General features: G+C 73.5%; 43 protein-coding genes (1 of these 43 running past the window's edge). 23 read left to right on the top strand and 20 right to left on the bottom strand.

The features are described 5' to 3' along the window. Positions 1–378: 378 nt before the first annotated feature. Positions 379–639, bottom strand: coding sequence for a Sec-independent protein translocase subunit TatA (gene tatA, locus ACFYMM_RS36895; RefSeq protein WP_388395183.1), 261 nt, complete (start codon positions 637–639; stop codon positions 379–381). Between the two features lie 125 nt (positions 640–764). Here tatA and ACFYMM_RS36890 point away from each other — a divergent pair, with 125 nt between their 5' ends. Continuing rightward, positions 765–2,354, top strand: a complete 1,590-nt coding sequence (locus tag ACFYMM_RS36890) for an LCP family protein (RefSeq protein WP_388395181.1) — start codon at positions 765–767, stop codon at positions 2,352–2,354. On the opposite strand, the gene mgtA is transcribed toward ACFYMM_RS36890, so the two are convergent. The 4 genes from mgtA to ACFYMM_RS36870 all read right to left on the bottom strand — a co-directional run bounded on the left by mgtA (position 2,345) and on the right by ACFYMM_RS36870 (position 7,955). Continuing rightward, complete coding sequence (gene mgtA, locus ACFYMM_RS36885) at positions 2,345–4,906, bottom strand: magnesium-translocating P-type ATPase (RefSeq protein WP_388395179.1); 2,562 nt, start codon at positions 4,904–4,906, stop codon at positions 2,345–2,347. The two genes, ACFYMM_RS36890 and mgtA, sit on opposite strands and share 10 nt — an antisense overlap. Continuing rightward, positions 4,896–5,258: an ArsR/SmtB family transcription factor gene (locus ACFYMM_RS36880; protein WP_388395176.1), complete on the bottom strand. Its 363-nt coding sequence runs from the start codon at positions 5,256–5,258 to the stop codon at positions 4,896–4,898. Before ACFYMM_RS36880 ends, mgtA begins: the two co-directional genes overlap by 11 nt. Positions 5,259–5,391: 133 nt before the next feature. Beyond that, complete coding sequence (locus tag ACFYMM_RS36875; protein ID WP_388395173.1) at positions 5,392–6,981, bottom strand: aromatic amino acid ammonia-lyase; 1,590 nt, start codon at positions 6,979–6,981, stop codon at positions 5,392–5,394. Positions 6,982–6,995: 14 nt separating this feature from the next. Then, on the bottom strand, positions 6,996–7,955 hold the full coding sequence (locus ACFYMM_RS36870; protein ID WP_388395171.1) for an ABC transporter substrate-binding protein: 960 nt from the start codon (positions 7,953–7,955) through the stop codon (positions 6,996–6,998). Positions 7,956–8,237: 282 nt separating this feature from the next. Here ACFYMM_RS36870 and ACFYMM_RS36865 point away from each other — a divergent pair, with 282 nt between their 5' ends. Genes ACFYMM_RS36865 through ACFYMM_RS36850 form a run of 4 tightly spaced genes read left to right on the top strand, consistent with a single transcriptional unit; the run spans position 8,238 to position 12,241 of the window. Beyond that, positions 8,238–10,730 (top strand): ATP-binding protein, encoded by a 2,493-nt coding sequence (locus ACFYMM_RS36865; RefSeq protein ID WP_388395169.1) that lies wholly within the window; start codon positions 8,238–8,240, stop codon positions 10,728–10,730. Further along, positions 10,727–11,203 carry a roadblock/LC7 domain-containing protein gene (locus tag ACFYMM_RS36860; protein ID WP_388395168.1) on the top strand — a complete coding sequence of 159 codons (477 nt, stop codon included), beginning with the start codon at positions 10,727–10,729 and terminating at the stop codon, positions 11,201–11,203. Before ACFYMM_RS36865 ends, ACFYMM_RS36860 begins: the two co-directional genes overlap by 4 nt. Positions 11,204–11,238: 35 nt before the next feature. After that, positions 11,239–11,655 carry a DUF742 domain-containing protein gene (locus ACFYMM_RS36855; RefSeq protein WP_388395166.1) on the top strand — a complete coding sequence of 139 codons (417 nt, stop codon included), beginning with the start codon at positions 11,239–11,241 and terminating at the stop codon, positions 11,653–11,655. After that, complete coding sequence (locus ACFYMM_RS36850; protein ID WP_388395164.1) at positions 11,642–12,241, top strand: ATP/GTP-binding protein; 600 nt, start codon at positions 11,642–11,644, stop codon at positions 12,239–12,241. The genes ACFYMM_RS36855 and ACFYMM_RS36850 overlap by 14 nt, the downstream gene beginning before the upstream one ends. A 12-nt stretch (positions 12,242–12,253) precedes the next feature. Here ACFYMM_RS36850 and ACFYMM_RS36845 read toward each other — a convergent pair whose 3' ends face one another. From ACFYMM_RS36845 to ACFYMM_RS36820, 6 genes are read right to left on the bottom strand one after another with little or no spacing between them, the layout of a single operon-like run. Next, a complete protein-coding gene (locus ACFYMM_RS36845) occupies positions 12,254–12,922 on the bottom strand; it encodes an ABC transporter permease (RefSeq protein WP_388395161.1) in 669 nt (222 codons plus the stop codon). Next, a complete protein-coding gene (locus ACFYMM_RS36840) occupies positions 12,919–13,635 on the bottom strand; it encodes an ABC transporter permease (RefSeq protein ID WP_388395159.1) in 717 nt (238 codons plus the stop codon). Before ACFYMM_RS36840 ends, ACFYMM_RS36845 begins: the two co-directional genes overlap by 4 nt. Next, positions 13,632–14,759, bottom strand: a complete 1,128-nt coding sequence (locus ACFYMM_RS36835; RefSeq protein ID WP_388395157.1) for an ABC transporter ATP-binding protein — start codon at positions 14,757–14,759, stop codon at positions 13,632–13,634. The genes ACFYMM_RS36840 and ACFYMM_RS36835 overlap by 4 nt, the downstream gene beginning before the upstream one ends. A gap of 40 nt (positions 14,760–14,799) precedes the next feature. After that, a complete protein-coding gene (locus ACFYMM_RS36830; RefSeq protein ID WP_388395155.1) occupies positions 14,800–15,591 on the bottom strand; it encodes an FAD:protein FMN transferase in 792 nt (263 codons plus the stop codon). 4 nt (positions 15,592–15,595) lie between these two features. Beyond that, the gene (locus ACFYMM_RS36825) at positions 15,596–16,015 is read right to left on the bottom strand and encodes an FMN-binding protein (RefSeq protein ID WP_388395153.1); all 420 of its coding nucleotides are present in this window, start codon (positions 16,013–16,015) and stop codon (positions 15,596–15,598) included. Positions 16,016–16,034: 19 nt separating this feature from the next. Continuing rightward, a complete protein-coding gene (locus ACFYMM_RS36820; RefSeq protein WP_388395150.1) occupies positions 16,035–17,372 on the bottom strand; it encodes a ferric reductase-like transmembrane domain-containing protein in 1,338 nt (445 codons plus the stop codon). Between the two features lie 151 nt (positions 17,373–17,523). On the opposite strand from ACFYMM_RS36820, the gene ACFYMM_RS36815 reads away from it, so the two are divergent. Genes ACFYMM_RS36815 through ACFYMM_RS36805 form a run of 3 tightly spaced genes read left to right on the top strand, consistent with a single transcriptional unit; the run spans position 17,524 to position 20,275 of the window. Next, complete coding sequence (locus tag ACFYMM_RS36815) at positions 17,524–18,213, top strand: response regulator transcription factor (RefSeq protein ID WP_388395147.1); 690 nt, start codon at positions 17,524–17,526, stop codon at positions 18,211–18,213. Further along, positions 18,210–19,649, top strand: coding sequence for a sensor histidine kinase (locus tag ACFYMM_RS36810; protein ID WP_388395144.1), 1,440 nt, complete (start codon positions 18,210–18,212; stop codon positions 19,647–19,649). The genes ACFYMM_RS36815 and ACFYMM_RS36810 overlap by 4 nt, the downstream gene beginning before the upstream one ends. Before the next feature lie 41 nt (positions 19,650–19,690). Next, positions 19,691–20,275: a hypothetical protein gene (locus tag ACFYMM_RS36805; RefSeq protein WP_388395141.1), complete on the top strand. Its 585-nt coding sequence runs from the start codon at positions 19,691–19,693 to the stop codon at positions 20,273–20,275. A gap of 30 nt (positions 20,276–20,305) precedes the next feature. Here the strand turns inward: ACFYMM_RS36805 and ACFYMM_RS36800 are convergent, their stop codons facing one another. The 5 genes from ACFYMM_RS36800 to ACFYMM_RS36780 all read right to left on the bottom strand — a co-directional run bounded on the left by ACFYMM_RS36800 (position 20,306) and on the right by ACFYMM_RS36780 (position 25,436). Then, positions 20,306–21,871, bottom strand: coding sequence for an MFS transporter (locus ACFYMM_RS36800; RefSeq protein ID WP_388395139.1), 1,566 nt, complete (start codon positions 21,869–21,871; stop codon positions 20,306–20,308). 238 nt (positions 21,872–22,109) lie between these two features. Then, a complete protein-coding gene (msrB, locus tag ACFYMM_RS36795; RefSeq protein WP_388395137.1) occupies positions 22,110–22,517 on the bottom strand; it encodes a peptide-methionine (R)-S-oxide reductase MsrB in 408 nt (135 codons plus the stop codon). Positions 22,518–22,547: 30 nt separating this feature from the next. Then, positions 22,548–23,936 (bottom strand): UDP-N-acetylmuramate--L-alanine ligase, encoded by a 1,389-nt coding sequence (gene murC / locus ACFYMM_RS36790; protein ID WP_388395135.1) that lies wholly within the window; start codon positions 23,934–23,936, stop codon positions 22,548–22,550. 78 nt (positions 23,937–24,014) lie between these two features. After that, positions 24,015–24,488, bottom strand: coding sequence for an indole-3-glycerol phosphate synthase (locus ACFYMM_RS36785; protein ID WP_388395133.1), 474 nt, complete (start codon positions 24,486–24,488; stop codon positions 24,015–24,017). Between the two features lie 132 nt (positions 24,489–24,620). Then, a complete protein-coding gene (locus ACFYMM_RS36780; protein WP_388395130.1) occupies positions 24,621–25,436 on the bottom strand; it encodes a pyrimidine reductase family protein in 816 nt (271 codons plus the stop codon). 37 nt (positions 25,437–25,473) lie between these two features. Between ACFYMM_RS36780 and zapE the strand changes: the two genes are divergently transcribed. The 8 genes from zapE (at position 25,474) to ACFYMM_RS36740 (ending at position 32,771) form a co-directional block, all read left to right on the top strand. Continuing rightward, a complete protein-coding gene (gene zapE / locus ACFYMM_RS36775; RefSeq protein ID WP_388395128.1) occupies positions 25,474–26,583 on the top strand; it encodes a cell division protein ZapE in 1,110 nt (369 codons plus the stop codon). A 184-nt stretch (positions 26,584–26,767) separates the two neighbouring features. Further along, positions 26,768–27,163 carry a hypothetical protein gene (locus ACFYMM_RS36770; RefSeq protein ID WP_388395125.1) on the top strand — a complete coding sequence of 132 codons (396 nt, stop codon included), beginning with the start codon at positions 26,768–26,770 and terminating at the stop codon, positions 27,161–27,163. Between the two features lie 79 nt (positions 27,164–27,242). Next, positions 27,243–27,821: a carbonic anhydrase gene (locus ACFYMM_RS36765; RefSeq protein ID WP_388395122.1), complete on the top strand. Its 579-nt coding sequence runs from the start codon at positions 27,243–27,245 to the stop codon at positions 27,819–27,821. An 8-nt stretch (positions 27,822–27,829) separates the two neighbouring features. Beyond that, positions 27,830–29,347 (top strand): SulP family inorganic anion transporter, encoded by a 1,518-nt coding sequence (locus tag ACFYMM_RS36760; protein ID WP_388395119.1) that lies wholly within the window; start codon positions 27,830–27,832, stop codon positions 29,345–29,347. Positions 29,348–29,499: 152 nt separating this feature from the next. Further along, entirely contained in the window at positions 29,500–30,297 is a 798-nt protein-coding gene (locus tag ACFYMM_RS36755) for a slipin family protein (protein WP_388395117.1), read from the top strand. Positions 30,298–30,307: 10 nt separating this feature from the next. Next, positions 30,308–30,898, top strand: a complete 591-nt coding sequence (locus tag ACFYMM_RS36750; protein WP_388395114.1) for a YbhB/YbcL family Raf kinase inhibitor-like protein — start codon at positions 30,308–30,310, stop codon at positions 30,896–30,898. A 67-nt stretch (positions 30,899–30,965) separates the two neighbouring features. Further along, positions 30,966–31,820: a PPK2 family polyphosphate kinase gene (locus tag ACFYMM_RS36745; protein ID WP_388395110.1), complete on the top strand. Its 855-nt coding sequence runs from the start codon at positions 30,966–30,968 to the stop codon at positions 31,818–31,820. A gap of 108 nt (positions 31,821–31,928) precedes the next feature. Continuing rightward, entirely contained in the window at positions 31,929–32,771 is an 843-nt protein-coding gene (locus ACFYMM_RS36740; protein WP_388395192.1) for a polysaccharide deacetylase family protein, read from the top strand. Positions 32,772–32,802: 31 nt separating this feature from the next. Here the strand turns inward: ACFYMM_RS36740 and ACFYMM_RS36735 are convergent, their stop codons facing one another. Together ACFYMM_RS36735 and ACFYMM_RS36730 are read right to left on the bottom strand one after the other, a co-directional pair. Next, complete coding sequence (locus ACFYMM_RS36735) at positions 32,803–33,474, bottom strand: ABC transporter (protein WP_388395107.1); 672 nt, start codon at positions 33,472–33,474, stop codon at positions 32,803–32,805. Beyond that, the gene (locus ACFYMM_RS36730) at positions 33,471–34,343 is read right to left on the bottom strand and encodes an ATP-binding cassette domain-containing protein (RefSeq protein ID WP_388395105.1); all 873 of its coding nucleotides are present in this window, start codon (positions 34,341–34,343) and stop codon (positions 33,471–33,473) included. The genes ACFYMM_RS36735 and ACFYMM_RS36730 overlap by 4 nt, the downstream gene beginning before the upstream one ends. Before the next feature lie 73 nt (positions 34,344–34,416). Here ACFYMM_RS36730 and ACFYMM_RS36725 point away from each other — a divergent pair, with 73 nt between their 5' ends. From ACFYMM_RS36725 to ACFYMM_RS36705, 5 genes are all read left to right on the top strand, one after another. Further along, positions 34,417–35,133: a peptidyl-tRNA hydrolase gene (locus ACFYMM_RS36725; protein ID WP_388395102.1), complete on the top strand. Its 717-nt coding sequence runs from the start codon at positions 34,417–34,419 to the stop codon at positions 35,131–35,133. Between the two features lie 157 nt (positions 35,134–35,290). After that, positions 35,291–36,652, top strand: a complete 1,362-nt coding sequence (locus tag ACFYMM_RS36720; RefSeq protein ID WP_388395099.1) for a DUF692 domain-containing protein — start codon at positions 35,291–35,293, stop codon at positions 36,650–36,652. A gap of 159 nt (positions 36,653–36,811) precedes the next feature. Next, a complete protein-coding gene (locus tag ACFYMM_RS36715; RefSeq protein WP_388395097.1) occupies positions 36,812–37,627 on the top strand; it encodes a DUF4142 domain-containing protein in 816 nt (271 codons plus the stop codon). A gap of 96 nt (positions 37,628–37,723) precedes the next feature. Further along, a complete protein-coding gene (locus tag ACFYMM_RS36710; protein WP_388395095.1) occupies positions 37,724–38,512 on the top strand; it encodes a TIGR04222 domain-containing membrane protein in 789 nt (262 codons plus the stop codon). Positions 38,513–38,653: 141 nt separating this feature from the next. Next, entirely contained in the window at positions 38,654–40,306 is a 1,653-nt protein-coding gene (locus ACFYMM_RS36705) for an alpha/beta hydrolase (RefSeq protein WP_388395093.1), read from the top strand. A 57-nt stretch (positions 40,307–40,363) separates the two neighbouring features. On the opposite strand, the gene hemQ is transcribed toward ACFYMM_RS36705, so the two are convergent. Together hemQ and hemG are read right to left on the bottom strand one after the other, a co-directional pair. Further along, entirely contained in the window at positions 40,364–41,095 is a 732-nt protein-coding gene (gene hemQ, locus ACFYMM_RS36700) for a hydrogen peroxide-dependent heme synthase (RefSeq protein WP_388395091.1), read from the bottom strand. Between the two features lie 5 nt (positions 41,096–41,100). Further along, positions 41,101–42,561, bottom strand: a complete 1,461-nt coding sequence (hemG, locus tag ACFYMM_RS36695) for a protoporphyrinogen oxidase (RefSeq protein ID WP_388395088.1) — start codon at positions 42,559–42,561, stop codon at positions 41,101–41,103. 170 nt (positions 42,562–42,731) lie between these two features. Between hemG and ACFYMM_RS36690 the strand changes: the two genes are divergently transcribed. Next, the gene (locus tag ACFYMM_RS36690; RefSeq protein WP_388395086.1) at positions 42,732–43,718 is read left to right on the top strand and encodes a DUF4349 domain-containing protein; all 987 of its coding nucleotides are present in this window, start codon (positions 42,732–42,734) and stop codon (positions 43,716–43,718) included. A 43-nt stretch (positions 43,719–43,761) separates the two neighbouring features. After that, a protein-coding gene (locus ACFYMM_RS36685) for an FAD-dependent oxidoreductase (protein WP_388395084.1) crosses the window boundary here: on the top strand, positions 43,762–44,122 show its beginning. The gene runs 1,037 nt beyond the window's last position; 361 of the gene's 1,398 nt are visible here — the first part of the coding sequence; it begins with the start codon at positions 43,762–43,764; its stop codon lies off the right edge, out of view.

Raw genomic sequence — 44,122 nt, 5'->3', positions numbered from 1 at the left:
CCCCGGGGGGCCCCCGCCGCGCGGCCCCCCCCGGCGCCCCCCCCGCCGCGGGGGGGGGGGGCCGGGGCCCGGGCCCCCCCCCCCCCCCCCCCCGGCGGGGGGGGGGGGGGGGGGGCCCGGGTGCGGGCCCCCCACCCCTCACTCATGCGTACGACTGCCGCTCCCGGCCGTCACTCCCCGTGCGGCCACTTCCCCTGTGGCCACTCCCCCTGACGTCAACCCTCCGCGGGCTCATCCCCCGAACAGGCGACTTGGGAACTTCTTTACCGTCGCCGCGAGTTCATCGTGCAGCCGGACGGCGTGTGAGCCGTGCGGGGTGCGGGGCGAGAGGGGGTGGCGGTGTCATGGCGTCGAGGAGGCCGACAGGGGCGGCGAAGGTCAGTGGGCGGTCGCGGGCGACTCCGGCACCGGCGCGGGCTCCGCCGTGGTGTGGACGGCGGCCGACTCCTCGGGGACGCCGGGGCGCACGGTGACACCGCCGCCGTTCTCGCCCTTCATCGCCTTCGCCTCGCTCTTGAGGATGCGCATGGACTTGCCCAGCGCGCGGGCGGTGTCCGGGAGTCTCCTGGAACCGAACAGCACGATGAACACGATCGCGACGATCAGCAGGTGCCAGGGTTCGAGGCCGTTGCGGAGCATGACCGCCCCCTTCCTTTTCTCAGTTCTTCCTGACGGCGGGAGAGGCCGAAGCCGCCGGACCGCCCAGCAATGATTGCTACATTGCGCAACTGTACAACCCGGGGTGAGGAGATAAGAGGGTGCCGATGAGCATCACCAGCAGCCGTGGGACGGAACCGACCCGGCACCGCGGCGCCCGGGGTACCGGGAGCGGGGGCGGCACCGGGAGCGGCGGCTCCCGCGGCGGTGCCCGTGAGGGTCGGCGCCGGCCCGGTGGGCGGCTGCGTGTCGCACTGGTCATCTGCGTCTCGCTGGTGGTCCTGGTCACGGCGGGAGTGGGCTGGCTGTACCTGAAACTGGACGGCAACATCAGGACGTTCGACTCTGGCGGCCTGTCCGACAACCGGCCCGCGGCCGACTCGTCCAAGGGCGAGAACGTGCTGGTGATCGGCTCGGACGCGCGCACCGACGGCAACGCGGCGCTCGGTGGCGGCGACAAGAACGCTGTCGGCCGCTCCGACACGACCTTCCTGCTGCACATATACGCCGACCATCAGCACGCCCTGGCGGTCTCCATACCCCGCGACAGCCTGGTGACCATCCCGCCGTGCAAGCTGCCCGACGGCACCTGGACCAGGACGCAGACCGACACGATGTTCAACGCGGCCTTCTCCGTCGGACGGACCGACAAGGGCAACCCGGCCTGCACCCAGAACACGGTCGAGAAGCTCACCGGGCTGCGGGTGGACCACACGGTCGTCGTCGACTTCAAGGGTTTCTCCGCCCTGACCGAGGTGGTGGGCGGGGTGAGGGTGTGCCTGCCGAACGACGTGTACCAGGGCGATCTGAACCCCAACCGCGCCACCCGCGGCAGGCTGCTGTTCAGGAAGGGGCAGCAGACCGTCTCGGGACAGAGCGCCCTGGACTACGTCCGCATCCGGCACGGCATCGGCGACGGTTCGGACATCGGCCGCATCAAACGCCAGCAGGCGTTCGTGTCCAGCCTGCTGAAGGAGGTGAAGAGCAAGGGCCTGACCCCGACCAGGCTGCTGCCGCTGGCCGACGCGGCCACCAGGTCGCTGACCGTCGACACCGGTCTGGGCAGCGCCGACAAGCTGATCTCCTTCGCGATGACGTTGAAGGACATCGACCTGCACAACACGAAGTTCGTGACGGTTCCCTGGCGGTACGTGGGCAAGCGCGTGGCGATCGTGGAGCCGGACGCCGACGCCCTGTGGGCCGTGCTCAGGGCCGACCGCACGATCGACGGCAAGGACGCCAGCGGCAAGAAGGGCACGACGGGCGCCGAGGCCTCCGCGACGGCCTCGGCCTCGCCCGCCGCGCCGGTCACCGCCCCGCCGGTCTCCGGCACGGGCATCGACGTCGCCGTCTACAACGGCACCACCGTGACGGGCCTCGCCGCCCGGGGCGCCGCCCGGCTCACCGCGGACGGCTTCACCGTCACCGGCACCGCGACGGCCACCAGGCAGGACCACACGACGACCGTCGTCCAGTACGGCCCCGGCCTGGAGAGCCGGGCGCGGACCGTGGCCGGGGTCTTCCCGGGCAGCGAACTGGAGGCGATCGGCGCGGCCAGGATCAACGTGGTCCTCGGGCAGTCGTACGCAGACGCCGGCGCCCCGGCCTCGCCGACCGCCACGGCGGTGCCCTCACAGGTCGCCGACGGGGCCCGGTCGGCGGACGACGATCCCTGCGCGAACCTGTCCTACGGCTGACGCCGGTCGTGCCGTGCCTTCGCCGCCACGAGGGCGAGGGCGTAGAGGCCGAGGAGGGCGGCGAGCAGCAGGTGGTAGGCGGGGGGCGGGCCGGTCAGGCCGAGGCAGGCGCCGAGCGGGCTCGGCGGCAGCAGCAGGCCGACGACGGCGAGGGCGGCGGCGGCCCGGCCGACGGGCCCGGGCCGGCGGCCCTCCGCGATGCGGCGGCCGGTGCGCAGGAGCAGCATCACCAGGGCCTGGGTGAGCAGGTTCTCGGTGAACCAGGCGGAGTGGAAGAGGGCCTCGTCGTGCACGGCGGCGGGACCGCTGTGCACGGCGAGCGCGAGCACGCCGAAGGTGGCGAGGTCCGCGACCGCGTTGAGCGCGCCGAAGCCGGTGATGAACCGGAGGAAGGCGCGTGGCCGCAGCACGGTGGGCCGGCGCAGCGCTGCCGCGCCGGGGTGGTCGTGGGCGAAGGCCAGCTGGGCGGCGTCGAAGCACAGGTTCTGGACGAGGACCTGTGCCGGGAGCATCGGCAGGAAGGGCAGGAGGAGACCGGCGGCGAGCATCGCGATGACGTTGCCGAGATTGGAGGAGAGGGTGACACGCAGATAGGAGGCGATGTTGGCGCTGCTGTGCCGGCCGGCGGTGACGGCGTACCCGATCGCGGTGAGGTCCTTCTCGGCGAGGACGACGTCGGCGCTCTCCCGGGCCACGTCGACGGCGGTCAGCGGGGCGATCCCGACGTCGGCCGCCCGCAGCGCGGGCACGTCGTTGACGCCGTCGCCGAGGAAGCCGACGGTGTGTCCGGCCGCGCGCAGCTCGGTGACGATGCGGGCCTTGTCCTCGGGAGTGCAGCGGGCCACGACGGTGGGGTTCCCTCCGGCCGCCGCACCGGCGGTGCCGGGCCGGGCGGTGGCCACGGTCACCTCCCCCGGGTCCAGCCCGAGGTCGCGGCAGGCGCGGGCGGCCGTGCCGGGGTGGTCGCCGGTGAGGATCCGCACGGACACGCCCAGCCCGGTCAGGGCGCGCAGGGCTTCGGCGGCGCCGGGGGCGAGGGCGTCGCGGAAGGTGACCAGGCCCCGGAAGGTCAGGCCGTGTTCGTCGGCGGGCGTGCGGGGGCGGGTGCGGGCGGGGCGCCGGGCGGTGGCGACGGCCAGGACGCGCAGTCCGGTGTCCGCCTCGTGGGCGGCGAGCGCGAGCAGCCGTCGCCGTTCGGCGGGGTCGAGGTCACAGCGTTCCAGTACGTCCTCGGCGGCGCCCCTGGTGACCAGGACGTGGGTGCCGGGCGGGCCGGCGACGACGGCGGTGGCGATGCGCCGGGCGGGGTCGAAGGCTATGGCGCCGATGCCGTCGTATTCCTCGCCCGCCGCGCCGGCCGCGGTCAGCAGGGCCTCGTCGAGGGCGTCCGGGGCGGGGAGTTCCGCCAGCTGGAGGGTCCACCAGGCGCCGACGGCGGCCCAGCGCAGGACGTCCGGGTCGTCGCGTCCGTCGGGTCCGAGCGCCCGTTCGACGACCGGGCGGTCCTGGGTGAGCGTGCCGGTCTTGTCCAGACAGAGGACGTCGACGGCGCCCAGGTCGTGCAGGGCGGGCAGCCGCCGTACGACGACGCGGTGGGTGCGGGCGAGCAGGGTGGCGCCCCGGGACAGACAGGTGGTGACGATCACCGGGAGCATCTCGGGGGTGAGTCCGACGGCCACCGCGACGGCGAACGGCAGCGTCTCCAGGCCCCGGCCGCGCAGGGCGGCGCCCGCCATGAGGACGAGCGGCGGGGTGAGCAGCATGAACCGGATGAGCACCCAGGAGATGCCGTGCACGGACCGGTCGAAGGCGCTGGCCTCCCGGCGCCCGGAGTCCTTCTGCGCGGTCGCGAAGCGGGTGCGCGGGCCCGTTGCCACGACGACCGCGGTGGCGCTGCCGGAGGCGACGCCGCTGCCCTGGAAGCACAGGTGCGGCTGGTCGAAGGGGCCGTCGTCGCCGGGCGGCCCGGGCACGTCGACGGCGGCCTTGGCGGCGGGCGCCGACTCCCCGGTGAGCGCCGCCTGGTGCACGGTCAGCCCACGGGCGCGCAGCAGCCGTACGTCGGCCGGGACCAGGTCGCCGGGACCGAGCCGTACGACGTCACCGGGGACCAGTTCGGCGACCGGGACCTCGCGGGCGTGGGGCTCCTCGGCGTCGTCGGCGCGCCGCAGCACGGTGGCGGTGCCGGCGACCAGTTCGCGCAGGGCGGCCAGGGCGCGGTCGGCGCGGCGCTCCCCGGCCGCGCGCAGCACGCAGCTGACCGCGACCAGGGCGAGGATCACCGCGGCGGTGCCGTAGGAGTCGACGAGCGCCGAGACCACGCCGAGGGTCAGCAGGACGGCGGTGAAGGGGTCGCGAAGACCGCGCAGACAGCGACGGACCCAGGACGCCGTAGGCGGCCGGGGCGGGGTGTTCTCCCCCGTCGCGGCGAGCCGGGCGGCGGCCTCGGTGTCGGTCAGCCCGCGCGGGCCGCTGTCCAGCCGGCGCAGCAGTTGCAGGGCGGTGTCCGCCTCCGGGCGTGCCGGGCGGGCGGGCGCGGCCTCAGAGGCCATGGAGGCGGCGGACCGGGGCCTCGGCGGGCGCGGCCCGGCCGCGGAGGCGGCCGATGAGGAGGTGGACGACGTCGACGACGGTCGGGTCGTCGACGAAGTACACCTGGCGGCGGCCCTCGCGGCGGGAGCGGACGAGCCCGGCGAGCTTGAGCTTGGTCAGGTGCTGGCTGACCGCGGGCAGCGCGCCGCCGACCCGCTCGGCGAGACCGGTGACATCGCTCTCGCCCTGGGCCAGCGCCCACACGATGTGCAGGCGGGCGGGCGAGGCGAGCAGTCCGAAGGCCGCGGCGGCCTGCGCGAGCACCTCGGCGGAGGGGTCCTCGTTGCCGGTACTGCTGGGCGCTGTCGCCACTGTGTCCGTCCTCCCGCTCTCCGCTGTGCCGAGGGGTCAGTTTAGGTCCTGTCCTCAAATTCCCGCCTGTCCGCCGGCCGTGCGGATCCGGCCCGCGCCCGGTGGGCGGGGGCTGATTCGGCCGCGGTTCGGCTCACAGCCGTGCGAGCGGGGGCAGGAGGTCGGCCGCGGCGGTGATGTCCCCGGTGAGCGGGCGGTCCTCGGTACCGGAGGGCAGCGCGGCGGCCGCGAGGGCGAAGGCGGGCACCGGCGGTGGCAGCGGCTGGAGCCGCAGGGCCCGTACGGCGCTGACGAGTTCGCAGGCCAGGACGGTGGTGTAGGCGGCGGTGGCCCGCTCGGTCTGGCGGGCCGCCTGGCCGGCGAAGCTGGCGGCCTCCTCCAGGCCGTGGGAGAGGACCGTGTGCCCGGCCGAGGCGGGCGTGGCGCAGGAACGCAGTTCCGCCAGCGCCGAGTTGGCGGTGTACTCCAGGATCATCGTGCCCGAGCTGCTCGCGGGCCCGGAGGCGAGGAAGTCGGGCAGTCCGGTGAGGTCGCCCCGGCCGAGCGCGGTCAGGCGCGCGGCGGAGAGCTGGGCGGTCTGCAGCAGGGCCAGGTTCAGCCCGTCGAGGGCCAGGCCGAGCGGGGCGGCGAAGAAGCCGCCGTGGTGGTAGAGCCGGCCGTCGGAGGTCAGGACGGGGTTCTCCGAGGGGCAGTTGATCTCCACCTCGACGATCCGGCGCAGGGCGTCCGAGGCCTCCAGGGCGGCGCCGTGCACCTGCGGGAAGGCGCGGAAGCCGTAGGGGTCCTGGACGCGGCGCCCGGCGGCGAGGAGGCGTTCGGGGTGGTCGGGCCGGTCGGCGCCGTCGGGGATGTGGAGGAGTCGGCGCACCTCGGCGGCGGCGCGGGCCGGGCCGGGATACGGCCGCAGGGCGTGCACCTGCGCGGCGTAGGCCTCCGGTGACCCGGAGACGGCGACCAGGGAGAGCGCGGCGACCGCGTGCGTGGCCCGCAGCAGCACATCGAGGTCGTACCAGGCGAGGGCGGCCTGCCCGAGCGCGAGGGCGTTGCTGCTGAGCAGCGCCAGCGCGTCGCCGGCCCGGAGGGTGACCGGTGCGGGCAGGGCGGGCAGAGGGGGCCCGGGTGCGGCCGGTGCCGGGTCTTCGGTCCGGGCCGGCCGGGTCGGCGTCAGCCACGGCCGTTCCCCGAGCAGGGTCAGTCCCGTCTGGGCCAGTGCCGTCAGGTCGCCCGTGCCGACGGCGCCGTGCGCGTTGACGGCCGGGTGGGCGCCGAGGCGCAGGGCGTCGGTGAGGGCGGTGACGAAGGAGGGGTGGATGCCGGAGCCGGCGGCGAGGAGCTGGTTGGCGCGAACGGCGAGCAGTGCGCGGACCTGCCGGGCCGGCAGGAGGGGGCCGGCGCCGCCGGCGTGGCTGCGCAGGATCCGCAGGCCGTGCTCGGTCTCGTCGGCGGGGTCGACGGGCACCGAGCGGTGCGCGCCGACGCCGGTGCCCCGGCCGTACCAGCGTCCCGTGGCGGCGAGGCGGTCGGCGCTCTCCCGGGCCCGCCGGACCCGTTCGAGGGCCTCGGCCGGTACGACGGGTTCGGCGTCGGCGTCGGCCAGCCGGACGAGTGCGGGCAGGCCGAGGCCGTGGCCGTCGAGCACGACGCGGGCGTCCCCGGCGCCCGGGGGCACCCGCGTCGGGCTGTCAGCGGGACCGTCCGCGCCGGCGTTCGTGGTGCCGTCCACCGTGCGGACGGGCGTCAGACGAGACCTGCGGACTGCAGCCAGGCCTTGGCGACGTCCAGCGGGTCCTTGTTCTGCGACTGCACCTGGGTGTCCAGGTCCAGCAGGGTCGCCGTGTCGAGCTTGGCCGAGACGGCGTTGAGCGCCTCGACGCCCTTCTGCGGCAGCGCGCTCTTGTACACCAGCGGCTGCACGTTCTCGAAGCCGAAGAGGTTCTTCGGGTCCTGGAGGACGACGTGCTTCTCCTTGGCGATGGTCGTGTCCGTGGTGAACAGGTCCGCCGCCTGCACGGTGTTCTTCGTCAGCGCCGCCTGGGTGAGCGGGCCGCCCGCGTCGAGCGCCTTGAAGGACTTGAACTCCAGGCCGTACACGGACTTGAGGCCGACCAGGCCCTGCTGCCGGGTCTGGAACTCCGGCGAGGCGCCGATGACCAGGTCCTTCGCGATGTCCTTGAGGTCGGCGATCGAGGACTTGTCGGTCAGGTTGTACTTCTTCGCGGTGGCCGCGTTGAGCGTGACCGAGTCCTTGTTCTGTGCCGACGCCGGGTCGAGCAGCGTCAGTCCGGAGTCCAGCTTGGCCTCGATGGCCGCCGTGGTCGCCTTCACGGAGGCCGGCGCGGCCTTCGGGTCGAGGTAGGCCAGCAGGGCGCCGTTGTACTCGGGCAGGACCGAGATGGAGCCGTTCTTGAGCAGGCCGTAAGTGGTCTCGCGGCTGCCGATGTTCGGCTTGTATGTGACCTTGATTCCCTTGGCCTTCAGGGCCTCGCCGTAGATGTCGCCGAGCAGGATGCTCTCGGCGAAGTTGTTGGATCCGACGACGACCGTGCCGCCGCTCGCCTTGCTGTCCGCGAGCGGGTCGGACTTGCCGCTGGAGGAGGAGGAACAGCCCGCCAGCAGGGCTGTCGTCGCGGCGAGCGCGACGGCCGCCGCGGCTCGGTTTCTCCGGATTGACCTGCTGGTGTGGGTGTAGGAAGTCACGGTTCCCGTTCCGGGCTCAGGGGATTGGCGGGGGATGGGGAAGGGGCATGAAGCACTCTCCACTGATCCAATCCAGCCGGTTCTCGGTCAGTCAAGAGCCTCCTGGTAACTGATTGGCTTCGATGAGTGGCTAGTTGTGCATCGCAAGCGTTCTCTTCGTGATGGATTCTTGACAGAGAGTACGTGATTGACCCTTCAAGGACGCTGTAGTCTCGCCGCAGTTGAAATCGGTCACAGCGGTGCACGGGGCCCGCTTCTGTATACCTGCACGAAGGAGGCCCGGTGTCCACGAACCAGGTGGACGCGCCCATCCGGTCCGCCCGGCCACGGGTCGGCAGACGGGGCTTCGCCGATCGCTGGCCCTTCCGGCGCAAGCTGAACCTGCTCGTCGGCATCCCGCTCGCGGTCATCGCCCTGTTGCTGTGGTATGTGATCGGCGATCTGCTCGACGAGTCCAACAGCGCCGAGTCGGCGGCCCAGCTGGTGCGCGACAGCGCCCAGGTGTCCCGGCTGGTGGACCGGGTCGAGGCCGAGCACCAGCAGGCGATCCTGCTCGCGGTGCGCTACGAGTCCGGCTACGCCAAACCGTCCACGGCCGCCTACCGCGCGGCCCAGGACGCGGTGAACACCCAGGTCCAGAAGGTCCGCGAGACCTTCGGGGACCGGCTGCCGGACAGCGAGGCCCAGGCGCTCAAGGAGGTCGAGGGCCTCTCCAGCCTGCGCACCTCCGTCGAGGAGTCCTACCTGCCCGCCGACAACATCGACCCGGCCTACTCGGGCGCCGCCAACGGCCTGATCGACGGCCTCGGCCTCGACCGCAACGCCGACCTCGCGGCCACCTTCACCGGCAACCTGCTCGACTCGCTGCTGCGCGCCGACGCGGCCCACGGCGCCTTCGAGACCAACGTGTTCGCGGCGACCACCGAGGACACCAACGCGCTGATCGAGTTCACCAACGCGGTCGGCGCCTACGACCTCTACTCCCACCAGGCCGACCGCTTCACCCGGTTCGCCACCGAGGAGCAGGCGGAGAAGCTGGCCAAGATCGAGCACACGCCGGCCCAGCGCACCATCGCCGGGTCGTTCGCCGAGCTGCAGATCGACACCAGCAAGCTGGAGGCCGGCAGCCGGGAGGAGATCCGCCGCGCCGTCGCGGCGGCGCTCGCCGACTACCCCAACTACCCCGAACAGGCCGCCGCCCGGCTGAAGATCACCACCGGGCTGATCGGCGAGATCGCCCAGCGGGCCGACGAGGCCTCCACCTCCGCACAGTGGCGGGCGGGACTGCTGCTGAGCGGCGCGCTGCTCGGCTTCCTCCTGTGGATCGCGTTCGCGGTGATGGTCCGCCGCTCGGTGATCCGCCCGGTCCAGGCGCTGACCGGCGCCGCGCAGGAGGTCTCCGAGGTGGCCGGGCGCGAACTGGCCCGCGTCGCCGCCGACGACGCCGAGGACGACGGGCCGCCCCTGCTGCGGGACATGCCGGTCACCGCGCGCGACGAGATCGGCGACCTGGCCGAGGCCTTCAACCGGGTGCAGACCACCGCCGCCGCGCTCCTGGAACGCCAGGTCCTCAGCCGGCGCAACACCGCCGAGATGTTCGGCAACGTGGGCCGCCGGGTCAGCAACCTGACCACCCGCCAGCTCGCCCTGATCGACGCGGTGGAGCGCGGCGAGACCGACCCCGAGTTGCTGGAGCGTCTCTACTCCATCGACCACATCGCCGTACGCCTGCGCCGCAACGCCGACAGTCTGATGCTGCTGGCCGGCATCCGCGAGACGGTGCTGGACGGGGGCCCCGCGGAGCTGAGCAACGTGGTGCGGGCGGCGCTCGGACAGATCGAGGGCTATCAGCGGGTACGGCTGTACGCGGCGTCGGACGCCATGGTGGAGCCGGACATCATCGGCGACCTGACCCTGATGGTGGCCGAACTCCTGGAGAACGCGGTGTCGTTCTCGCCCGAGGGCAGCCCCGTGGAGGTGACCGTCCGCACCGGCGTCGCCGGCGCCCACGTGGTCGTCACCGACCACGGCCTGGGCATGAGCGCCGAGCGGCTCGCGGAGGAGAACGCCCGGCTGATCCGCCGCGAACGCCTCGACCTGGTGCCCACACAGGTGCTGGGTCTGTTCGTGGTGGGCGCCCTGGCCCGCCGCTGGGAGATCGGCGTCGAGCTGACCCGCACGCCGGGCGGCGGCGTGACGGCGGAGGTGACCCTCCCGGCAACGCTGCTCCTCATGCCGAGTCCGGTGGCGGACGCGCCCACCATCCCGCCCGCCGGGACCGCGTCCGGTCCGGTGCCCACGGGCGGGGCCGTCGTCCCCGCGCCCCGCCGGCAGGAGCCGGTGTCCCCGAGCGCCACGAGCACCACGACCGCCGACGAAGGGGGCCCGCTCCCCCGCCGTCTCCCGCGCCGCGAGCCGGCCGCTCCGTCCGGACAGCCCGCGCCGTCCGCACCCTCCGCGCCGTCCGACCACGGCGACTCGCCGGCCGCCGCACGCCCGCTGCGCCGCCGGGTCCGTGGCGCCACGCTCCGTACCACCGTGGGCGCGGCGCAGGTCGTACCGCAGGCGGTGCGGAAGCGGGACGCCGAGGCCGAGCGCGACGCGCTGGACGAGTTCGAGGCAGCGGTGCAGCGCGCCCGGCGCGACAGCGACACCGGAAGCTTCGAGCGCCCCCGCACGGCCGGCGACGCCCCCGGCGCACCCGCCGTACCCCCCGCCCCCCGCACGACCGACCCGTACGACAAGAACCACCTTCCGGAAGGAGCCGAGCAGTGAGCACGTCGACAGGTGACACCCCGACGGGCGGCACCGCGCCGACCGACCTGCAGGCAGCCGCGGCCGACTTCACCTGGCTGCTGAACCGTTTCGCGACCGAGACCGCCGGCGTGGTCGACGCGATCGCCGTGTCCTCCGACGGTCTGCTGATCGCGGTGTCGGAGCTGCGCGAGCGCGCGCACTCCGAGCGTCTCGCGGCGATCGTCTCCGGCATCACCAGCCTGGCCGCCGGGGCCTCCGGCAACTACGGTCTGGGCGCCCTCAACAAGGTCATCATCGACCTGGAGGGCGGCCATGTGATCGTCTCCGCGATCGGCAGCGGCGCCGTCCTCGGCGTGGTCGCCGACAAGGAGGCCAAGCTCGGCAACATCGCCTACGAGATGACGCTGTTCGCCAACCGCGCCGGCACCGCGCTCAGCCCGCAGCTCGTCCTGGAACTGAAGAACAGCGTCGGCGTCCCGTCGTCGCGCTGACCGGCCCCGCCGGTCAGGAGAGGAAACGAAAAGCCATGGCGGACGGCTCCCCGCCCCCGGGACCCGACCCGGTGGGTCCCGCCCCCGCCGTACGGCCGTTCCTGGTCACCGCCGGCCGGGTGGCGGACAACGCGCCCGGCCGGGCGATGCCCGTCGAGACCCAGGTGGTGGCCACCGCCGCCGGGCTCGACGGGCTCGGCCGGCTCTCCTTCGAGCAGCACGACATCGTCGCGGCCTGCCGGCTGCCGCAGTCCCTCGCGGAACTCGCGGCCCGGCTGCGGCTGCACCTCAACGTGGTCCGCGTGCTGGCCGAAGACCTGCGCGAGGCCGGGCACCTGACCGTGCACGTGCCGGACGTCGACGCCACTCATGACGCGTCCGTCCTGCGCAGGGTTATCGACGGCCTGCGGGCCGTCCCCGACTCCCGAGGGGTACCGAGTGACACCGACTGAACCGCTCACCCGGGGCGCGGCCGGACACGATGCCGTACGGCCGCCGCTGCCGGTCAAGATGGTGATAGCGGGCGGCTTCGGCGTGGGCAAGACCACCGCCGTCGGCTCCATCTCGGAGATCGAGCCGCTGACCACCGAGGCATCGATCACCGAGGTCGCGGCGGGCGTGGACGACCTCACGCACACCCCGCGCAAGACCACCACCACCGTGGCGATGGACTTCGGCTGTCTCACCATCGACCCGACACTGAAGCTGTACCTGTTCGGCACGCCCGGGCAGGAGCGGTTCGGGTTCATGTGGGACGACATCGTCGAGGGCGCGGTCGGCGGACTGGTCATCGTCGACACCCGGCGGCTGGACGACTGCTACGCGGCCGTGGACTACTTCGAGCACAAGGGCATCCCGTTCGCGGTGGCGGTCAACGCCTTCGACGGGAAGGTGGAGCACGGCCTGGACGAGGTCCGCTGGGCCCTGGACGTCTCCGAGGGCGTGCCGCTCGTGGTGTTCGACGCCCGGGAGCGCGGCTCGGTGCGGGACGCGCTGCTCGTCGTACTGGAGCTGGCGCTGGCCCGCACCGAGGCGTGACCCGGCGGCGGTTCAGGCGCTCCTGCGCACCCCGGGCGAGACCACGAACCGGTGCAGCGCCCAGAACACGCCGAGGGTCGCCAGCGCCATCCCGGCCACCAGGGTGGCGCCGCCGACGACCTTCTCGTAGTTCTTCTGGTAGAGGCCGTCGATGATGTACCGGCCGAGGCCGCCGAGGCTGACGTAGGCGGCGATGGTGGCCGTCGAGACGATCTGGATGGCGGCCGAGCGCAGCCCGCTGAGGATCAGCGGGAGCGCGACCGGGAGTTCGACCTGGAAGAGGACGCGTGACTCGGGCATCCCCATGCCCCGCGCGGCGTCCACCGGCGAGGGGTCGACGGAGCGGACCGCCTCGTAGGTGGTGACCAGGATCGGCGGGACGGCGAGGACTACCAGCGGGATCATCACCGGCAGCATGCCGAAGCCGATCCAGATGAACATCAGCACCAGCAGGCCGAAGCTGGGCAGCGCCCGGCCGGCGGTGGCGAGCAGCGCCAGGGCGTTGCCGCCGCGCCCGTAGTGGCCGGTGAGCAGGCCGACCGGCAGCCCGATCGCGGCGGCTATGGCGAGCGCCTCCAGCGAGTACGTGACGTGCTCGCCGAGGCGGGTGGGGATGCCGTCGTAGCCGTGCCAGTGCGAGCTGTCGCTGAAGAAGGCGTGGACGAAGCTGAGTACGTTCACGAGGCGGCGTCCTCCAGGGCGGGCAGGGCCGGTTCGGGCCGGGCCTCGGCGGCCCCGGGCCCGCGGCGGCGGGTGCTGCCGGGCATCCAGGGGGTCAGCAGGACGCGTACGACGACCAGCGCGGCGTCCACGAGGATCGCCAGGACGGCGGTGGTGACCACGGAGTTCACGGCCAGCTCGGGGCGGTGGTAGATGTTCGCGTCGTTGAGCAGGTTGCCCAGCGCGCCCTGGTTGCCGATCAGCATGCCGACGCTGACCAGGGAGATGCTGGACACGGTCGCCACCCTGAGGCCCGCGATGATCGCGGGCACGGCGATCGGCAACTGCACCTGGAAGTAGCGCCGTACGGGGCCGAAGCCCATGGCGGTGGCGGCGGCGATGGTCTCCTGCGGGACCGAGCGGACGCCGTCGACGATCGCCGGGACCAGCACCACCAGGCTGTACACGGCGAGCGGGATCATCACGGTGGTCTCGGTCTGGCCGGTGTAGTCGATGAGGACCACGAAGAAGGCCAGCGACGGGATGGCGTACAGCACGGTCGTCACCCACAGCACCGGCGGGTACAGCCAGCGGAAGCGGACGCAGAGCTGGGCGACGGGCAGGGAGACGACCAGACCCGCCAGGACGGGCAGCAGCGCCTCGCGCAGATGCAGGCCGATCAGTCCGAAGTAGCTGTTCTGCAGGTCGCTCGGGATGTCGAAGAAGCGGCTCATCCGGCGGCCTTCGCGTGCGGGTGCCCGGCGGCGTGCGCGGCGCGGATGGCCTCGCCGATGACCTGCTGCGAGACGACACCGACGGCGCGCCCCTCGCCGTCCACCGCGACGGCCCAGCCGGTCGGGGAGAGCACGGCGCCGTCGAGCGCGGTGCGCAGCGAGTCCCGGCCCGGCACGAAGGGCCGCCCGTACGGCAGCAGCCGCTCCCGGTCGACGCCTTGGGCGGCGTCCGCCGGCTCGCTCCAGCCGAGGGGGCGGCCGTCGAGGTCGGTCACCAGGAGGTAGGGGGTGTCGGCCGAGGCGCGGGCGGCGAGTTGCTCGGCGCCGGCGTCGACGGCGACGACCGGCGCGGTCCGCAGCTCCAGACCGGCGGACGGGAAGAAGGAGAGCCGCCGGATGCCCCGGTCGGCGCCGAGGAAGTCCTCGACGAAGGCGTCCGCGGGCGCGCTGAGCAGTTCGGCGGGCGGTGCGAACTGGGCCAGTTCGCCGCCGGTGCGCATCACGGCGACGTTGGTGCCGAGTTTGATCGCCTCGTCGATGTCATGGGTGACGAAGACGATGGTCTTGCCCAGCTCTTCCTGGATGCGCAGGAGTTCGTCCTGGAGTCCCTTGCGCACCACCGGGTCGACGGCCGAGAACGGCTCGTCCATCAGCAGCACCGGCGGGTCCGCCGCGAGGGCCCGGGCCACGCCGACGCGCTGCTGCTGTCCGCCCGAGAGCTGGTAGGGGTAGCGCTTGGCGAGCGCGGTGTCGAGTCCCACCCGCTCCATCAGTTCGGCCGCCCGGGCCCGCGCCTTCTGCCTGCTCCAGCCGAGCAGCCGGGGGACGGTGGCGATGTTGTCGAGGATGGTGCGGTGCTGGAAGAGACCGGCGTTCTGGATGACGTAACCCATCGACCGGCGCAGCGTGTTGACGGGCTGGCGCTGGATGTCGACCCCGTCGAGGAGGATGCTGCCCTCGCTGGGCTCCACCATCCGGTTGATCATCCGCAGGGTCGTCGTCTTGCCGCAGCCGGAGGGGCCGACGAAGACCGTGATGGAGCGGTCCGGTATGTCCAGCGACAGCCGGTCGACCGCCACCGTGCCGTCCGGGTACCGCTTCGTGACTGAATCTATCCGTATCAAGACGCCGCGTACCCTTCGGGTTGACCGTTGCGGGGAGAGTCTAGACCGGGAATGTTTCGGGACTTTGGCGGGAGCGGCCACCCGCGTCCTCGGCGACCGTGTCCTCCGCGACCGGAAACCCCTCGGTGCGCAGCACCTGTCCACCGGCGTCCACCGCGAACACCTCGCACCCCGGCCGCGCGGCCGCCCACTCGATGCCCTCGGCGCCCAGCGCGAAGGCCGCCGTGGCCACCGAGTCCGCCACCGTCAGCGAGGAGGCGACGACCGTCACGCTGAGCAGCCCGGTCGCCGGGCGGCCGGTGCGCCCGTCGATGATGTGGTCGCCGCGCTCGTAGCGGGCGGAGGTCGCCACCGCGCCGTCGGTCAGCTCCAGGACCGAACACAGTCTGTCGGCGCGCTCGGGGTGCCGTACTCCCACCCGCCAGGGGCCGCCGGCGGCGACCACGTCACCGCCGGCGTTCAGCACGAACCGCCGGGCCCCGGCCGCTGCCAGCAGGTCGGCCGCCCGCTGCACCGCCCAGCCCTTGACCACCGCGCAGGGGTCGAGTCCGCGCCCCGGCAGCCGTACGTCGAACGCCCCGCCCGTGGCGGCCCGGTAGTGCTCGCACAGGTCGAGGATCTCGGTGAGCTGGTCGCTGAGACCGGCCCGCGCCAGCTCACCGCGGCCGTGCCGTGACACCTCGCTGTCGGGCCGGAAGGGGCTGAAGCGGGCGTCGGCCTCGCGCAGCCAGGCGAACACGGCGTCGGCCGCCGGCGCCCCCGTTGCGTCGAAGCCCTCGTCGTCCACCCGCAGCGAGACCGGGAACCCCATGACGTGTTCGACGCGGTGCACGCGATCAGCCCTTCGCGTCGATGGCGGCCTGCAGCGACTCCCTGTAGCCGTCGCTCGTGACCGTCGCGCCGGACACCGTGTCGATGTGCGCGCTCTGCGCCCTCAGCGTCTCCGCGACCAGCTTCGGCACGGCGGCCGTGGTCTGCGGATGGTTCGGCTGCCGGAGCATCCGCACGGCGGTGATCCGGTCCCCGCTGAAGGTCACCTGGACCTGGACGGGCCCCTTGTCCGTGTCGACCGTCGTGCCCTTGACGACCGTGCCGGACGACGAACCCGCGGACCCCGAAGACCCTGAAGACACGGACGTGGAAGGCGCGGTCGCGGGTTCGGCGGTGGACGTCGTACCGCCGGCCGAGGGCTGGTAGCGCCAGACCGGGACCAGGCCCGCGATGCTCAGTACGACGACAGGTATGGCTCGCTTCACGATGTCTTCCCCGTCTCCCTCAGCCCGCCAGGCTGAAGCGCTCGAAGTGGATCTGCCGCTTGGGCACGCCCAGTTCGTCCAGGCTGCGCAGCACCGCGTTCATCATCGGTGGCGGCCCGCACAGGAAGACGTCCCGGTCGTCGATGTCCGGCACCAGCCGGGCCAGCTCGCGCGGCGCGAGCCGGTCGGGGACCGCCGGACCGGTGACCAGATGCAGTTCGGCGCCCTTCGCCGCCGCCAGCTCGCGCAGCTCGTCGTAGAGGACGGCGTCCCGGTCGCTTCCGACGCGGTAGACGACCACGGCGTGGCCGTCCAGGTCCTCCAGCAGGGCCCGGATGGGCGTGACGCCGACGCCGCCCGCGATGAGCAGGGACTCGCTCCTGGTGCGGTGCAGGGTGGTGAAGGCGCCGTAGGGTCCCTCGGCGAAGACGCGCGTGCCGACCTTCACCTGGCGCAGGGCGGCGCTGCCGTCTCCCGCCGCCTTGGCGGTCAGGCGCAGGGTGCGGCCGTCGGGGGCGGCGGAGAGGGAGTACGGGTTGGCCTGCCACCAGCGGTCGGCGGTCAGGAACCGCCACAGGAAGAACTGGCCGGCCCGGGCCGGGAGTCTGTCGAGGTCGCGGCCGGTGATGTAGACCGACACGACGTTGTCGGACTCCGGGACGACGGCGGAGACACGGAACCGGTGGCGGGCGTTGCGCCAGAGCGGGAGGACCAGGCGGCCCAGGACGACCGCGCCGAGGGCCACCGCCCACACCCCGTACCAGTAGGTCCTCGCGGCGGCGGACGAGGTGAACGTCGTACCGACCGCGACCTGGTGCGTGAAGGCCAGGATGACGGCGACGTAGGTGTACAGGTGGATGAAGTGCCAGGTCTCGTAGGCGAGTCGGCGGCGGGCGTAGCGGGCCGAGACGGCGCCGACCGCGATGACGACGCCCAGTGCGACGGTCGCGCGCAGCACGCCCTCGGTGGTCTCGGCGAGGTCGACGAGCTCGGTGACGGGGCCGACGCCCGCGCCGTCGGCGTAGCCGAAGCTGATGAAGACGGCGTGCGCGAGCAGCGTCCACAGGATGCCGAAGCCCACCCAGCGGTGCAGGGACGTCAGCCGGTCCATGCCGATGCGGCGGTCCAGCCACGGCAGCCGGGCCACCAGCACCAGCTGGAAGGCCATGAGGAGGGCACCGTAGAGGCCGGTGAGGCGGCCGATGACGATCAGGGCGTTGGAGGCGAAGCCCGCCTGGGCGAAGAAGTACGCGACCACGGCCGCGTTGACGGCGAGCACGGCGTACAGGCCGGTGCGGGCCACCACCCGGGGGCGTATCGCCGTGGGGGGCGCAGGGGGCGATTGGACGGTCGTCACGGGACGGCAGCTCCTTGATCGGGTCCTGGGTGACGAGCTTGGCCGGTGGGAGCTGTCGACAACCTGTCGTACCACTTACAAGTACCTGTCGATGTGCATGGTGTGCGCCGGACCACATGGTCTGCCCAGGCCGGTGCCGCACTATGAGCGGGTGGAAAAAGTACGACTCCTCGTCGTGGACGACGACCCGCCCATCGCCGATCTCGTCGCGACCGTCGCCCGCTACGAGGGCTGGGACGCGGTCACCGCCAACTCGGGCGAGGAGGCGCTCACCCTGGCCGGCGAGTTCCGTCCGGACATCGTGGTGCTCGACCTGATGCTGCCGGACCTGGACGGCTTCGGCGTGCTCGACCGGCTGCGGCGCTCCGGCGCGATGGTGCCGGTGGTGTTCCTGACGGCGCGGGACGGGGTCGCCGACCGGGTGGCGGGACTGACCCGGGGCGGCGACGACTACCTGGTCAAGCCGTTCGCGGTGGAGGAGCTGATGGCCCGGCTGCGCACGGTGCTGCGGCGCAGCGCCGGACCGGGTTTCCAGCGCTCGGTGCTGCGGGTGGCCGACCTGACGATGGACGAGGACACCCGGGAGGTGCGCCGCGCCGGGAAGCTGCTGACCCTCACCCCGACCGAGTACGAGGTGCTGCGCTTCCTGATGCGCAAGTCGCCGACCGTGATGACCAAGGCGCAGATCCTCGACCATGTGTGGGAGTACGGCTTCGGGGGCCGATCGAACGTCGTGGAGCTGGTCGTCAGCCGGCTGCGCCGCAAGCTGGACGACACGGGTGAGCCGCTGATCCAGACGGTACGGGGCTTCGGGTACGTCATCCGGCAGGCGGCCGAGTGATCGGCCGGCTGCGGCAGGGGTACCGCGGGATGCGCCTGGGCACCCGGCTCGCGCTCGGTCTGGGGGCGCTGGCGCTGGTGGTGTTCGCGGTCGTCGGCACCGCCCTGACGACGTACATGCGGGACTATCTGTCGGCCCAGCTCGACGACCAGCTCGGGCTGGCCCAGGTCGCCCAGTCCAAGAGCATCGCGGACAACGGCACACTGCAGGGCAAGAAGTACTACCGCTGGTACTACGCCGTGTACGACGTGTCGGGCGGCGCCGCCGTGCTCCGCAAGCCCGAGGAGAGCGGTGACCTGCCGACCGACATCGCCCCGCTGACCTCACTGGCCAGGGCGCAGGCCGCCACCGGTGCCGAGGTGCTGAGCACCGCGCACCTCGCCGGCGAGGGCGAGTACCGGCTGCGGGCCTGCGCGGTCGAACCGGGTGTGGTGCTGGTCAGCGGGGCACCGATGAACGACATCGACGACACGGTACGGCGGCTGGTGACGGTCCAGGTCGTCGCCTTCGGGCTGGCGCTGCTGGCGCTGGTGGTGGCCGGCCGGCGGATGCTGCGCCGGGGCCTGAAGCCGCTGAGCGACATGGCGCGCACCGCGCACGGCATCGCCTCGCACGACCTGACCGAGTCGGCGGCCCGGCTGCCGCTGCGCGCCGACAAGCGGGGCGGTGGCCCGGAGGTCGAGGAACTGCGGACCGCCTTCAACACCATGCTGGAGCACATCGACGAATCCCTCGCGGTGCGGGCGGAGGCGGAAAAGCGGCTGCGGAGGTTCGTCGCCGACGCCTCGCACGAGCTGCGCACGCCCCTGATGTCGGTACGGGGCTACGCGGACCTCTTCCAGTACGCCGCCGCCAACGCGCCCGGGGAACGCGACCGGCACCTGGCCCGGCTGCGCGCCGAGGCCGCCCGCATGGGCGTGCTCCTGGACGACCTGCTGCTGCTCGCCCGGCTGGACGCGGCGGAGGTCGACGCCCCGCTGCGCCTGGAGGACACCGACCTGACGGAACTCGTCCGGGAGGCGGCGGACGCCTTCCGCGCGGCCCGCCCCGGCCACCCGCTGACGGCCGACACGGGCCCCGGGCCGGTCCGGCTGCGCCTTGACCCCGTGCGCATCCGCCAGGTCCTGGACAACCTCCTCACCAACGCGGCCGTCCACACCCCGCCCGGTACGCCGGTGTCGGTGTCGGTGTCGGTGTCCGCCCCGGACGGCCCGGCTACCGTCCGGGTCACCGACGGCGGGCCCGGCATCCCGGCCGCCGACCGCCACCGCGTCTTCGACCGCTTCTACCGCGTGGACAAGGCCCGCAGCCGGGACCGGGGCGGCAGCGGGCTGGGGCTGTCGGTGGCCCGGGCCCTGGCGCGGGCGCACGGCGGCAGCCTGGACCTGGAGTCCGGCGAGGGGACCACGACGTTCACCCTCACGCTGCCCGGTTAGGGTGGCACGAATGTGCGAGGGGTGGCCCGGGGAGGCTGGTCTTGGGAGCGGGGCGTTCGTGGGAGACCGTGGCCGCCGAACCCGAGGTCACCCTGCGCCGCTACCCGGCGGCCCGCCAGCGTGCCCAGGACCGCCATCCGGCCGCCGCCCGCCTGACCGCCGACCCCGACGTACGCTGGCCGCGCTCCGCCGATGTCCTCGTCCTGCCACAGGGCCGTCCCGCCCGCCCGGACACGGTGAGCCGGGCGGACTTCGCGGTCCGCTTCCCGGGCAGCGCGCCGGTGGCGGTCGAGGAGACGGACGGGCGCTGTCTCCTGCTGGCCGCCGACGGGACACCGCTGCGCTGCCGCTGGCCGCGGCGGCCCGGGTGGGCAACGTTCGAGCTGGCCGCGTCCGCCGCGTACACCTGGATGACCTCGGGCCCCCGCGAGGGCGACGCCGTACGGCTCGGGGTCCGGGCGGGGCGGAGTTGGTGGCGCTGGCCGGCGTGGGCGCGTCCAGCGTGGTTGCAACTGCTGGTGAACGAGGGGTTCGCGTGGGCCAGGGCCAAGGTGGTGGGCGTGGCACATACACGGGTCGGTAATCCGGGGAATCGCCGAGCGCGGCCGGGGCGGCACGGTGGCTGACGCCCCGGCGTTCGTTCGTGGTCGGGCCGTTCAGACCGTCGCGGGCTGCTCGCTCGGGGTGATGCCCGTCTCGGCCGCCTCCTCGCCCTTGCCGCGCAGGGCGATCACGCTGAGGAGGCAGCAGGCGAGGGCCGCGACGCCACAGACGATGTAGCCGATCGTGTAGCCGTTGCCGAGGGCTTCGAGAGCGAGGGGGGCCGCGCCTCCCGGCGGTGAGGCCGGGGGAACGGAGTTGACGGCGAGGGGGCCGCCTTCGGCCGCGACCTGGCCGGCCGACGCCTTGACCTGGGCGCCGAGGGGGGAGGCGGCCAGGTTCCGGGTGAACTCGTCGGCGGCGTGGCTGAGGGCGATCGCGCCGATGACGGCCGGGCCGAGCGTGAAGCCGAAGTCCCGCAGCAGGCTGGTGGACGCGCTCGCCATGCCCGCGTAGTGGACCTCCACCGTGTTGACGGCGGTCGCGGTGATCGAGGAGACGGTGAGCGCGAAGCCGATGCCCACCAGTCCGATCGGGAGGATCAGCGAGGTCAGCGCGCGGTCGTGGACCGAGAGGGTGGCGGCGGTGAAGTCTCCCGCCGCCATCAGCGCCAGACCGGTGCCGAGCACCCAGCGCGGGCTGACCTTCTCCAGCAGCCAGGAGATCAGCGGCATCAGCAGCAGCGTCCAGGCGTTCAGCAGGATGAAGGCGAACGAGCCGCGCAGCGGGCTCTGGTGCTGGATCGGGCCGAGCCGGATGCTGGTGGCGTAGGCGGTTCCGAGGTAGCTGAACATGCCGACCACGGCGACGAACGAGGCCACGGCGAAGGCCCGGTTCCTGAACAGGTCGAGGCGGAGCAGCGGAGAGGCCGCCCGGTTCTCCGCGACGACGAACAGCGCGATGAAGACGGCCGCGACCACGTACGCGATCACCACCGGTGTCGCCGTCCATCCGTCCGTCGGCCCCTGGATCACCGCGTACAGCAGGGCGAACATGCCGATGCCGATGGTGATCTGCCCGGCGAGGTCGAGCGAACGCCCCTCGGGGGCACTGGAGTTCCGCGCCAGCAGCTGGCTGAGCACCGTGCTGATCAGCGCCAGCGCGGTGACGACGACGAAGGCCCAGCGCCAGGAGCCGTAGTTCCCGGTGATACCGCCGAGGACCGGGGCGATGAATCCGCCGCTGGAGAGGGCGGCGGCCCACATGGTGATCGTACGGGCGCGGTCCCGGGCCGTGTGGGTGCCGGCGGCGATCACGGCCAGCGAGGTCGGGAAGAGCGCCGCCGCGCCCAGACCGGCGATGGCCTGGCCGACCCAGAGCATGTGGATGCCGTTGCTCGCCGCGGCCAGCGCCTCGCCGACGACCAGCAGGGCGCCGCCGCCGACCAGCAGCCGCTTGCGCCCGAAGAGGTCACCGAGGACGCCGAAGGTCAGCTCCAGCACGGTGACGGGCAGCAGGAAGGCGTCGGAGATCCACGTCAGCTGCGAGCCGATGGGGTGCAGGTCCTCCTGGAACAGTCCGTTCAGGGTGGCCGGCATGGCGAGGGCGATCTGCGCCAGGCAGACCGCGAAACAGCCGGCCACCAGGGTGCCGACGGGCAGTTTGCGCGCTTCAGTGGACACGTGTGCTCCCCTTTGAGCGGTCATGCGGGAGATGCGCGGGGATGCGCGAGACGGGCCGGATGTGGGGGACGGCAGCGCCGAGAACGCGATGAATGTAGGGCAGTTTTTTCACCTCGGTCAATAGACTGCCCAATATCATTCCCCGTGCATCCCGAAGATGTCATGCACATGTCAAACATTGCGGCCCCACCGGGAGCTGAAAGCCCACCGGTGGTCCCGCCTCGGCCGCCGTCCGGCGTCAGCCCTCGTCCGGCGTCAGCCGCAGCGAGATCGAGTTGATGCAGTACCGCTGGTCCGTCGGGGTCGGATAGCCCTCACCCTCGAACACGTGCCCGAGGTGCGAGCCGCAGCGTGCGCACCGCACCTCGGTGCGCACCATTCCGTGCGACCGGTCCGCGATCAGCTCGACCGCGTCGGTGTCCTTCGGGTCGTAGAAGGACGGCCAGCCGCAGTGGGACTCGAACTTCGTGGTGGAAGTGAAGAGTTCGGCGCCACAGGCGCGGCAGGAGTACACGCCCGTGGTCTTGGTGTCGGTGTACTCACCGGTGAAGGCCGGCTCCGTGGCGGCCTGCCGCAGCACCGCGTACTCCGCCGGGTTCAGCTCCGCGCGCCACTGCTCGTCCGGCTTCTCGACGTCGTACGACATGAGCCTCAGTCCCTCACTACTCATTACTCACTACTGCGACAGACGGTCCAGGATCAGCGGGCCCAGGTCGGTCACGTCACCCGCGCCCATGGTGAGAACGAGATCACCCGGCTTCGCCATTCCCGCGATCACCGCGGGGACCTCCGCCTTCTCGTGCACGGCCGTGACGTCCGCGCCCGCCGCGCGCGCCGCCTCGACGATCAGCTCGCTGGTGACGCCGGGGATCGGGTCCTCGCGGGCCGGGTAGATGTCGAGGACCACCGAGGAGTCCGCCAGGTTCAGGGACTCGCCCATCTCCTTGCCCAGCTCCTGGGTGCGGGAGAACAGGTGCGGCTGGAAGACGACCAGGATCCGGGCGTCCCCGGCGGCGGCCCGCATGGCCTCCAGGTCGGCGGACATCTCCGTGGGGTGGTGGGCGTAGGAGTCGATCACCTGGACGCCGGCCGCCTCGCCCTTGAGCTGCAGGCGCCGCTTCACCCCGGTGTACGCGGCCAGCGCGGGCGCCAGCCGGTCGGCCGGGACGCCGAGCGCCACGCCCGCCGCCAGTGCGGCGACCGCGTTGTGCGCGTAGTGCCGGCCGGGCACCGACACCGCGAAGGTCAGCTCCCGGCCCTCCAGCAGAACGGTGACCTCGCTCTTCAGCCCCTGCGGGACCACCGACAGCACCCGTACGTCGGCGTCGGCCGCCTCGCCGTACGTCACCGTCCGCACCGAACCCGCCAGCCGCCGGGTCAGCTCCCGGGCGCCCTCGTGGTCGGCGGAGATCACCAGCGTGCCGCCGGGTACGATCCGGCCCGCGAAGGTCTCGAAGGACTCGTAGATCTCGTCCATCGAGGCGTAGTTGGCGTGGTGGTCCAGCTCGACGTTGAGGACGATGGCGACCTCGGGCGCGTACTTGTGGAAGCTGCGGTCCGATTCGTCCGCCTCGGCGACGAAGATCTCCCCGTCGCCGTGCCGCGCGTTGGAGCCGGGGGCGTCCAGGTCGCCGCCGATGGCGTACGACGGGTTCAGGCCCAGCTCGCTCAGCGACACCGCCAGCATCGAGGTGGTGGTCGTCTTGCCGTGGGTGCCCGCCACCGCGACCGGACGCAGCCCCTCCATCAGCGCGGCCAGCGCGTCCGAGCGGTGGACGACCGCGATCCCCAGTTCGGCGGCCCGGACCAGCTCGGGGTTGTCCTGCCGGATCGCCGACGACACGACCACACAGCTGGCGTCGTCGGCGAGGTGCCCGGCCGCGTGCCCGATGTGCACGCTCACCCCCAGCGCCCGCAGCGCCTCGGCGGTCGCCGACTCCCTCGCGTCGCTGCCGGCGACCCTCGCACCGCGCTGCGCGAGGATCTTGGCGATCCCCGACATGCCGGCGCCGCCGATGCCGATGAAGTGCGGTCGCTCCATGGCGGTGGGAAGGCCGGCTGCCATGTGTGTCTCCTGGGTGGTACGGCGAACGTCGAGTCGTCCCAAACCCTATGGCACCCGGGAGGGCGCGGCGGGCACCCCTCACCCCTCGCTGTGCGAGAACAGCTTCAGCACCGGCACGCCCACCTTGTGCCGGGCCCGGGACGCCCAGTCTCTGTGGAAGAACTCCTCCACGTAGTGGGGATCGGTCAGCACGATCACCTCGTCCGCGCCCACCTCGCCGACCAGCGCCTTCAGCGCGTCGAGCGGGTGGTCCTCGACCAGGCGCCCCTCGGCCGCGCTGCCGGCCGCCCGCAGCGCGGCCAGCGACACGTCCAGCGCCTGCTCGGCGGGCGCCTTCGCCGCCGCGCCCTCCGGCGTCGCGCCCTCCCGGGCCGCCTCGTCGAGTTCGCCCAGCGCGATGTCGTCGATGGCCCGCAGCAGCCGGTCCGCCTGGTCGCCGCGCGGCTGCAGCAGCACATGGAACGAGACCGGCTCGTCCCCGTGCAAGGTGGTGACGAACTCCACGTCGACGGACGTCAGGGCCTTCTCGATCATCAGCACGCTTGTGAACACCAGCCGCCTCTTCTCCTGCGAGCGCGGGCCGTGGCCGGCCCCTGCGGAAACCATCCTGCCCCGTGATCGCACGGGTAGTGCCGGTTCCAGTGTGCCCACCGAAAGCTAACCGGAGCGGTACATTCCGGCGATTCAGGACCGCTGGTAGCGACTGAACAGGAACCCGTCCTCCTCCAGCAGCGACACGAGGCCGAAGCGGCGCGGTACGGCGACCGGCGGCCCCCCCGCGATGCGCTGCGCGTCCCCCGCGGTCAGCATCGGCGAGACGGTCAGGCACAGCTCGTCCAGCACGCCGGCCGCGATCAGCTGGCCGAGCAGCCGGGGGCCGCCCTCGGTGAGCAGCCGGGTGTGGCCGAGGCCGGCGAGGGCGCGTACCGCGCGGGCGGGGTCGATGCCGACGCCGTCACCGGCGACGACCACCCGGGCGCCGGCCTTCTCGGCGGTGGCGATCCGGTCCGGGGCCGCCGCCGCGCCGGTCAGGATCAGGGTGGGCACCAGGGGCGAGGTGAACAGCGGGAGCGTGAAGTCCAGCTCCAGGCCCGCGGTGACGACCGCGATGGCCGGTGCCGGTTCCTGCCCCGCCGCCTTCCTCGCGCCCGCGAACTCCGCACGCGCGCGTGCCGGGCGGTACCCCTCCTGCCGTACTGTTTCGGCGCCCACGACGACGACGTCCGCGAGCGCCCGGAGCGTGCCGAAGATCCGCATGTCGGTGGCGGTGGAGATGGGCTGGGAGCGCCCGTCGTGCTGGGCGGCCCCGTCGAGCGTGGCGACCATGTTGGCCCGCAGCCACGGCTCGGGGCCGCCCCCGCCGGCCGTCCGCGCAGGCTCGGGGTAGGCGTAGGCGGCGGCCAGTTCGGCGAGGCTCCACTCGCGGCCGGCGCCATCGGTACCGGTGGCACCGGCGGCGGTGGTCACTGTCTCGTCGGTCACAGGGAACAGGCGTCGCATGCGGTGCAGTGTGACACGGCGCTTAGCATGGGGAACCGTGTCGTCCTCTCCCACCGCCCGCAGCATCGGCTCCATAGCCGACGCGGCCGCCCCGCTGTCCCTGTGCACCCGCGAGCCGCACGTCCCGGCGGACCGGCTGGTCGCCGAGATGGTGCCGCCGCCACGCTTCGACTCGGTCCGTTTCGACACGTACATCCCGGACCCGAACCAGCCCAGCCAGACCGAGGCGGTAGGTGTCCTCGCGGGCTTCGCCGCCGGGATCGGCGGGGCGCACGCCACCGGCGCCGGCCGCCGCGGGTTCCTCGGGTTCGGCAGGGCCAGGGCGGCCAGGACGCCGGCCGGCCCGCGCGGGGTCTACCTCGACGGCGGTTACGGCGTCGGCAAGACGCACCTGCTCGCCTCCCTGTGGCACGCCGCACCGGCCGAGCCCGCCCGCAAGGCGTTCGGCACCTTCGTCGAGCTGACCAACCTGGTCGGCGCCCTGGGCTTCCAGAAGACCGTGCAGACGCTGTCCGGGCACAGTCTGCTGTGCATCGACGAGTTCGAGCTGGACGACCCGGGCGACACCGTCCTGGTCTCGACACTGCTCGGCAAGCTGGTCGAGGCGGGGGTCGCGCTCGCCGCCACCTCCAACACACTGCCCGGCAAGCTGGGCGAGGGCCGGTTCGCCGCCGCCGACTTCCTGCGCGAGATCCAGGGCCTGTCCGCGCACTTCCGGGCCCTGCGCATCGACGGCGAGGACTACCGCCACCGCGGTCTGCCCGCGGCCCCGGCGCCGTACTCGGACGAGCAGGTGACGAAGGCCGCGTACGCCACCCCGGGCGCGTCCCTGGACGACTTCCCGCACCTGCTGGACCATCTGGCCCGGGTGCACCCCAGCCGGTACGGGGCGCTGACCGACGGTCTGCGCGCGGTCTGCCTCACCGACGTACGGCCGGTGCCGGACCAGTCGACCGCGCTGCGGCTCGTGGTGCTCGCGGACCGGCTCTACGACCGTGAGGTGCCGGTGCTCGCCTCGGGGCTGCCCTTCGACCAGTTGTTCAGCGAGGAGATGCTGAACGGCGGCTACCGCAAGAAGTACTTCCGCGCGATATCCCGGCTCACCGCGCTGGCGAGGGACGCGAAGGGGCTCGCGGCGACCCACTAGCCGATCACGCCCCGGCGGGTCAAGGGCCGGATCAGGCCACGGCACCCGCGTTTTCCACGCTCACTCGGGCACGAAACACCGAGTTAACCCTGCAAACGACTTTGCCGGGTTACTGTGCTTCTTGACCAACCATTGACCAGTGCTTGGCGTGGGCGAGAGACGTGAACCAGCGGGAGGAGGGCGCATGATCCGAGGCACGACAGCCCGGGCCGTGATCTCGTTCCTCACCGCCGCCCTGCTCGCACTGACGTTCTTCGCATCAGCGGGATCCTTCGCATCCGCGCACACACTCCGTCAGGTCGAGGCCAAGGCTCAGCCCGGCATCACCTCCGCCTCGAAGGCGGTGCGCGACGACGCGGACACGTTCCGCGAGGAAAGCCGACCCGGGGAGCCCACCGGCGCCCCGCAGACCCGCGACCGCCACCGTGCCTCCGCCTCCGGATGGGCACCGGACCGTCCGCTGCCCGTCCGGGACCCGGCGGCACCGCGCACGCAGGTCGCACCAGGCGTACCGCGCCACAGCACAGCGAGATCCCCGAGAGCCCACTCTCCGGCCGCACTGCAGGTCTTCCGCTGCTGAGAGTCCGGTCCTCTCCGCCCCCACGACCGTCGTGCAAGCCCGACGCGCCCCCATGCGCGCCAGGAGGAGTCCACACAGCATGCAGCCCCTCATCGACAACGCCCGTACGTTCGGACAACGCCCTGAGGAGTTCGCCAAACTCGCCGAGGGCCAGTCCCCTCAGGTGCTCTTCATCACCTGCTCCGATTCCCGGGTCGTCCCGGCCCTGATCACGGGCGCCGGCCCCGGCGAGCTGTTCGAGCTGCGCACCGCGGGCAATATCGTCCCGCCGTACGCCTCCGAGCACCCGACCAGCGAGGCGGCCACCATCGAGTACGCCGTGGAGGTGCTCGGCGTCCGCGACATCGTCGTCTGCGGCCACTCGCACTGCGGTGCCGTCGGCGCGCTGGTGCGCGGCGACGACCTCGACGCCGTACCCGCCGTGCGGGACTGGCTGTCCCACGCGACCCCACGGCCCAAGGGCGCCGTGGAGGACCCTTGCGTCGCCGAGGGCGTGCAGAGCCACGTCCTGACCCAGCTGCTGCGCCTGCGCTCGTACCCGTGCGTGGAGGCGGGGCTGGCCGAGGGCCGACTCGGCCTGCACGCCTGGTACTACGAGGTGCACACCGGTGCCGTACGGACGCACCGCCCGCAGACCGACACCTTCGAGTCCCTGTGAGCGCGCCGATGCCCCGCACTCCCATATCCCGTTTCCCGTACCTCAGGCAGGACTTCGCCGCCTCCCTGGTCGTCTTCCTGGTCGCGCTGCCGCTCTGCGTGGGCGTGGCCGTCGCCTCCGGCGTCCCGGCCGAGCTGGGGCTCGTCACCGGCATCGTGGGCGGCATCGTCACCGGACTGATGCGCGGCAGCAGCCTCCAGGTGTCGGGACCGGCCGCCGGCCTGACCGTGCTGGTGTTCGAGGCGGTCGAGGAGTTCGGGCTGCCCGCGCTCGGCGCGATCGTGCTGGTCTCGGGCCTGCTCCAGATCCTGATGGGCGTCCTGAGGCTGGGCCGCTACTTCCGGGCCATCTCGGTCTCCGTCGTCGAGGGCATGCTGGCCGGAATCGGTCTGGTGCTGATCGCCGGCCAGCTGTACCCGGCGCTCGCCGCCAAGGCCCCCGACTCGGGCCTGGCCAAGATAGCCGGGCTCCCCGGGGCACTTCTGGACGCCCTGGGCAAGGCCGAGGCGATGACGTCGTTCGCGCTCGGCGCGGGCACCGTCGCGGTCCTCGTCCTGTGGAAGCACGCGCCCGCCAAGGTGCGTACGGTCCCCGGTCCGCTGGCCGCGGTCGGTCTGGCCACGCTGGCCGCCCTCGCCCTGCCGCAGTCGGTGGCCACCGTCGAGGTGAAGGGACTGCTCGGCTCGATCCAGCCGCCGCCGATGAGCGCCTTCGGCGAGCTGGCCGGACTCGGGGCGCTCGGCACGGTCGTCGCCTTCACGCTGATCGCGTCCGCCGAGTCGCTGTTCAGCGCGGCGGCCGTGGACCGGCTGCACGACGGGCCGCGCACCGAGTACGACAAGGAGCTGGTCGCCCAGGGCGCGGGCAACACCCTCTGCGGGCTGCTCGGCGCGCTGCCGATGACCGCGGTGATCGTGCGCAGCGCGGCCAACGTCCAGGCGGGCGCGCGGACCAAGGCCTCCCGGGTGATGCACGGCGTGTGGCTGCTGCTGTTCGCGGCGCTGCTGCCGGGCGTGCTCGGCTACATCCCGATCCCGGCGCTCGCGGGCATCCTGATCTACTCGGGCGCCAAGCTGGTCCCCGTCCGCCAGCTCGCGGCCCTGTGGCGCGAGCATCGCGGCGAGGCGGTGATCCTCGCGGTGACGGCCGTGTCGATCGTGGCGGTCAGCATGTTCGAGGGCGTGCTCATCGGTTTGGCCCTGGCGGTCGTCAAGACCGCCTGGGAGGCCTCGCACATCCGGCTGGAGGTCGTCGACAAGGGCGCCGGGCCGGTCGACGCCCATCTCTCGGGCAACGCGACCTTCCTGCGGCTGCCGAAGATCCTCGACAGTCTGGAGGCGCTGCCCCAGGACCGGCCGGTGCGGCTGGACCTGTCCGGGCTGCACCACCTGGACCACGCCTGCCGTACGGCGCTGGAGAACTGGGCCGAGCGGCACAGCGCGGCCGGCACCGAGCCGGTGCGGATGACGGCGCCGGTGCGCTCCGAGGCGCGGGCAGAGGAGCGGGCCGAGGTCGCCGCCGGCTGACTCCGGTCCGGGCGGCCCGCTTCCGGGCCGGGTGCCGATACCCCTCGGCACCCGGCCCGGACCCTTGCGCCCTCGACCATGGCCTCGCCCCGCACAGTGGGCATATCGTTACAGCAGCAGACATAGCAGACCTCTCGGACGAGGAGGTCACGATGGTCCCGGAGCTGCTGGGTGCCGCCGCGACGGTGGGTTCCGTCGGCGTGCTCTACCTGGCGTCGGCCGCGCGCGTGGTCAAGCAGTACGAGCGGGGTGTGCTGTTCCGGCTCGGGCGGCTGTACGGCGAGGCACGCGCGCCCGGTTTCACGCTGGTGATCCCGTTCGTGGACCGGCTGCACAAGGTCAACATGCAGATCGTCACGATGCCGGTCCCCGCCCAGGAGGGCATCACCCGCGACAACGTCACCGTGCGCGTGGACGCGGTGGTCTACTTCCGGGTGATCGACCCGGCGAGCGCGCTGGTCAAGGTGGAGGACTACAAGTTCGCGGTCTCGCAGATGGCGCAGACCTCGCTGCGGTCCATCATCGGCAAGAGCGACCTGGACGACCTGCTCTCCAACCGCGAGAAGCTCAACCAGGGGCTGGAGCTGATGATCGACAGCCCGGCCGTCGGCTGGGGCGTGCAGGTCGACCGCGTCGAGATCAAGGACGTGTCCCTGCCGGACACGATGAAGCGCTCCATGGCCCGCCAGGCCGAGGCGGACCGTGAGCGGCGGGCGCGGATCATCAACGCCGACGCCGAACTGCAGGCCTCCAAGAAGCTCGCCGAGGCCGCCCAGCAGATGGAGGACACCCCCTCGGCGCTGCAACTGCGGCTTCTGCAGACGATCGTGGCGGTGGCGGCGGAGAAGAACTCCACCCTGGTCCTGCCGTTCCCGGTGGAGTTGCTGCGGTTCCTGGAGAGGGCACAGTCGCCCGCGTCGGACGGTGACTCCGCCCCCGCCGGCGGCTAACTTGTCGGCCATGCGCCGGACGTGGGTGGTGGCCGTACGCGCGACGACGGCCGTGGTGACGATGACGGCCGTGCTGACGGGGTGCGGCTCCGGCGGGGACGGCACCGCGCACGGTGCACCCTCCGCCCGGTCCGCCACCCCCGGCCCGGTGCGGCGGATGACCGTGAGCAGCCCCGCCTTCGCCGACGGCGGCACCCTCGCGCGCCGCTACACCTGCGACGGCGCGGACCTGTCGCCCGCGCTCGCCTTCTCCGGCGTGCCGGCCGGGGCCGCCGGCCTGGCGCTGCTCCTCCAGGACCCCGACGCACCGAACGGCCCGTTCACGCACTGGCTGGTGTGGGACATCGATCCGCGCACCACGCACCTGTCCGCCGGACAGCGGCCCCCGGGCGCGGCCGAGGGCCGCAACGGCTTCGGAAGGACGGGGTACGGCGGTCCGTGTCCGCCGCACGGCGACCGGCCGCACCACTACGTCCTCACCGGGTACGCCACCGACCGGCGCCCGCTGCTCTCCCCCGGCGCCACCCCGGCCGACCTCGCCCGGGCCCTGGCCGGCCACACCCTCGCCGTCGGCACGCTGACCGGCCGTTACGGACGCTGAACTGGCGTCCGCACCCTTTCGCGTCGCACGATCGAGGGATCCGACCGGCGACCGGAGGGGGTGCCCCATGACGGAGCGGACCCAGGATCCGCGCGAGCTGCTGCGCCTGCCCGTCGGCGGGCGGACCGACCTGGCCGGGTACGACACCCGGTCCACGCCCGGCGTCCTGGGCGGCAAGTCCGCCACCGTGGCCGCCACCGCCAGGGCCGGCAAGCGTCTGGCCGGGCTCCAGGAGCGGCTGTGGGCGGCGGGGACGGCGGGCGACCGGCGGCGCGTCCTGCTGGTGCTGCAGGGCATGGACACCAGCGGCAAGGGCGGCACGGTCAAGCACGTCATCGGCTGGCTCAACCCGTCCGGCTGCCGTATCCGTGCCTTCGGCGCCCCCACCGAGGAGGAGCGGCAGCACGACTTCCTCTGGCGGGTGCGGCGGTCGCTGCCCCGGCCCGGCGAGATCGGCATCTTCGACCGCTCGCACTACGAGGACGTCCTGATCGCGCGGGTGCGCCGGCTGGCCCCGGCCGCCGAGATCGACAGCCGCTACTGGCGGATCAACGACTTCGAGCGCAGCCTCACCGACGACGGCGTCACCCTGGTCAAGTGCTTCCTGCACATCTCCCCCGACGAGCAGCGGCGCCGCCTGCTGCGCCGTCTCGACCGGCCCGACAAGCACTGGAAGTTCAGCCCCGGCGACATCGACGACCGTGCCCGGTGGCCCGCCTACCAGAAGGCCTACGAGATCGCGCTGGAGCGCTGCTCGGCCCCGGCCGCGCCCTGGTACCTGATCCCGGCGGACCGCAAGTGGTACCGCGACTGGGCGGTGGCCCACCTGCTGCTGGCCCATCTGGAGGCGCTGGATCCGCGGTACCCGGAGGCCGACTTCGACCTGGCCGAGAGCCGGGCGCGGCTGCTGGGGCGGCGCTGAGGGCGACCGCCGCCCGGGTGACACCGCCGTCGCGCCATGTCGCATATCATCCGATTTTTGGACATCGGGTCCTACGTTCGGAGGGTGATCCGATTTCCACTGATTCCACTGTTTCCACTGGTACGACGTGTCACCGCCGTCTGCGCCCTGAGCACGGCCCTCGCCGCCTGCGGCACCGCCCAGACCCCCGGCGCCGTCCGTCCGGCCCCCGCCAAGCCCGCCGCCGCCCCGCACCGGCCGCCCACCCTCGCGCCGGGCCCCGGCGGACTGACCCCTGTCTTCGAGCACGGCCCGCGCACCCGGGGCAAGACCGTCGCCCTCACCTTCGACGCCGACATGACGGCCGACGAGGGGCCCCGCGCGGCAGCCGGCGAACACTTCGACAACCCGGCGCTCATCGGCACCCTGCGCAGGCTGAACGTCCCGGCCACCGTGTTCATGACCGGCCGGTGGGCCGAGCAGTACCCGACCCAGGCCCGCTCCCTCGCCCACGACCCGCAGTTCGAGGTGGCCAACCACTCGTACAGCCACTACGCGTTCACCGGCGACTGCTACGGACTGCCGACGGTCTCCGGCGACCGGATGAAGACGGACGTGGAGCGGGCGTACACCGCCCTGCGCACGGCGGGCGTGCCGAACGCGCTGCCGTACTTCCGCTTCCCTGGCGGCTGTTACGACCAGCGGGCGCTGCGCGCGCTCAGCGGCCTCGCCGTCACGGCGGTGCAGTGGGACGTGGTGAGCGGCGACGCGTTCGCCACCGACGCCGACGCCGTCGCCCGGCAGGTGCTGGACGGGGTCAAGCCCGGGTCGGTCGTGGTCATGCACTGCACCCGCAGCGCCGCCCCGGTCACCGAGGCGGCGGTACGCACGATCGTGCCGGAACTGCGTAAGCGCGGCTTCCGCTTCGTGAAGGTCTCCGAACTGATCGGCGAGACCGGCGGCCACCGCTGAGGCCCCCGCCCCGAGGGCGTGCGCGGCCCGCTCAGGGTGAGCGGCGGCCGGCCAGCGCGCAGGCGACGGCGCAGGCGACGGCCGCGAGCAGGGCGGCCGCCGCGAGGGGCGGCAACGGCACCGGGACCCGGCCCGACCGCGATCCGGTGACCAGTTGCCCGACCGCCGCCTGGGCGGGGGAGCCCGACGCCACCGTCGCCGGCAGCGCGGCCAGCAGCATCGCGGGCACCGCCCGGCCCGGCGAGCGCAGCAGCGGAGGGTTGGTGAGGGCGCCGACGGCCGTGCCCAGCAGCGCGCACGCGAGGGCGGCGAGCAGACCGGCCGCACCGGCCTGGAGCGGGGGAACGTGGCCGCGGTGGCCGTTGCCGGCAGGGTCGCTGATCAGTGTCACCACCACGGTCGCCGCGGTACCGAGGAACGCGGAGGCGGCGAGTGCGGTCAGCAGACAGGCGAGATGGGCCCTGGCGGGCCCGCTCGCCGCGGCGACGCAGGCCCGGGCCGCCGGGGGCTCGCCGGTGGCGCAGATCCGCACCAGCCACGCGGCCACCGGCAGCAGGGCGGCGGCGCCGTAGCCGAGGGAGTCGAGCACCGGCTGGCCGGCCTGCACGCCGACGCCCAGGAAGACGGCGTACAGGATGACCGGCGGCAGCCAGCGCTGGGAGCGCAGGAGCAGGGCGGCCTGGTAGCGCAGAAGGGCGGTCATGGGCGGCCTTCGGGGTCGGGGCGGCTGTCGGCGCCGGTCACGCTCACCACGTGCCAGGGCGGGCGGGCCGTCAGCAGGGCGCGCAGGACGACGTCGGAGCGGGAGGCGGAGACGGTGAGGCGGTGGGTGCCGGGCACGGGCTCGTCGGCCGAGGCGACCGCCTGGGCGGGGCCGGACGGCAGGGATGCCCCAACGGGGCCCTGAACGGTGACGACGACATACCGGACGTCGACTGAACTCGCTTTCTCCGTAAGGCGGTTGAGGGAGCCATCGGCAAGGGTGTAGGCGGCGTGCTGCGCGCCGGCCAGGCGGCGCGGGTCGTGGTCGACGAAGACGACGGCGGCGCCGGCGGCGGTCCGCTCGGCCACGGCGCGCTCCAGTTCGGCGCGGGCCGCCGCGTCCAGACCGGTCCAGGCCTCGTCGAGGACGAGCAGGTCGGGCGCGGCGAGCAGTGCCTGGGCGACCGCGACCTTCTGGCTGCTGCCCTTGGACAGCCGGGACAGCGGGGTGCCGGCGTGGGCGGTGGCGCCGAGGCGTTCGAGCCACTCGGCGGCGGCGCGGGTCGCGGTACGGCGGGAGAGGCCGTGGACGGTGCCGAGGTGGACCAGGTATCCGGAGGCGGTGAAGGGAAGGGCGGACGGGAACCGTTCGGGGACGTACGCCGTGCGGGGCCGGCCGGTGACTCGGCCCTCGCTCGGGGCGTCGAGTCCGGCGGCCAGCCTGAGGAGGGTGGACTTGCCGGTGCCGTTGGCGCCTTCGAGGCGGGTGAGGGTGCCGGGGGCGAGCGTGAGGTCGACGCCTCGCAGGACCCAGGGCCCGCGCAGGCCGTAGCGCCGCCCCACGCCCTCCAGCCGTAACTCGGTCGTCATGGCGGAGATACTCGCTCCTTCCTCTCCTCGCGCGCACGGAAGACCTGATCTTCCGCCTGGCAGACTGGAGGACGTGACCACTGACCCCACCGTTCCCGGCGACAGCCCCTTCCGTTCCGAGCGCACCGTGCGCGACGAGGCTCCGCAGTTCGTCCTTCCGCTCGTCGTACGGATGGAGAAGGCGGCACCGCCGGCCCGCACCGACGCCCTGGAGACCGCCGCCCGCGCCGTCCTGACGATGCTCTGCGACGAGCGGGCCGCGGGAGACGGGGAGTGGGCACGGGCGGTGCGGGACTGGGAGGACGCCCGGATCCGGAAGGTGGTCCGCCGGGCACGGGGCGCCGAGTGGCGGCGTGCGGAGGCGCTGCCCGGTATCACGGTCACCGGAAAGGCGGCGGAGGTACGGGTGTTCCCGCCGGTCCCGCTGGACGGCTGGCCGAAGGACCTGGCGAAGCTGCAGGTGTCCGGCACGGAACTGGACGATCCGGAGCCGCCGGTGGCCGCCGACCGCGCGCAGCCGGTGCTGTGGCTGAACCCGGACCTGGAGATGTCGGCCGGGAAGGCGATGGCGCAGGCGGGCCACGGCGCCCAACTGGCCTGGTGGGCACTGCCGCAGGAGGAGCGGACGGCCTGGCGCGAGGCGGGCTTCCCGCTCGCCGTACGCACGGCCGACCCGTCGTCCTGGCGCGAACTGACCGGCTCCGGGCTGCCGTTGGTACGGGACGCGGGCTTCACGGAGATCGCGCCGGGCTCCTGCACGGTGGTGGCGGACCACCCGGCCCTGCGCTGACGGCGGGCCGCGGGCCCAGGAGCGCCACCGCCCCCCACACCGTGGCCCCGGCGGCGGTGCTCCCCAACCTCAAATGTTGCTCTGAAAGGGCGGCCCCCGCGGTTCGGGGGCGTGCGCCGTGGCCATACCCCCCTCGTTCGAAGGAGGGGGAAGAGCCATGCGGCGACTGGGCACGGGGATCGGCTGGCGGCCGGAGATCGCGGACGCCGTGGAGGGGATGCCGGGCATCGACTGGGTGGAGGCCGTGGCCGAGAACATCTGCCCGGGACATCTGCCCGAGTCGCTGCTGCGGCTGCGCGAGCGCGGGGTGACCGTCGTCCCGCACGGTGTCTCGCTCGGTCTCGGCGGTGCCGAGCGGCCCGACCCGGCCCGGCTGACGGCGCTCGCCGAGCGGGCGGAGGCACTCGGTTCGCCGCTGGTCACCGAGCACATCGCGTTCGTCCGAGCCGGGGGCGCGCTGACCGCCTCGCCCCGGCTGGAGGCCGGCCATCTGCTGCCCGTGCCGCGCACCCGGGAGGCCCTCGACGTGCTGTGCGCGAACATCCGGATCGCTCAGGACGCGCTGCCGGTGCCGCTGGCCGTCGAGAACATCGCCGCGCTGATCTCCTGGCCGGGGGAGGAGATGACCGAGGGGCAGTTCCTGTACGACCTCGCCGACCGCACCGGGGTGCGGCTGCTGATCGACGTGGCGAACCTGCACACCAACCACGTCAACCGGGGCGAGGACCCGGCCGAGGCGCTCGCCGGGCTGCCGCTGGAGGCGCTCGCCTACGTCCATGTCGCGGGCGGCTTCGAACGGGACCGCGTCTGGCACGACAGCCACGCCCACCCGGTGCCGCGACCGGTGCTCGACATCCTGACCGACCTGGCCTCCCGGGTCGAGCCGCCCGGGGTACTGCTGGAACGGGACGAGAACTTTCCCGCCGACGGCGAACTGGAGCGGGAGCTGCGGGAGATCCGGGGGGCGGTGGAGGCGGGGCGGTCCGGGGGGCGTACGGCACCACGTGCCGCCCTCGGCGACCTCGGCGACCACGACGACCCCGGCGACCACGACGACGGCAACCGCGAGAGCGGCGGCGGCACGTCCGAGCGTGATCACGAGGCGGCCCGGGTGCGGGTCGGGCTGGCCCAGGCCGCCGTGCTGTCCGCGCTCGTCGCGGGGACGCCGGTACCGGAGGGCTTCGACCGGGTGCGGATGGGGGTGCAGTCGCGCTCGCTCGCGGCGAAGCGCGCGGACGTGGTGGGGAAGGTGGCGCCCGAGGTGCCGGAACTCCTCGGGGCGGGGTACCGGGAGGCCTTCTTCGAGTACGCCCGTGAGCGGCCGATGACCGGCGGGTACCGGCGGGACGCGCTGGACTTCGTCGGGTGGCTGCTGCTCGCCGGGCGGCCGGCGGAGGCTGCGGTGCGGCGGGAGCTGCGGGAGTGGTGGCTGGAACGCTCGGGCCCGGCGCCACGCTCGCGCCGGCCCGTGGTGCGGGTGGCCCGGGCCGCCGGGAGGGTGCTGCTGCGCAGGGGGTGAGTGTGCCCGGAATTACACCCCTCTCCGACCCCAGGAGGAAGGGCCGGAATAGGGCATCAAAGGGTGCATAGCGGACGTCTTTTGGTCCGGACTCCGCAGTAATATGCCAACCCCCGCACCCGAACCACACTGGCGTGCGGTGCCGTAACAGGAGGCACCATGCGACCCCGACCCCGACCCCCGATCAGGGGACGAGGCATCTTCAGTGGGACCGGAATCATCGTCCTGGGACTGGCCGCCACCCTCGCGGCGCTCGTCTTCCCGATCTGGTCGTACGCCGACCGGTCGGTGACGACCGGCGCCGACGTGCTGAGCGCGCAGACCGTGACGACGCAGTACGGCCCGCTGTCGGCGCAGGACCGCGACTTCATCACCAAGGTCCGGCTGGCCGGGCTGTGGGAGCTGCCCGCCGGGGAACTGGCGGAGCGGAAGGGGACCACCCAGGCCGTCCGTACCGCCGGACAGCACCTCGTCGACGGGCACACCTCGCTCGACGCGCACGTACGCGCCGTCGCCACCCAGCTCGGCATCCCGCTGCCCAACGTGCCCAACCAGCAGCAGGAGCAGTGGCTGGCCACCCTGACCTCGGCCCAGGGGCAGGACTTCGACCGGGACTTCGCCAACCTCGTGCGGCTCGCCCACGGCAGGGTGTTCTCCGTGGTCGCCCAGATCCGGGCCGGCACCCAGAACTCGCTGGTCCGCGGGCTCGCCGACGACGCCAACACCACGGTGCTGGACCACATCAAGGTCCTGGAGGCGACCGGGGACGTGGACTTCGGCACGCTCGCCCGGGACCTGGCGGCCACCGCGTCCCCCGTACCCAACCCGGCGGTGGTCGAGCCCGGCGACGCCGTCCCGCTCGTGCCCTCGACGACGGCCCAGACCTCGGCGGCGTCCTCGGCGTCCGCCACACCGTCCCCGGCCTATCCGCTGCCGCCCGCCGAGTCCAGCCCTCTCCCGGCCAACAGCCCCTGACCTGCACGGGAAGCGGAACGTCACGTACCAGCCACATTCCGTCCGGATGGCGAAAAGGGCATGGCCATTCCAAGACCGCTGGCATAGAAACGTGTCATGTTCTGGGTCCTTCTGTTGCTCCTGGCCTGGGCCGTCACCGGTACGGCGTGCACCCGGCTGTGCCTGTCCGCCGTACGCTCCGCGTCCCTCGACGCGGAGGCCGCGGCCCTGGGCCGGGACCACGACCTGACGCTGTACGAGGCCGCGTTCCTGTCCGGGGGCCCGGCCCGGGTCGCCGATCTGACCATGGTCGCCATGGCACGGCAGCGACGGCTGCTGCTCGCGCACACCGGCTGGGCCACCGTGGTGGACCCCCGGGGGCGCGACGCCATGGAACGGTCCGTGATAGGGGCGATCGGGCCCGGGGGACAGTCCCGGATCGAGCCCGTGCGGTCTGCCGCCGCGGACGCCGACGCCGTACGGGACCTGGCCGACGGGCTGGTGCGGGACGGGCTCGCGGTGCCGTACGACGGCGCCCTCACCACCGTCGCGGCCGGTATGCGCCAGGTGCGCGCCGCCGCCGTGGCCGTGCTCGTGCTGGGCGGGACCGCGCTGCTGCTGCCCGCCCCGACGGAGATGCCCCGCCAGCTGGTCGCCCTGTGGTTCGCCCTGCCCCTCACCCTGTGTCTGAGCTGCCTGGTCATCGCCCGGGTCGAGACGCACCCGTACTCGCGCTGGGCCTCTCCGGCCGGGCAGCGGCTGCTCGGCGCGTGGCGGCGCGGGCCGGCCGCCGGCGGCGACGACCGCTCGTTCCTCACCTCCGTCGCGGTGCGCGGCATCCGCGCCATCGGCGAGCCGGAGCTGCGCGCGGCCTTCGCCCATCGCGACCAGCCCTGGCGGGAGTGAATCGGGGGCGCATAGGGGGCATTGGCTCCGACACCGGCCGGGCGGTGCTTGCGTTCACCCATGGCCGAACGAAATATCCCTTTTGTTGTCGCCGGGCCTTGGCTGCCGTGCCATCGCCGCCGCGCACCGAAGGGAAACGCGATGAGAGCTGCCGCCCTGTACACGGCCGCCGGGTCCTTGCTCCTGACCACCCTCGCCGCAGCTCCGGCGGGCGGCACGCCCGGCGCTCCGGCCGCCCCCGGCGCGGCGGCCGAGCTGCGCGGCACCGCCGTGGCCGCCGCGCGCGCCCGGGCGGCCGGTATCGACTTCCGCGCGTGCTCGGCCGAGCCGGACGCGCCGGCCGCCCTGCGGTGCGGCACCGTCGAGGTCCCGCTGGACTACGCGCACCCGTACGGCACCCAGATCGAGCTGACCGTCAGCCGGGTGCGGGCCACCCAGAAGGACCCGTACAACAGCAAGCGGAAGGTGCCCCGGCAGGGCGTCCTGGTCTACAACCCGGGCGGACCCGGCGCGTCGGGCATGCTCTTCCCGGCGGCCGGCGCGCTCCCGGAGTGGAAGCGGATCGCGGCCGCCTACGACCTCGTCGGGTACGCCCCGCGCGGGGTCGGCCGGTCGGCGCCGCTGTCCTGCGAGGAGCCCAAGCGCTTCGTCGAGGCGCCCACCGAGGCGCCGGCCCACCCCTCGGAGGCGTTCAAGAGGCGGCAGATCGCCCGGGCCAAGGCGTACGCGAGCGGGTGCGCCCGGCGGGCCGGCGGCAAGTTGCGGTACTACACCTCGCTGAACAACGCCCGGGATCTGGACGTCCTGCGCGCCGCGCTCGGCGAGGACCGGCTGACCTTCATGGGCGCGTCGTACGGCACCTACTTCGGGGCGGTGTACGCGACGCTGTTCCCCTCGCATGTGCGGCGGATGGTGCTGGACTCGGCGGTCGACCCGGACCCGGCGCAGATCTGGTACCGCGACAACCTCGACCAGTCGGCGGCCTTCGAGAGCCGCTGGGCGGACTTCCGCGAGTGGATCGCCCGGCACGACGACGTGTACCGGCTCGGTGACACCTCCGAGAAGGTGCGGCAGTCCTACGAGAAGGCGCGGGCCCGGCTGGCGGTCCGGCCGGCCGGCGGCAAGGTCGGGCCGGGGCAGCTGCAGAACGCGTTCCTGATGGCCGGGTACTACGACGACTTCTGGCCGGGCCGCGCCCAGGCACTGTCGGCGTATCTGAAGGGCGATGCCAAGCCGCTGGTCCGGCTGGCCGCGCCGAGTGCCCGGACGGCCGCCGAGGCGGAGAACGGCAACGCGGTCTACACGGCCGTGGAGTGCAACGACGCCCCGTGGCCGGCCGACTGGGCGGTGTGGGACCGCGACAACACGCGGCTCGCCCGGGTGGCGCCCTTCGAGACCTGGGACAACGTGTGGATGAACCTGCCGTGCGCGTACTGGCCCGCGCCCCGGCAGCGACCGCTCGACGTGCGCACGAGTCCCGGTGAGCTGGCGCCGGTGCTGATCCTGGCGGCCGAGCGGGACGCGGCCACGCCGTACCCGGGCGCGCTGGAGATGAACCGGCGGCTGGCCGACTCGGTGCTGGTCACCGAGCGGGACGCGGGCACGCACGGGATCGGCGGCGGCGCCAACAAGTGCGTGAACGCCTATCTGGACGCCTATCTGCTGGAGGGCCGTCTGCCGGTGCGGCGCGCGGCCTGCGCACCGCACCCGGAGCCGAAGCCCGCCCCGCCGGCCGGCCCCGCCGGCGGCCGGGCCCTCAAGGACCGGCTGAAGGGGAAGGCCGACCGGCGCTGACCGGCCCGCGCGGACCGGCCGGCGCCGGTCAGACGGCGCCGGTCAGGGGCCCTGCGATCAGGCGAGCCCGGCGACCAGGTCGCCGATGTCCTTGCGGCGCCCGGTGAAGAAGGGGACCTCCTCGCGGACGTGCCGGCGCGCCTCGGAGGCGCGCAGGTGGCGCATGAGGTCGACGATCCGGTACAGCTCGTCGGCCTCGAAGGCCAGCATCCACTCGTAGTCGCCCAGGGAGAACGAGGCGACCGTGTTGGCGCGCACGTCCGGATAGCCGCGGGCCATCTTGCCGTGGTCGGCGAGCATGCGGCGACGGTCCTCGTCGGGCAGCAGGTACCAGTCGTAGGAGCGCACGAAGGGGTAGACGCTCACGTAGTTGCGGGGCGTCTCGTCGGCGAGGAACGCCGGGATGTGCGCGCGGTTGAACTCGGCGGGGCGGTGCAGCGCCATGTTCGACCACACCGGATCCAGCGCGCGGCCCAGCCTGGTGCGGCGGAAGAGGTTGTACGCCTCCTGGAGCTGGTCGCTGGTCTCGGCGTGCCACCAGATCATGAGGTCGGCGTCGGCGCGCAGGCCGGAGACGTCGTACGTGCCGCGGATCGTCACGTCCTTCGCGGCGAGCTGGTCGAACAGCTCCTGGACCTCGTCGGCGTAGCCCGCGCGGTCCTCGGGCAGCACGTCCTTCAGCTTGAAGACGGACCACAGGGTGTAGCGGATGACCTCGTTGAGGTCCTTGGCCAGCTTGCCCTTGTTCGGGATCCGTCCGGCCGCGGTGGTGGGGGCGTCGTCACTCATGGTCCTTATTCTCCCGCTCCGCCGTGCAGACTTTGCACCGGGTTGGCCGTGAGGTCCCGGGTGGCGCTCGGGTCGCCCCCGATCCGGTCGACGGCCGCGTAGGCGCTGGCGATGCAGGCCGGGATGCCGACGCCGTCGTAGGGGGCGCCGCACACCGCGAGGCCCGGCAGCTCGGCGACGTGCTCGCGGACGCGGGCCACGCGCGCGTGGTGGCCGACGGGGTACTGGGGCAGGCCGTCGGTCCAGCGGGTGACACGGGTCTCCAGCGGGGTGGCGTCCAGGCCGGTGGCCTCGCGCAGGTCGTGCCGGGAGACGTCCACCAGGCCGGCGTCGTCGCGCTGGAGCACCTCCGTCTCCCCGTACCGGCCCACCGAGGTGCGCAGGACGACCACGTCCGGGTCCTCGCGCGCGATCCAGCCCCACTTCTGGGAGGCGAACGTGGACGCCTTGATGGTGCGGCCGTCGACCGGCGGCACCAGGAAGCCGCTGCTGCCGTCCGGGAGGGCGAGACCGTCGCGGCGGTAGGCGAGGGTGACCAGGGCCATGGAGGCGTACTCGACGGCGCGCAGCTCGGCGGCGGCGGCCGGGGACTCGGCGGCCAGCAGCGCGGCGGCGGCCGGGGCGGGTACGGCGACGATCACGGCATCCGCCCGCACCACGTGCTCCCCGGCGGCCACCCGCCACGTGCCGGACGCCTCCCGGCGCAGCTCCGTCACGGGCGTGCCGGTGCGGATCTCGCCGCCGCGGGCCCGCACCGACGCGGCGACCGCGAGGGGCAGCCGGCCGACGCCGCCCTCGATGCCCATGAACACCGGCCCGGTCTGACCGCTCGCGGCGGCCTTCTCCTGGATCTCGCGGACGGCCCGGGTGAGCGAGGTGTGCGTGCGGGCGGCCTGGAAGAGCTGCGGGACCGCCGAGCGCATCGAGATGCGGTAGGCGTCGCCGGCGTACACCCCGCCGAGGAGGGGCTCGATCATGCGGTCGACGACCTCGCGGCCGAGCCGCGCCGCCACGTACTCCCCCACCGCCACGTCGTCGCCGACCTCGGTGCGGGGCAGGTCGGCGTCGCGCTCGATGCGGGCCAGCCCCTCGTCGGACAGGACTCCGCTCAGCGCGGCGGCGGTGCCCGGGACGCCCATGACATGGCCCTTGGGCATGGGGCGCAGCGCGCCACGCGTCCAGATGGAGGCCGTCGCGGTGGCGGGCGGCGCGAGCCGGTCGGTGAGGCCCACCTCGCGCGCGAGGGCGACCGCCTCCGGGCGGCGGGCCAGCATCGACTCGGCGCCCAGGTCGACGCGCACCCCGGCGATCTCGCCGGGCAGCAGCTTGCCCCCGACCCGCTCCGCCGCCTCCAGCACGGTCACCCGCGCCCCGCGCTGCAAGGCCCGGTGCGCGGCCGCCAGCCCCGCGATCCCGGCGCCGACGACGACGACGTGCCCCGCACCCGCACCACCCGTTGCGCTCATGCCCCCACTCTCTCAAACCGCACTGACAGTCCCGGTCGGCCGGGTGTCCGTGCCGAGTCCGGTTCGTGACCGCTTCGGGACCGGCGGGCCCAAACGTCCCGGGCCGCCCCGGCGTCGAAGGAGCGTCAGTCGACCGTCACGGACATCAGCACCCCGGGGGTAACTGCCCGATGCGCACACCACGTTCCCCGCGGCCCGCCCACGCGCTGGCCGCGATCCTTCTCACCGCCGCCCTCGCCGTCGCCGGGTGCGGCGGCGCGGGCTCCTCCTCGAACGGCGGCGCCCGCGCCAGGACGGACGGCGCCACCGCCAGGCAGGCGAGCGGGTCCGGCGGCAGCGCGGCCGGCGGCAAGTCGGCCGGCGGCCGGACGGCCGACCGGACGCCCAGGCTCGCGCCCAGCGCCATCATCCGCACCGCCTCCCTGACCGTGCAGGTCAAGGATGTGCCCAAGGCCCTGGACCAGGCCCGCGGCGCCGCCGAGGACGCGGGCGGCTACGTCGGCCAGGAGACCACCGGCCGGGACGGTCAGGGCCACGAGCGCACCCGGCTCGTCCTGCGCGTGCCCACCGACAGGTACGACGAGGTCCTCGCCGGCCTCCAGGGCGCGGGCAAGCTCCTCGACCGCACCGCGCAGGCGGTGGACGTCACCGACCAGGTCGTGGACGTGGACAGCCGGGTCGCGTCCCAGCGGGCCAGCGTCGCCCGGGTGCGCGACCTGATGGACCGGGCGACCCGGCTCGCCGACGTGGTCACCCTGGAGGGGGAGTTGAGCAGCCGCGAGGCCGACCTGGAGGCGCTGCTCGCCCAGCAGGCGTCCCTGAAGGACCGCACGAGCCTGGCCACCATCACCCTGTCGCTGACGCAGACGCCGGTGCGCGAGGCCGCCGCGCACCACACCCCCGGCATCACCGACGCCCTGGCCGGCGGCTGGCACGCCTTCGTCACCATGCTGCGCTGGATCGCCCTGGCCCTCGGCGCGGTCCTGCCGTTCGCGGCGCTCGCGGCCGTGCTCGCGCTGCTGTGGCTGCGGGTGGTACGCCCCCGCCTGCCGCACCGCGCGGACCCGGAGCCCGCGATGACCGCCCTGGGCCCGCTCCCGGCGGCCGGCCCGGCGCCGAAGTCCCAGGGCCCGCGGCGGCCCGGCGGCGCGGACTGACACCGCCCGGGCCCGAAATGCCGTCACCCCGTAGCGTGTTCGCATGAGCATGAGTGAGAGGCGGGGCGGGACCGAGCGGCTGGTCGTGATCGGCGCGGACGCCGCGGGGATGTCCGCGGCGTCGCAGGCGCGCCGGCTGCGGGGGCCCGGGGAGCTGGAGATCGTGGCGTTCGAACGGGGCCATTTCACGTCGTTCTCGGCCTGCGGCATCCCCTACTGGGTGAGCGGCGACGTCCCCGAACGGGACGACCTGATCGCGCGCACGCCCGAGGAGCACCGGGCGCGCGGGATCGATCTGCGGCTGCGTACCGAGGTCACGGAGATCGACGTGGCCGGCCGGCGGGTACGCGCGCGTGCCGTCGATTCCGGCGCCGAGTCCTGGACGTCGTACGACAAGCTCGTGA

This window comes from Streptomyces sp. NPDC006739 (genome assembly GCF_042869815.1).
GTDB lineage: Bacteria > Actinomycetota > Actinomycetes > Streptomycetales > Streptomycetaceae > Streptomyces.
The sequence above is the reverse complement of the archived record's forward strand: the minus strand, read 5'-3'. Positions and strand labels throughout refer to the sequence as shown.

Coding starts and splice junctions, on each gene's coding strand:
- tatA (WP_388395183.1), bottom strand. CDS start 639: ATGCTCCGCAACGGCCTCGAACCCTGGCACCTGCTGATCGTCGCGATC.
- ACFYMM_RS36890 (WP_388395181.1), top strand. CDS start 765: ATGAGCATCACCAGCAGCCGTGGGACGGAACCGACCCGGCACCGCGGC.
- mgtA (WP_388395179.1), bottom strand. CDS start 4,906: ATGGCCTCTGAGGCCGCGCCCGCCCGCCCGGCACGCCCGGAGGCGGAC.
- ACFYMM_RS36855 (WP_388395166.1), top strand. CDS start 11,239: ATGGCGGACGGCTCCCCGCCCCCGGGACCCGACCCGGTGGGTCCCGCC.
- ACFYMM_RS36840 (WP_388395159.1), bottom strand. CDS start 13,635: ATGAGCCGCTTCTTCGACATCCCGAGCGACCTGCAGAACAGCTACTTC.
- msrB (WP_388395137.1), bottom strand. CDS start 22,517: ATGTCGTACGACGTCGAGAAGCCGGACGAGCAGTGGCGCGCGGAGCTG.
- murC (WP_388395135.1), bottom strand. CDS start 23,936: ATGGCAGCCGGCCTTCCCACCGCCATGGAGCGACCGCACTTCATCGGC.
- ACFYMM_RS36780 (WP_388395130.1), bottom strand. CDS start 25,436: ATGCGACGCCTGTTCCCTGTGACCGACGAGACAGTGACCACCGCCGCC.
- ACFYMM_RS36770 (WP_388395125.1), top strand. CDS start 26,768: ATGATCCGAGGCACGACAGCCCGGGCCGTGATCTCGTTCCTCACCGCC.
- ACFYMM_RS36765 (WP_388395122.1), top strand. CDS start 27,243: ATGCAGCCCCTCATCGACAACGCCCGTACGTTCGGACAACGCCCTGAG.
- ACFYMM_RS36760 (WP_388395119.1), top strand. CDS start 27,830: ATGCCCCGCACTCCCATATCCCGTTTCCCGTACCTCAGGCAGGACTTC.
- ACFYMM_RS36755 (WP_388395117.1), top strand. CDS start 29,500: ATGGTCCCGGAGCTGCTGGGTGCCGCCGCGACGGTGGGTTCCGTCGGC.
- ACFYMM_RS36750 (WP_388395114.1), top strand. CDS start 30,308: ATGCGCCGGACGTGGGTGGTGGCCGTACGCGCGACGACGGCCGTGGTG.
- ACFYMM_RS36745 (WP_388395110.1), top strand. CDS start 30,966: ATGACGGAGCGGACCCAGGATCCGCGCGAGCTGCTGCGCCTGCCCGTC.
- ACFYMM_RS36735 (WP_388395107.1), bottom strand. CDS start 33,474: ATGACCGCCCTTCTGCGCTACCAGGCCGCCCTGCTCCTGCGCTCCCAG.
- ACFYMM_RS36730 (WP_388395105.1), bottom strand. CDS start 34,343: ATGACGACCGAGTTACGGCTGGAGGGCGTGGGGCGGCGCTACGGCCTG.
- ACFYMM_RS36720 (WP_388395099.1), top strand. CDS start 35,291: ATGCGGCGACTGGGCACGGGGATCGGCTGGCGGCCGGAGATCGCGGAC.
- ACFYMM_RS36715 (WP_388395097.1), top strand. CDS start 36,812: ATGCGACCCCGACCCCGACCCCCGATCAGGGGACGAGGCATCTTCAGT.
- ACFYMM_RS36710 (WP_388395095.1), top strand. CDS start 37,724: ATGTTCTGGGTCCTTCTGTTGCTCCTGGCCTGGGCCGTCACCGGTACG.
- ACFYMM_RS36705 (WP_388395093.1), top strand. CDS start 38,654: ATGAGAGCTGCCGCCCTGTACACGGCCGCCGGGTCCTTGCTCCTGACC.
- hemQ (WP_388395091.1), bottom strand. CDS start 41,095: ATGAGTGACGACGCCCCCACCACCGCGGCCGGACGGATCCCGAACAAG.
- hemG (WP_388395088.1), bottom strand. CDS start 42,561: ATGAGCGCAACGGGTGGTGCGGGTGCGGGGCACGTCGTCGTCGTCGGC.
- ACFYMM_RS36690 (WP_388395086.1), top strand. CDS start 42,732: ATGCGCACACCACGTTCCCCGCGGCCCGCCCACGCGCTGGCCGCGATC.